This is a genomic window from Streptomyces hokutonensis, assembly GCF_042751305.1.
Taxonomy (GTDB): Bacteria; Actinomycetota; Actinomycetes; order Streptomycetales; family Streptomycetaceae; genus Streptomyces; species Streptomyces hokutonensis_A.
This window is the reverse complement of record NZ_JBHYWD010000013.1, coordinates 135,687-186,034: the sequence shown is the minus strand read 5'-3', so window position 1 is coordinate 186,034 and position 50,348 is coordinate 135,687. Positions and strand designations below refer to the sequence as shown.

The window sequence follows — 50,348 nt, the reverse complement described above, 5'->3', positions numbered from 1 at the left end:
GGGGGGCCCCCGGGCCCGCCCCACACCGCGGGCGCCCCCGCCCCGGCGGGGGGGTCTTGGGTCACACCCACGTATTCCCGGCGCCGGGGGGCCCCCTTCCCCCGCCGCCCCACCCTGCGTCGTCTGCGGATCGCCCCGTTGACGCCCGCCACCACACCGGCCAGCACCAGGCCGGCGAGGACCAGGGGGATCGCCGCGAACCACTCGGTCACCCACAGCCCGCCCGCGTCCCCGGCGTAGGCCACGCCCGCGGCGACGAGGAAGAGACCGATGACCAGCTTCCCGGGCCGGAACTCATGACGCAGCACGGCTGACCTCCGCCTGTCCGACGTCGACCCGGAGGTCCAGGTCCAGCGTGCCGGTGGTCTTCACGCCCGTCTCCGGGGTGAGAGTGACCTGCTGGTGCTTGCCCGGTTCCACGTCCACGTCCTTCTTGTCGTCACCGGGCAACTGGATGTCCCCGACGCCCACGTCCACATTCAGCTTCACCGTCACGTCCGACGGCACGATCACCTTCAACTGGCCGATGCCCACCTGGGCGTACGTCGCCACCGTCTGCCCCTTCGTCAGCCTCAGCCGGGTCAGGTCGAGGGTGCCCACGCCGTTCCCCAGGTCGTAGTGCGGCTGCACCTGGGCCACCGTCGTGGGCTGCCAGGTGAGGCGTTCCCAGTGGGTGGTGAGGTCCTTGGGCAGGGCCGCCGAGGCGGCGAGCAGGCCGGCCGTGACGATCGCGAGGAACACCGAGCCCGCCCCCGTACGCCCCAGGAAGGAGCTGACCGCTATGCCCAGGCCGAACACGACGAGCGCGCAGGCCAGACCCATCTGCAGGCTGGTGCCGAGTGCCTGGTCGTCCCAGCGCGCGGCGGTGCCGAGGGCGCCGGCCAGCAGGGCGAGCAGGAAGACCCAGCCGCCGATCCAGCGCGGGCCGCGCGGCTTCGGGGCGGGCGGGCGCGGGGGCCGCAGATCCTGGGGCCAGTGCGGGTACGAAGGATCGAGGCTGATGTGGACCGCGTCCGTGATGTCGCGGGTGCGGGAGTCGCCGGGGCCCCAGAGATAGCCGGTGCCACCGACGTGGGTGCCGTCCTTGACGATCGGGTCGCGCCACCAGGAGGGGTAGGCGGCGGGCACCGGCGGTGCCTGGGCCTCCGGCGGGGCGTCGGCGACGGCCTGCGCGGCCAGCGGGTCGGGGCCGGGGGCGCCGCGCTGCTGCGACCAGTACCCCGCACCGGCCAGCAGAAGGGAGAGGACGACGGCGAAGGTGAGCACGCTGCCGTTGCTCAGCATCGACAGGAACACACCGCAGCCGACCAGCGCGAACAGCACGGCCGCCAGGGCCTGGCCGTCGACGCGGCCGGTGAAGAGCTTGCGGACCTCGTTCTCCTCCTCGTCGTCGTACGGGACGAAGAGCCAGGCGAAGCCGTAGAAGATGAGGCCGATGCCGCCCGTCGCCGAGAGCACCGCGAGGGTGATGCGGAAGATCACCGGGTCCATGTCGCACTGCCGCCCGAGCCCCGCGCACACGCCCGCGAGCACCTTGAACCGCCGGTCCCGCCGGAACCGGTGCGGAGGCGCGGCCGTGAGGGTGTCGCCGGGCGCGGCACCCGGCGACGCGGTGCCCGGCGGCGACGCGGCACCCGCGGCGGGCACGGCGTCCTGCGGCCCGCCGCCCGCTGCCGGGCCGGGGCCGGAGCCGGGTCCCGGACCCGTCGCGGCGCGCTCGTGATCTGTCATGCGTCCATGCTGCCCGCCGCGAGGCGCCGATGGCAGTCGGGACGACCCTGGCCGAACCCTGAAATCCGCCCTGACAGGGACCGGGGGAGTGTTCGACACCGACCCCGACCCTGCGCAAGGCCCCTGAACCGCGCCGTTTCCGAAGATCAGGGGAGTCTCCGGGGCCGACCCTGATGCCATGGGCCGCAGCGCGTGTGAACATCGGTGGCATGCCGGAAGCCGCAGCATTGCCAGTCGAGGACCCGCGGCCGCCGCGCAAGCTCTACCGCAGCAGTGACGGACGCTGGCTCGGTGGAGTGGCGCGGGGGCTCGCCGGGCATCTCGGCCTGCCGGTGATCTGGGTGCGGCTGGTGTTCGTGGGTCTGTTCCTCGCCGACGGACTCGGCGCGCTGTTGTACGCCTCGTTCTGGTTCTTCGTGCCGCTCGGCGTCGGCGGCGTCGCCGGTCAGCGGCCCCCGTCCCTCGTCTCCACGGAGACCTCGCCGGACGGCCGCCGCAGACTCGTCGCCCGCAAGCCGGACAAGGGCCAGATCGTCGCCCTGCTCCTCATGGTCGTCGTGGCGCTGGTCTTCGTCGGCAATGTGAATCTGGGCGACGGCGCCAAGGCCTATCTCTTCCCGGTCGTCCTCGTCGGCGCGGGCGTCGCCCTCGTCTGGCGTCAGGCGGACAACGCCCGCCGCGCCCGCTGGGCCGAGGTCGGCGGCCGGCGCCGTACGCTCAGCCTGCTGCGCGCGGGCGGCGGTGTCCTGCTGGTCACCGCCGGTGCCACCGCGATCTTCGTGCTGCAGGGCTCCGCCGCCCACCTCGGTTCGGTGCTCCAGGCCGCCCTCGCGGTCCTCGTCGGCATCACCCTGCTCGCCGGCCCGTACCTCGTGCGGATGACCCAGGACCTCTCCGAGGAGCGCCTGATGCGCATCCGCGCCCAGGAGCGCGCCGAGGTCGCCGCCCATGTCCACGACTCCGTGCTGCACACCCTGACCCTGATCCAGCGCAACGCGGAGAGTCCGAACGAGGTGCGCCGCCTGGCCCGTGCCCAGGAGCGCGATCTGCGTGCCTGGCTCTACAAACCGGAGGGCACCGGCAAGGACGAGGCCGACGAACCCGACACCCTCGCCGAGGCGGTGCGCCGCAGCGCGGCCGAGGTCGAGGACAAGCACGGCGTCCCCATCGAGGTCGTCATCGTCGGGGACTGCCCGCTCGACGAGAGAATCGGCGCCCAGATGCAGGCCGCGCGCGAGGCGATGGTCAACGCGGCCAAGTACGGTGGCGAGGGCGGCGCCGTGCAGGTCTACGCCGAGGTGGAGGGGAAGAAGGTCTTCGTGTCCGTCCGCGACCGCGGGCCGGGCTTCGACCTCGACTCGATACCCGCCGACCGCATGGGCGTCAGAGAATCGATCATCGGCCGTATGGAGCGACACGGCGGTACGGCACGGCTGCGCGCGGTGCCGGACGGCGGTACCGAGGTCGAGCTGGAGATGGAGAGGGCGGAGAAGACGTCATGAGCGACGCGACCGAGACGAACGAGCCTGCGGAACCGACCGGCGGGAGCGCGGGCGGGCGTCACGTGCGCGTGGTCCTCGTCGACGACCACCGCATGTTCCGTACGGGGGTCCAGGCGGAGATCGGCCGCACCGAGGAGACCGGTGTCGAGGTGGTCGGCGAGGCCGCGGACGTCGACCAGGCGGTCACGGTCATCACCGCGACCCGCCCCGAGGTGGTCCTCCTGGACGTTCACCTCCCGGGCGGCGGCGGGGTCGAAGTCCTGCGCCGCTGCGCCCCGTTGATGAGCGACGCCGAGCAGCCCGTCCGCTTCCTCGCGCTGTCCGTGTCGGACGCGGCGGAGGACGTGATCGGCGTGATCCGCGGCGGTGCGCGCGGCTACGTCACCAAGACGATCACCGGCACGGACCTCGTCAACTCCGTCTTCCGCGTCCAGGAGGGCGACGCGGTCTTCTCCCCACGACTGGCCGGCTTCGTCCTCGACGCCTTCGCCTCGACCGACGCCCCGCCGGTCGACGAGGACCTCGACCGCCTCACCCAGCGCGAGCGCGAGGTGCTGCGCCTGATCGCGCGCGGCTACGCCTACAAGGAGATCGCCAAGCAGCTGTTCATCTCGGTGAAGACGGTCGAGTCCCATGTCTCGGCGGTGCTGCGCAAGCTCCAGCTGTCCAACCGGCATGAGCTGACCCGCTGGGCCACGGCACGCCGACTGGTGTGACCCGTAAGGGAGTTCACCTGGGGGAGCATCGGACGCGGCCGGTGCCTCACACCACCCGCGTAGCCCCCGCGAACGGCATCTGGTCGATCGGTGCCAGCCGCACGGGAGCCGTCGGGTTAGGGGCGTGGATCATCTGGCCGTCGCCGACGTAGATGCCGACGTGGCTGATGCCCGAGTAGAAGAACACCAGGTCGCCGGGGCGCAGTTCGTCCCGGGAGACCCGTTGGCCGGCGTTGATCTGGGCGTAGGTCGTGCGGGGCAGCGAGACTCCGGCGGAGTTGTAGGCGGCCTGGACGAGGCCCGAGCAGTCGAAGGCGTTGGGGCCGGTGGCGCCCCAGACGTAGGGGCTGCCGAGCTTCTGATAGGCGTAGGAAACGGCCGCCGCCGCACGGGAGTTGGGGGCGTCGGCCGTGGCGGCGGAGGAGCCGGGCGCGTGCAGTCCGTCCCGTGCCGTGGTCGCCGACCGTGACGCGCGATCCGTCGTGCCGGCGGTCTGCTCGACCTGGGACCGCTGCTGCGGAGGCAGTGCGGACAGCAGCCGCCGCGCCTGGTCCAGCTTCCCGTTGATCGTCTTCTTCTGCCTGCCGAGCTCCGTCTGCCGCGACTTCAGCGAGGTCAGTTCGATGTGCGCGGCGCCGCGCAACTGCTCGATCTCCCGCAGCTGTTGCCGTACGAGAGCGACCGCGGCCGTCTGGCGGTGGCCCACGCGGTCGGCGAACTCGGCGCCGTCCAGATACTGTTCGGGGTCGTCCGAGAGCATGAGCTGCACCGCGGGGTCGATGCCGCCGCTGCGGTACTGGGCGGCGGCGACGTAACCCAGTGAATCCCGTGCCGAGTTGAGCTTCTCGGTCTTGCGGGCCGCCTCGTCCCGCAGGGTGTTGAGCCGTTTCTCGGCCGCGTCCGCCTTCTCCTTCGCGCCGTCGTACTTCTCGGTGGCGACCTCCGCCTCCTGGTACAGCTTGTCCACCTTGGCCTTGACCTGTGCAGGTGTCAGCTGCGGCTCGGCGTGCGAGGTCCCGTCGAAGCCGGTCACCGTCGCCGCGCCCGCGAGGGCGATCGTGGCGGCGGTGCGGGCCGTATGGCCGCTGAGCGAGCGCTGTCGGGGCTTGCGGTGCGCTGCCACGTGGACTGCACGTCCTTTCGTACGACCGCCGGGGGAGCGGGCGGTTTGCGCGTCCGGCGGCGGCCCGCACAGGGGGAGCGGGCCGCCGCCGGACCTTCTCGGCGGTGGTGGCCGACGGCCGCCCCTGGTGCGGGCGGCGGTGGGGAGCCGGTCACCTGGTGGAGGACGCTAAACCTGAAGATGTCGGCTCGGTAACGCATGTACGGAAATGATGTGAGGTGACCGTCTTTTGACGTCAAGTGACTGTGATTCCGGTCCGGGCCCACCGCCTTCACGCGGCGCGCTGACCGATGCGGCGGTTCCGGCGCGGCGGGTGGTGACGCGGTGCTATGGGCCGCATATATGCAAGGTCATGTGAGTGCCAGGGCGGCCCGGTGTCGGCCGGTCCCGAGCACCTGCATAGGCTCCGGACCCATGGACGTACTCATCCATCTCTTCGTCGGCCTGCACATCATCGGCATCGCCGCGCTGCTCGGCGGTTTCCTCACCCAGATGAAGGCGATGGGCCACGGCACGGCCCGCTTCGTCCCCGGCATGCTGCACGGCGCGCTGACCATGCTGGTCACCGGCGCGATCCTGGTCGGCCTCAACCAGGCCGACGACCAGCACGTCAACAACATCAAGATCGGCATCAAGCTCGCGCTGCTGGTCGTGATCCTGGGACTTGTCTACGTCAAGCGGGACGAGGAGACGGTCGACAAGAACCAGTTCGCGCTGGTCGGCGGCCTCACCATGGTCAACATCTTCATCGCGGTCCTGTGGACCTGACCCCGGACGTGGCGGCGAGGTAGAAACGGACCGTCCCGGCGGCCACCACCAGCCAGGCCGCCACCGCGATCCACAGCACCACCTCCCCGGGCGTCCTGAGCCACGAGACGTCCACGGCGCTGCCCACGGACAGCGTGGTCGCCGCCGTCATCCCGAGCGGGAACACCGTCGACCAGCGCCGCAGGTCGAAACGCAGCCGGGGCCAGACGATCTCGGCGGCCAGCAGAACCACGCACCACGCCACGTCGAGCACCAGCAGCGCCACGGTCGCGGCCCGCAGGACGCCCCGGTCGTCGGAGTTCCACAGATACAGGCGGGCGCTGTCGGCGGCGATCAGCTTCGACCCGGCCAGCGCCGAGACGGCCAGCGCGCCGCCGACGATCCAGTGGTCACCGGCCCCGATGATCACCTGCCGCCATTCGAATCGGGCCAGCGCGAACCCGTAGAGGACCAGCCCGAACCAGAACAGCACCAGCGCCGTGTGCGCGAGCCACGTCACCGCCTCGGCCCCGGCGATCGTCGCCCCCAGAACGGCCAGCGACTGTGTGGCCACACAGCCGAGGAACACCGTCCCGGGCATCCGCCCCCGCCAGTTCCCCAGGACCCGTACGAGCAGCCCCGGCCACAGCACCACGGCCGGCGCGAGCAGCGCCTCGGCCACGGTCTGCCAACCCGCGATCGAGAACCGGGTTCCGAGTACGGCGGTCGCGGCGACGGCCGTCAGCGCACCGGGCGTCCCCGCCTCCGTGAGCCACCGCCGCCGGTCCCACAGCAGCCGTACGGCGAAGTCCGCGGCCAGTCCGAGCCAGAAGGCGCAGGCCAGCCCGAAGGCGATACGGGACAGCACCTCGTACCCGGCGAGACTCAGGCCGACCGACACGATGCCGGTCGCCAGCACGACGGCCCCGGCCGCCGGCGGACGCTGCGCCCACCAGGCGCGGAAGCGGGAGGTACCGGTACCGGACATGGGTCCGATGCTAGGGAGCCGCCCCGGTGCCGACAGAGGGCCACGCGCGCGTGGCCCTCAAAAACACCTGCACGCGTGCGTGGCCGTCAAGAACAGCCCCGGACTCCGCTCAGGCCGGCCGCACCACGCTGTGGATGATCGACGTGTCCCCGTAGTGGATCGATTCTTCGCGGACGCAGGTGCCGGGCTTCGGGGCGTGGATCATCATGCCGTCGCCCACGTATACGCCGACGTGGCTGATGTCGTCGTGGAAGAAGACCAGGTCGCCGGGTTGTGCGTCGGCCAGGGGGACCGTCGTGCCGGCGTTGGCCTGGGCGGTGGTCGCGCGCGGGAGGGTGACTCCGGCGGCCTTCCAGGCGGCCTGGGCGAGGCCCGAGCAGTCGTACGAGCCGGGGCCCGCGGCGCCCACGACGTACGGCTTGCCGATCTGGGCGCGGGCGAAGGTGAGGGCCTGCCTCGCGAGTGCCGCCGCTGCCTCTTGGCGGTGCTGCCGCGCGGCCGACTGCGACAACAGCGCGCGTGCGGTGGAGAGCTTCTTCTGGACGGTGGCCTTGGCCGTCCTCGGGTCGCTCCGCGTCCCGGCGGGGGCCTGGAGGCTCAGGGCCGCCTCCTGGCGCTTCCCCGTAGTCGTGGACCGCTCCGTGAGGTGTGCGGCGACCGCGTCCTTGCGGCGGGCGGCCAGCCGGCTCATCAACTGGGCCTGGTCGTAGTGGTCGTGCGGGATGGCGGTGAAGGAACTCGGCTTTTTCCGCACGGAGTTGATCTTCCACGCGCGCCTTGCCCCGTCCTCCCTCTCGGTCGCCGAATCGGCCCGCCGGTAGAGGTCGTCGACCTTCTTGTCGACCTCGCCGAGGCGGGGTTCGCCCTCGTCGGCGGGGGTCCATATGCCTGCGATGCGCGAGCCCGCGGAACGCGGCTTGCGGCGCGACGACGCCAAGGGGGCGACTCCTTCCGAAGTCGGTGGGGCCGGGGAACTTGATCGAACGCTAACCAACTTGTGTGGCTTGTGTGAAGGTCGATGGCCGATATGCCCGCTACGTTTGTGTGAACTCGGTCATGAGTGGGTCTGACCGTCGCTGATCGTTATCGACCGGTTCTGGACCGTGAATTTCCCCGAGCTCCCGGGGTGGCGGCCGGTTGTCAGTGGGGCGCCCTAAACTCGGAGGGCGATGAGCAGCCTCTTTGACGACAGCTTCCTGGCGGATCTCAAGGCCCCTCGGGCCCACGAGGAAGAGCCCCCGCCACCGCCCGAGGACGAGCACGGCCCGGAGCCGGTTCCGGACGACCTGTTCGGCGGGAAGTTCGACGTGCCCGCGAGCAGGGACGCCTACTACCGGGACGGCGCCCCGCGCCCGGCGGTCGACCCGGCAGCCCTCCTGGACGGGCTGAACGAGAACCAGCGCGCGGCCGTCATCCACTCCGGCACCCCGCTGCTCATCGTGGCCGGCGCGGGCTCCGGCAAGACCCGCGTGCTCACCCACCGCATCGCCCACCTCCTCGGCGAGCGCCATGTGCACCCGGGCCAGATCCTCGCGATCACCTTCACCAACAAGGCCGCGGGCGAGATGAAGGAGCGCGTCGAACAGCTCGTCGGCCCGCGCGCCAACGCGATGTGGGTGATGACCTTCCACAGCGCCTGTGTGCGCATCCTGCGCCGCGAGTCCAAGAAGCTCGGCTTCACCTCCTCGTTCTCGATCTACGACGCCGCCGACTCCAAGCGCCTGATGGCCCTGGTCTGCCGCGACCTGGACCTCGACCCCAAGCGCTACCCGCCCAAGTCGTTCAGCGCCCAGATCTCCAACCTGAAGAACGAACTGGTCGACGAGGAGGACTTCGCCGCCCGCGCGGCCGACGGTTTCGAGAAGACCCTCGCCCAGGCCTACGCCATGTACCAGTCGCGGCTGCGCGAGGCCAACGCCCTCGACTTCGACGACCTGATCATGACGACGGTCAACCTGCTGCGCGCCTTCCCGGACGTCGCCGAGCACTACCGCCGCCGCTTCCGCCACGTCATGGTCGACGAGTACCAGGACACCAACCACGCGCAGTACTCGCTGGTGCGTGAGCTGGTCGGTACCGGCGCGCACGACGAGGACGTACCGCCGGCCGAACACGACCTGCCGCCCGCCGAGTTGTGCGTCGTGGGCGACGCCGACCAGTCGATCTACGCCTTCCGGGGCGCGACGATCCGCAACATCCTCCAGTTCGAGGAGGACTACCCGAACGCGACGACGATCCTCCTGGAGCAGAACTACCGCTCCACACAGACGATCCTCTCCGCCGCCAACGCGGTCATCGAGCGCAACGAGTCCCGCCGCCCCAAGAACCTGTGGACCAACGCGGGCGCGGGCGCGCAGATCACCGGCTATGTCGCCGACACCGAGCACGACGAGGCGCAGTTCGTCGCCGAGGAGATAGACCGTCTCACCGACGCGGGCGAGGCCAAGGCCTCGGACGTCGCCGTCTTCTACCGGACGAACGCCCAGTCCCGTGTCTTCGAGGAGATCTTCATCCGCGTCGGCCTGCCCTACAAGGTCGTCGGCGGCGTCCGCTTCTACGAGCGCAAGGAGGTCCGGGACGTCCTGGCCTACCTCCGCGTCCTGGCCAACCCGGAGGACACGGTCCCGCTGCGCCGTATCCTCAACGTCCCCAAGCGCGGCATCGGCGAGCGCGCCGAGGCGATGATCGACGCCCTCTCGCAGCGCGAGAAGATCAGCTTCCCGCAGGCGCTGAAGCGCGTCGACGAGGCCTACGGCATGGCCGCGCGGTCGACGAACGCGGTCAAGAAGTTCAACACGCTGATGGAGGACCTCCGTACGATCGTCGAGTCCGGCGCCGGACCGGCGACGGTCCTGGAGGCGATTCTCGAACGCACCGGCTATCTCGCCGAGTTGCAGGCCTCCACCGACCCGCAGGACGAGACCCGCATCGAGAACCTCCAGGAACTCGCCGCCGTGGCCCTGGAGTTCGAACAGGAGAACACGGCGGGGGACGGCGAGAGCGAGACGCCCGTCGGGCTCGCCGCCTTCCTGGAGCGGGTGGCCCTGGTCGCCGACTCGGACCAGATCCCCGACGAGGACGAGGACGGCTCCGGAGTCATCACCCTGATGACCCTGCACACCGCCAAGGGACTCGAGTTCCCGGTCGTCTTCCTCACCGGCATGGAGGACGGCGTCTTCCCGCACATGCGCGCCCTTGGCCAGACCAAGGAACTGGAGGAGGAGCGGCGCCTCGCGTACGTGGGCATCACGCGCGCGCGGGAACGCCTTTACCTCACCCGCTCGTCGCTGCGCAGCGCCTGGGGACAGCCGTCGTACAACCCGCCCTCCCGCTTCCTGGAGGAGATCCCGGCGGCACACGTGGAGTGGAAGCGGACCGGCGCCATGGCGGCCCCGCCGTCCACGGGCCCGGCCTCGGGCATCGCGGCCTCCCTGTCCTCGACCCGTTCGCGTTCGTCCGCCTCGGGCGCCTCGGGCTTCGCCACCCGCAGGGCCTCGGAGAAGCCGGTCGTGTCCCTGGCCGTCGGCGACCGGGTCACCCACGACCAGTTCGGCCTCGGCACGGTCGTCGGCGTGAAGGGCACGGGAGCGAACGCGGAGGCGACGGTCGACTTCGGAGAGGCCAAGCCGAAGCGGCTGCTGCTGCGGTACGCGCCGGTGGAGAAGCTGTAGGGGGAGCGGGAGTTACGTCGGGTCGAGCCCGTGGCTGCGAAGCCACGGGAGCGGGTCGATCGCCGCGCCGCCCGCCGGGCGCACCTCGAAGTGCAGGTGCGGGCCGGTCGAGTTCCCGGAGTTCCCGGAGTACGCGATCGGGTCGCCGGCCTTGACCGTCGTCCCCGAGGGGACGCGGTAGCTGGAGAGGTGGCAGTACCAGGTCTGCGTGCCGTCCTTCTCCGTGAGGATCAGCATGTTGCCGTAGGCACTGTTCCATTTCGTGCTGACGACACCGTCCGTCGCGGCCATCACCGTCGTGCCGTACGAGACGGGGAAGTCGATGCCGGTGTGCACGGACATCCAGTTGACGCCGGCCTGGCCGAAGTAGGCGCTGAGGCCCCTCTGCGTCACCGGCAGCACGTACTTGGGGCGCAGCCGCTCCTTGCGGGCCGCCTCCGCCGCCGCCTTCTTCTTCTCGGCCTCCTGCTGGGCCTTGAGGTCGATACGTTCCTGCGTACGGCTGGCCCGGTCGGCGAAGTCGTCGGCGCCGGCCGAGAGGCTCTTGATCTGCGCGTCCAGCTTGTTGTTCGCGACGGACGGCTTCACCGAGGTCGCGTCGGAGGCGGACGCCGTCGTGCCGCCGCCGGTCAGCGTGCCGACGGACGCGGCGGCGATCCCCGCGACCCCCATCACACACGCGGACGGCACGGCGATCGTCATCAGCGCGGACCGCTTCGGAGGCGTACGGCGCCGGGAACGGCTCCCGTTGCGGCCCGCGGCCCGCGAGGCGGTCGCCGGGGCCGGGGTGAACTCCTCCTGGTCCTCGAGGAGTTCGGGTCGCGGCTCGGACCCGTCCCGGTCCTGCCCGGCCTCGTCGAGGGCCGGCAGCTCACCGGTGGCGGTCAACTCGCCGTCTTCCGGGGCGGGTTCGTCGTACGACTCCCCGTGCGTCCCGTCGTACGTGCCCTCGTGCGTCCCGTCGTACGTGCCCTCGTGCGTCCCGTCGTACGACGGCTGCTCGAAGGCGGTGGTCGCGTCGGCCGGGCTGCCGTCGGCGTTCCACTGCGTGGCGTCGTAGGCGCCCGTGTCGAAGGCCTGCGTGCCCCATTCCCAGTGCTGGGTCTGGTCGGCGGGGGCGGCGGAATGGGCCGACTGGTCGGGCTGCAGCCAGGCGTTGGCGTCCCACTGGCCGCTGTGGTCGGGGGCGCCGGCCTGCGGCGGGATGGCGGACAGCTGCTGGTGGTCGACCGACCAGGCGGTGGTCTCGTAGGCGCCCGTGTCGTTGTAGGCGGCGTGGTGCTGGGCCGCGTACGGGTCGTAGTTCAGGGTGTGTTGACCACCCGTGGACCAGGCCGAGGAGTCGTAGGCGCCGGTGGTGTGCGAGCCGGTGTCGTGGCTCTGCATGTCGCCGAAGAGGGGGTCGGTGGCGAAGCTCGCGGTGGTGTGGCCGCTGTCCGCGCCCTGGTGAAAACCCGTGGTGGAGTGGTCGCCGTACGTGGTGAAGTCACCGTACTGGGCGTCCTGTCCGCCGTACGACGCGTACTGCGCCGAGGTGGCATCGGAAGCCGGAGCCGGGGTGGTCATGATCCCCGACGGGTGACGGTCGTTCACCAACTTCCTTCTCTTTCGCCTCGACAACAGGGGCTGGCAGAGCAGTGCGGCGACTGTACCCGGCGGTACGCGGGCCCGACAATCTTCCTCAGGTTTCGCGTCTGCCGGAAACGGGCATTCGGCCGTGTTTCGGGGGACGGCGGGCACGGGTTTGGCCTTGCATTCGAATAGCGTTCGAGGCTTGAGACTGTTCAGCCGCTGTAGGCGCCCTGTGCGGACGCTTCGAAGAGCATGGAAATGCTTCCCGTGCCGGAGGCGGGGCGCGTTGACTGCGGTCGACGGCATTCGGCGGCATTCGACGTGGGGAGAGCGTCATGAAGGTGTGGAAACGTGCGGGGATCGCTGTCGTGCTGGCCGCGGCGACGGTCGGCCTCGCGGGTCCGGTGGCATCGGCCGCCCCCGCGCCGTGGGAGACCAGCCGCGCGCACCGGCCCGCGCCGGCGCAGGGCGCGGCGGTGTTCCCGGTCGGGGAGACGGGCACCGTCAGCGTTCGGTGCGGGACTCCTTGCTACCAGTAGGAGTCGTGCGCCTTTGAAGCCCGGCGCCGGTCAGGCCACCGTCAGGCCGCCCCGGTGAGTGGTCGCCGGTGCTTCCGGCCGTGGCGCGTCGAGAGCCTGGCGGATGCCCGACGCGACGGCCGGGTGTACTGGCAGTGCGAGATGGCCGATGCCGCTGACCTGCACGTTCTGTGCGATCAGGTCGGGGTGGTCGATGCGGGCGGTCTCCAGTGGCTCCATCAGGTGGTCGAGGTCGCTCCAGAAGCTGACGAAATGTGTGCGGCAGCCGGGGGCGGGCAGGCCCAGTTCCTCGATCACCGCCGAGCCGGGGCGCATCTGGCGGACGATCGGATGGGCGTTGGCCAGCGATACCACGGCGGTGCCGGAGTGCGGGGTCCCGAGCGTCACCAGCGTGCGGACCCGCAGGTCACCGCCGAGCCGTTGCACGTAATAGCGGGCGATCAGCCCGCCGAGACTGTGCCCGACGATGTCCACCTGCTCACTGCCTGTGCGCTCGCAGATCTCCTCGATGTGCCGGCCGAGCAGCTCGGCCGCGGTACGGATGTCGCAGGTCAGCGGCGAGTAGTTGAGCGATTCGACCGGGCGGCGGCCGTGCTGGGCCAGGGCCCGGCGCAGCAGCACGAACACCGAGCGGTTGTCGATGAACCCGTGCAGCAGGACCACCGGGGGTTTCGCCTCGGTCGGCAGCCTGCGTTCCTGGGTGATGCCGGACGGATAGAGGAGCAGGTGGCCCGCGAGGATCGCGATCTCGAGGGCGGTCGCTTTCAGGAGGGTCATGGAGAGCCCCGCCAGCCTGCTGGGCAGAAGACGCTGACAGAGGGGGAGAAAGGGCTGCATCGCCCTGGTGACCTTCATGGGCCGACCTCCTGTCGGCACACGGATCGACAGCTCCGTCCCCCGTGTGCCCTCGTGGGAGGCCACCACGAGGATCACCGACGGTGCGCGAGGGGCAAGCGCGGAGCGGGCGTGGCGCACCTGCCCTGCGTGCCCTTCGTGCCTGCGCCGATGCGCCGCACCACCACGGCGCGCGGCCTGCGGCGCGGTGGTGCGGCGACCTCGTTGCGGCTCCCGTTGCGCTTGTTCCCGCTGGAACGCTGCGCGGTGAACGTGTCCCTTCGTGTGATTTCCCCCTCGGTATCCACCGCGAAACTGCCGGTTGCGGGATGCTGGAGATAACGTTCGTTCACTCCCCGCGCCGGAGCGGGTGCCGCGGTACCCGTCGGTAGGGATGAACGCAGTCGCTTCATGGAGGCAGTGATGGGTGTGGCAGCCGGTCCGATCCGCGTGGTGGTGGCCAAGCCGGGGCTCGACGGCCATGACCGCGGCGCCAAGGTGATCGCGCGGGCGCTGCGCGATGCCGGTATGGAGGTCATCTACACCGGCCTCCACCAGACCCCCGAGCAGATCGTCGACACCGCGATCCAGGAGGACGCCGACGCGATCGGCCTCTCCATCCTCTCCGGCGCCCACAACACGCTCTTCGCCGCAGTGATCGACCTGCTGAAGCAGCGCGAGGCGGAGGACATCCTCGTCTTCGGCGGCGGGATCATCCCCGAGGCGGACATCGCCCCCCTCAAGGAGAAGGGCGTCGCGGAGATCTTCACCCCCGGGGCGACCACGCAGTCCATCGTCGACTGGGTGCGGGAGAACGTGCGGCAACCGGCCGGCGCGTAGGACCGCGGCGAGCGGGGGTTCGTTTCGCGGTGCCGGCCACTTCTCAGCCCTTTCGTTTCTACGGCTCCTCCAGCTCCCGCGCCATCGCCGCCCGCAGCCGCAAGGTCGTCACCAACCGCTGGAACGCCTCCGCCCAATAGCCCCCCGCTCCCGGCGCCGCGTCCTCCGACTCGTCCGGTACCGCCAGCAACCCGTCGAGCCGGCTTGCCTCGGCCGGGTCGAGACAGCGCTCGGCCAGTCCCATCACCCCGCTGAAACTCCATGGGTAACTCCCCGCGTCCCGCGCGATGTTGAGCGCGTCCACCACGGCCCGCCCCAGTGGCGCGGCCCACGGCACCGCGCACACCCCGAGCAGCTGGAACGCCTCGGACAATCCTTGCGCCGCGATGAACCCGGCCACCCACTCGGCCCGTTCGCCCCCGCCCAGCGTGCTCAGCAGCTTGGCGCGCTCGGCCAGCGACACCGCCCCAGGCCCGCCCGCCTCGGGCGCCGACGGCGACCCGAGCAACGCCCGGGACCACTCCGCGTTCCGCTGCCGTACCGCCGCCCGGCACCACGCGGCGTGCAGCTCGCCCCGCCAGTCGTCCGCCACCGCGAGCGCCACGATCTCCCGGGGCGTACGGCCGCCCAGCCGCCGCTCCCAGGTCCCGAGCGGGGTCGCCTCCACCAACTGGCCCAGCCACCACGACCGTTCACCGCGCCCTGCCGGAGCCTTGGCGACCACGCCGTCCCGCTCCATGCCCGGGTCGCACTCGTGCGGCGCCTCCACGACCAGGCAGGGTTCCTCGCCCGTACGGTCCACCGCCACGCAGGCCGTGGCCCGGACCGCCATCCGCGCGGCGAGCGCGGAGTCCGGGAGCGCCGACAGCAACTCCGCCGCCGTGGACCGTACGTTGCGGCTCCGGTCGGCCAACGCCTGCTCCAGGAAGGGTTCGTCCTCGGCCGTGAGCCCCGTCCGCAGCGAGTCGAGGAACATCAGCCGGTCCTCCGCCCGCTCCGTCGTCCATGTGGTGACGAGCAACTCCCGTGCGACCGCGGGCCGTTGGGCTCGTATCGCCGCGAGCAGGGCGACGCGTTCGGCGAACAGCCCCTCCTCCCAGAGCAGTTGGACCTGGCCAGGGTCGTCGAGGTCCGGCAGGGCCGTCCCGCCGCCCGGGGTGGCGCGCAGGGCGAACCGCCAGTCCGGGTTCAGCCGGGCCAGCCACAGCGCGCGCGGGCCCGCGAACTCCAGCGCCGCCGGCCGTAGATCCGTGCGCCCCCGGGCCGCGTCCAGCAGCGCGGGCAGCACCTGGACGGGCGCGCCGAAACCGCGCGCGTTGGCCGCCGCGAGCCACTGGGGCAGCAACTCCATGAGATCCGGCGAGGTGCCCCGGCGTCCTCCGCCGCCCGCACCCGGACGGTCGGTCAGCAGCATCACCAGTCTGCGGGCCGCCGCCACGGGCAGCGCCGGACGCGTGTCGGGAACGGCCGGCTCCGGCCGTTCGGCCGCCCGCGCGGGACGGAGCCCCGCCCGCCGTCGTACGGTCTCCACGGCCGCCGCGTCCAGCAGCGCCACGGGCGCGTCCTGGCCCGGCGCGCACCACGGAGGCGTACGGCGGTCCGTGCCGAGGAGCGCCGTGGTGACGAGTTCCTCCCAGTCGCCCGGGGCAGAGATGCTGTTCATGCGGTGCCTTTCCGTCGGGTTGGTGGATGCGCTCAGCACAAGGTCAGCACAGGGACACCGGCTCTCCCGCCGCCTCCGGCCAGGCCGTCAGCGGGGTGAAGCCCCGGTGGCCCAGCTCGCCGAAGACCTTGACCGGGGCGCCGCCGGAGAGCGCGACGAGTCGCCACAGGCCGGGCCGGGAGCGGGCGGTGGGGGTCAGGGGGAGCGCCGACTCCGTCTCGGCGTCCGCCAGTTGCCAGGAGTCGCCGTCCGGGGTCGGCACGACACGGTCCAGGGTCACCGGGACCGCGTCCAGCCACGGGTCGTCCCGCAGCGCCTCCCCGTAACGGACGGCGGCCTGTGCCGTCGTCACGCCTCGCGGCCGTGCCGTCGTCGGCCCGGGCGGCGCGAACTGCTCGCCCAGGGCCGCCCGGAGCTGCCCGGCACCGGGGTACGCGGACACCTCCGCCTCCAGGGCCAGCCCGACGGGCAGCGCGAGCTCCGGGGCGCGGCCCGCCGCACCATAGGAGAGGAGCAGGCTCGTGCGGTCCGACGCCGTGCCGTGCAGCCATATCCGGCGCGTCGTCAGTTTCGCGTCCGCCGTGTCGTACTGGGCCAGGACCAGCCAACTGTCGCGCACCGGCGGGCCCTCCGCCGAACCGGGCAGGCCGATGCGGGAACGGACCGTCGCCGCCAGACCGTCGGGCAGCCGCTCGCGGCGCAGCCAGGCCCGGTCGAGGAGGTGGAGCAGCGCGCACTCCTCCAGCAGCCGCACCGGCCACCCGGGTCCTGAGGACGGGATCGCCCCCAACTCCCTTGCCCGCGCTGCCAGTCCGGGTGCCTGCGCGTCGACCATGCGGGCCGCGGTCTCCTCCCACACCCCGTACCCCGCCTGCTCCGCCGAGGCCAGCCCGGTGCGCAGCAGGTCCGTCAGCCGCTGCTCCAACTCGCCCGCGCCCGCGGTGATCCGCTCGGCCCGCCGCTCCGCCCTGCGCCGCGCCGCCTCCGGATCAGCGGCGGCCGGGGAACCGGACGCCTCCGCCGCCCGTTTCTCCTCCGTCCGCTTCCGCCGCCCCGCCAGCCACTGCTCGGCCCAGTCCGGCGCCTGCCCCGCCGGCACCGCGTCGTCCTCGCCCGCCCACAACAGGAGCAGTCCCAGCGCGTGTTTGCACGGGAACTTGCGGCTCGGACAACTGCACTTGTACGCCGGACCCGCGGTGTCCGCGATGTCGACGACCGTCTGATACGGCTTGCTGCCGCTGCCCTTGCACAGCCCCCACACCGTCCCCTCGTCAGAACTCCCCGCCTCGGACCACGGCCCCGCCGCCCCGAGCTTGCTTCCCGCCTTGCGTGACGCTGCGTCAGGCGCCAGTGCCAGCACCTGGTCAGCCGTCCAGCGCACCCCCTGCTGAGTCATGACATCGAAGGTAGATCCCGGCACTGACAATCGGCCTGGCGCGAGCGTTTCCGCAGGTCAGAACGGATTGTCAGTGGCGTGGTGCACGGTGGACACCAGATCCGAACCGGCCGAGCTGGAGGGGGCCTCAGCCATGACTGTGTCCGCAGAACCCATCAACGCGCAGGCGAGTGAGAAGCAGACGGCCGAGCCGCCGGAGGCGCTGCGTCCGCACGCCGAGGACGCCTTCGCCGACGAACTCGCGGCGCTCGCCGCACAGGACGACCGGCCGCGCCCGGTCCGCTGGAAGATGTCGCCGTGGGCGGTCGCCACGTACCTGCTCGGCGGCATCCTGCCGGACGGCACGGTGATCACGCCGAAGTACGTCGGCCCGCGCCGCATCGTCGAGGTCGCCGTCACCACGCTCGCCACCGACCGGGCCCTGCTCCTGCTCGGCGTGCCGGGCACCGCCAAGACCTGGGTCTCCGAACACCTCGCGGCGGCGGTCAGCGGCGACTCGACCCTGCTCGTCCAGGGCACCGCCGGCACCCCGGAGGAGGCGATCCGCTACGGCTGGAACTACGCGCAACTGCTCGCCAACGGCCCGAGCCGCGACGCCCTGGTGCCCAGCCCCGTCATGCGGGCCATGGCGGAGGGGATGACGGCACGGGTCGAGGAGCTGACCCGTATCCCGGCCGACGTGCAGGACTCGCTGATCACGATCCTGTCCGAGAAGACGCTGCCCATACCGGAGTTGGGGCAGGAGGTGCAGGCCGTCCGCGGCTTCAACCTGATCGCCACCGCGAACGACCGCGACCGCGGGGTCAACGACCTCTCCAGCGCCCTGCGCCGCCGTTTCAACACGGTGGTGCTGCCGTTGCCGGAGAGCGCGGACGCCGAGGTCGACATCGTCGCCCGCCGCGTCGACCAGATCGGCCGCTCGCTCGACCTGCCGGCCGTGCCCGAGGGCGTCGACGAGATCCGCCGGGTGGTGACCGTATTCCGTGAGCTGCGCGACGGGATCACGGCGGACGGGCGCACGAAGCTGAAGTCGCCCAGCGGCACGCTGTCGACGGCCGAGGCGATCTCCGTCGTCACCAACGGCCTTGCCCTGGCAGCCCACTTCGGCGACGGGCTGCTGCGGCCGAGCGACGTCGCCGCGGGCATCCTCGGCGCCGTCGTCCGCGACCCGGCGGCCGACCGGGTCATCTGGCAGGAGTACCTGGAAGCGGTCGTCCGGGAGCGCGACGGCTGGAAGGACTTCTACCGCGCCTGCCGGGAGGTGAGCGCGTGAGCGAGTCCAGGGGGCTGGTCGACGACGACTCCGCCTGGAGTCCGACCCGGAGGGGAGGGGGACGAAATGACGGGTACTGAGGGGGCCGGAGGTCCGGGCGCCGGACCGCTGCTGCTCGGCGTGCGGCATCACGGGCCCGGATCGGCGCGGGCCGTGCGGGCAGCGCTGGCGGCGACCCAGCCGCGGGTCGTACTGATCGAGGGCCCGCCCGAGGCCGACGCGCTGATTCCGCTGGCCGCCGAAGAGGACATGCGACCGCCGGTCGCGCTCCTCGCCCACGCCGTGGACGAGCCCGGCCGCTCGGCCTTCTGGCCGCTGGCCGAGTTCTCCCCGGAGTGGGTCGCGATCCGCTGGGCCCTGGAGCACGGGGTACCGGCCCGTTTCATCGACCTTCCGGCCGCGCACACGCTGGCGTGGGGGAAGGCCACGGAGGACGAGTCCACGGGAGAGGAGCGTCAGAAGGACCCGCCCACCCCCGACACACCCTCCGGCCCGGACATCCGTGTCGACCCCCTCGCCGTGCTCGCCGAGACCGCGGGGTACGACGACCCCGAGCGCTGGTGGGAGGACGTCGTCGAGCACCGGGGTGTGGGGGAGCGGGACCCGTTCGCGCCGTTCACCGCGCTGGAGGAGGCCATGGGGGCGCTGCGCGAGACGTACGGGGCCGGCGGGCACGACCGGGACCTGGTGCGCGAGGCGTATATGCGGCTCCAAGTGCGCACGGCGCAGCGGGAGTTCGAGGAGGGCGTGGCCGTGGTGTGCGGGGCCTGGCATGTGCCCGCGCTGCGGCAGCGGACCGCCGTCGCGGCGGACCGCGCACTGCTGAAGGGGTTGCCCAAGGTCAAGGCCGAGCTGACCTGGGTGCCGTGGACGCACCGCAGGCTGTCCCGGGCCGGCGGGTACGGCGCGGGCATCGACTCGCCGGGCTGGTACGGCCATCTGTTCGCCGCGCCGGACCGGCCGGTCGAGCGGTGGATGACCAAGGTCGCGGGGCTGCTGCGGGAGGAGGACCGGATCGTCTCCCCGGCCCATGTCATCGAGGCGGTACGGCTGGCGGAGACCCTTGCGGTGATGCGCGGCCGCCCGTTGCCGGGGCTCGGCGAGACCACCGACGCGGTCCGCGCGGTGATGTGCGAGGGCTCGGACGTCCCGCTGTCCCTGGTGCGTGACCGGCTGGTCGTCGGGGATGTGCTGGGCGAGGTGCCGCCGGGCGCCCCCGCCGTGCCGCTGCAGCGCGACCTCGACCGGCAGCAGCGCAGGCTGCGGATCAAACCGGAGGCGCTGGAGCGGGAGTTGGAGCTCGACCTGCGCAAGGAGACCGACGCCGCGCGCAGCAGACTGCTGCACCGGCTGCGGCTGCTGGGCGTCGAGTGGGGCGAGCCGGTCGCCTCACGGGGGAGCACGGGTACGTTCCGGGAGACGTGGCGGCTGCGCTGGGAACCGGAGTTGGCGGTCCGGGTCGCCGAGGCGGGCGTCTGGGGCACCACGGTGCTCGCCGCGGCGAACGCCAGGGCGGAGGCGGACGCCGTCGCGGCACAGAGCCTCGCCGACGTCACCGCCCTCGCCGAGCACTGCCTGCTGGCCGAACTCCCGGACGCGCTCCCCGTGGTGATGCGCGTCCTCGCCGACCGCGCCGCCCTCGACACCGACGTCGGCCACCTCGCCCAGGCGCTGCCTGCCCTGGTCCGTTCGCTGCGCTACGGCGACGTGCGCGGCACCGACACCGGCGCGCTCACGGAGGTCGCCGCGGGCCTCGCCGAGCGGATCTTCGTCGGCCTGCCCCCGGCCTGCACCGCCCTCGACGCGGACGCGGCGGACGAAATGCGACGCCATGTGGACGCGGTGCACGGGGCGGTGGCACTGCTGGGGGATACCGGTGGGGCTGGGCGGGACGCAGCCCCCGGGGGCGAGCGGGGCAAAGCCTCGGGGCCCGGACACGGTGACGTCGCCGGGCTTGGGCGTGGTGATGCCTCCGCGCCGGGTGACGGGGGTGCGGCTGAACCTGGGCATGGCGAGGCCTCGGCGCGGGGGAACGGCGAGGGATCCGGTCCTGAGTACGGGGAGAGCTCGGCGCGGGGCCGCGGCGAAGGGTCCGGTCCGGCGGACGGTGAGGCTCAGGCGCCGTGGAACGGCGAAGGGTCCGGTCCTGCGGACGGCGAGACTTCGGCGCGGGGGAACGGCGAGGGATCCGGTCCTGAGTACGGGGAGAGCTCGGCGCGGGGCCACGGCGAAGGGTCCGGTCCTGCGGACGGTGAGGCTCAGGCGCCGCGGAACGGCGAAGGGGCCGGTCCTGAGTACGGCGAGGCCTCGGCGCGGGGGAACGGCGAAGGGTCCGGTCCTGAGTACGGCGAGACTTCGGCGCGGGGCCGCGGCGAAGGGTCCGGTTCTGCGGACGGTGAGGCTCAGGCGCCGCGGAATGGCGAAGGGTCCGGTCCGGCGTACGGGGAGGCCCCCGGACCGGAGCGGCGTGACGCCTCCGTGGCCGGGGGCGCCGATGCCCCCGCCCTCGGCCACGGTGACCTGCGCCGTCGCTGGCGTGGGGTGCTTCGGACGCTCTCCGCGCGGGACACCGTGCCGGGCGTCATCCGGGGGCGTGCCGTACGACTCCTGCTGGACGGTGGGGAGTTGGGGCCGGACGAGGCGGCCCGGCTGATGGGGCTAGTGCTCTCGCCCGGGACACCGCCGACGGACGCGGCAGCGTGGATCGAGGGCTTCGTCGGCGGCGGGGGCGGGCTGCTCCTCGTGCACGACGAGCGGCTGCTCGGGCTGGTGGACGCCTGGCTGACGGGGGTGTCGGCGGAGGCGTTCACGGACGTACTGCCGTTGCTGCGGCGCACGTTCTCGGCGTACGAGCCGGGAGTGCGCAGAACGCTCGGCGAACTGGTGAGCCGCGGGCCCGGCAAGCAGGTGGGGGCGGTGGCGGCGGCGGTCGGGATATCCGGGTTCGGCGCGGAGCTGGATGCCGGGCGCGCGGACGCGGTGGTGCCGGTGCTGCGGCTGATGCTGGGGCTGGACGACACGACGGGGAACAGTGACAACGAGCTTGCGGGGGTGGCGGGATGATGACGGCGAGCAGCGGTAGGCAGGGCACGAGAAGGCCGGGGGAGCGGGCGCAGGCGGCGGGTGCCAGGCGTCGGAGCGAGGATCGTCCGGCGACCCCCGTGCGGGTCGTGCCATTGTGGGAAGGGCTGCGCCCGGGGGTGCGCGGATGACGGCGACCGGTGTGGCGGGGACGACGGTGAACGGGGCGGCTGGAACCGGCGACGCCGGCGGAGTCGCGGACCTGGAACCTGGACAGGAGCGGTTGCGGCGGTGGCGTCTGGTGCTCGGGGGTGACGCGGCCGACGGCACCGGGTGCTCGCTGTCCGGGCAGGACGCCGCGATGGACGGGGCGCTGGCCGCGCTGTACGGCAGGGAGGACAAGGGGAGGGCGGGGAAGGACCGTTCGGCGGGGCTCGGGGCGTCGGCGCCGTCCGTCGCGCGCTGGCTCGGGGACATCCGGACGTACTTCCCCTCCTCGGTCGTGCAGGTCATGCAGCGCGACGCCATCGACCGGCTCGGGCTGTCCGCGCTGCTGCTCGAACCGGAGATGCTGGAAGCGGTGGAGGCAGACGTGCACCTGGTCGGCACGCTGCTCTCCCTCAACAAGGCGATGCCGGAAACCACGAAGGAGACGGCTCGGGCGGTGGTGCGCAAGGTCGTCGAGGACCTGGAGAAGCGGCTCGCCACCCGCACCCGGGCCACCCTCACCGGCGCCCTCGACCGCAGCGCCCGTATCAACCGGCCGCGCCACCACGACATCGACTGGAACCGCACGATCGCGGCGAACCTCAAGCACTACCTGCCGGAGTACCGGACGATCGTGCCCGAGCGGCTGATCGGTTACGGGCGGGCGTCTCAGTCCGTGAAGAAGGAGGTCGTCCTCTGCATCGACCAGTCCGGGTCGATGGCAGCGTCCGTCGTCTACGCCTCCGTGTTCGGGGCGGTGCTGGCGTCCATGCGGTCGATCGACACCCGGCTCGTCGTCTTCGACACGGCGGTCGTCGACCTCACCGACCAGCTCGACGACCCGGTGGACGTGCTCTTCGGGACACAGCTCGGCGGCGGTACGGACATCAACAGGGCGCTCGCGTACTGCCAGTCGCAGATCACCCGGCCCGCGGAGACGGTGGTCGTCCTGATCAGCGACCTCTACGAAGGGGGGATACGCAACGAGATGCTCAAGCGGGTCGCGGCGATGAAGGCGTCGGGGGTGCAGTTCGTGACCCTGCTCGCGCTGTCCGACGAGGGGGCGCCGGCGTACGACCGCGAACACGCCGCCGCGCTGGCCGCGTTGGGGGCGCCGGCCTTCGCCTGTACGCCCGACCTGTTCCCGGAGGTGATGGCGGCGGCGATCGAGAAGCGGCCGTTGCCGATACCCGACACGGCCTGACGAACGGGCGTGGGGGACAGGGGGGTTGCGCGTCCTCGGGCGGTCCGTGCGAGGATCGTCGCCTCATGATCCGGCCCGCCGCACTGTCCGGTGCCGCCCTGCGCGTGACGCGTACGGCGGTTGGGCGGTGTGTGCTCCAACTGGCCCTGCTGGTGGGCGGGTTGTTCGTGCTGGGCTTCGTGTGCGGGGGACAGGCGCAGGCCGCGGACGGCGTGCCGGGACAGCAGCCGGGGATTCCGGCGGGGGCTTCGGTGGCCTCGGTGACTTCGGTCGTGAAGCCGGTTCCGGTTCCTGTCGTCGCTCCGGTACCGGCTCCGGTCGCGGACACAGTGGAGCGGGTCGTTCGGCCCGTGAGTGACGTGGTGACGAAGACGGTGACCGAGGTGTTGGCCGAGGCGCCTTCGTTGCCCGAGTTGCCCACGCTGCCCACCCTGCCCTCGGTCCCCGTGGTGCCGAGTCGGCCCGTGACCCCGGTCCAGGAGCCTCCGGCGCACACGGTGCCGGCGCCGGTGGCGGTGCCGACGCCCGTCCGGTCGGCACCGCGGCCCTCGAGTGGTGGACATCGTTCGAAGGCGAGGGTGGCCGAGGCGGCCGTGGGCAGCGGCGTGACGTACGGGCCGCGCGTCGCCGCAGACGAGGTCGGCGCCGCAGGGCGTATGGCCGTACGTCTTGTGCCGTCCGTCAGGCACGCCCCGGCGCATCAGGCGCCCAACGGTGCCCCGGATGGTGTCCAGCGCGATCAGCAGTCCATGGACGGCGTCACCTCGCGGCACTGTGACGCGCAGGCCGTGACGTCGGGCAACAAGGTGGCCGTGCGGCTCGTGCCCGGTGTCGCCGCGCGTGCGGCCGTCGCAGAGACCCGGGACAGGTACCGGGACGTTCCCGTCTTCCCAGGCTAGGCAGGCCCTTCCGGCAGTTGGTCTGCCCGGAATGTCGCCATGTCTCCTTTTCTGGAACGCCTGAGGAACCGACCTGTCCATGAGCAACAGCATGAGCACGAGCACCCACATCACCCCGGCCGAAGTCCGACGACGTCTCGTCGATGCCGAGGTCTCCGTCCCGCGAGGGTCCCGGGTCAGGGCCGCCGCGGCCATCCAAGGCGCACGGGCCGCACGGGCCGCGCGCGCCGCACACATTGTGTGCACCCGGACCGTCCGGCACTGGGAGTAACAGACTCCGTGAGGCAGTGACCCCGGACGGCCGAATGCCGTCGGTGCGTCCGGGGTGCGTCTCGCGGTAGGGGGTTCCCGCCGGGCCGGCCCCAACCCGGCGGGACCCCGCCCGAACGACCGGCCCGAACGACCGGCCCGACGACCCGCCCGAAACGACTCGCCCGCGCGCCCCGTCCGCGGCACTCCGTGTCACGGAATCCGGCATCATGTGACAGGTATCACCGCTCAGGTGTGACCCTCGATTTAGGGGCCCTCCGCAAGCAGCGATAACCTGCGAGACGGACATGCCGCGCGCTCGGTCACCGTGTGCGCCTCCCTTGTGACAGCGGACGTCACGTTGCCCTTCGCGGCACGCCCACGCATCCAACGAACCGCGAGATCACTGAGGACGGAAGCGCGTGGACCTGTTCGAGTATCAGGCGAGGGACCTCTTCGCCAAGCACGATGTACCGGTGCTGGCCGGTGAAGTCATCGACACGCCTGAGGCGGCCCGCGCAGCCACAGAGCGGCTCGGCGGCAAGTCCGTCGTCAAGGCCCAGGTGAAGGTCGGCGGCCGTGGCAAGGCGGGTGGCGTGAAGCTCGCCGCCACCCCGGACGAGGCCGTCGCGCGTGCGACGGACATCCTCGGCATGGACATCAAGGGCCACACGGTCCACAAGGTGATGATCGCCGAGACCGCGCCCGAGATCGTCGAGGAGTACTACGTCTCGTACCTCCTCGACCGCACCAACCGCACCTTCCTCGCCATGGCGTCCGTCCAGGGCGGCGTGGAGATCGAGGTCGTCGCGGAGGAGAACCCCGAGGCGCTCGCGAAGGTCCCGGTCAACGCCAACGAGGGCGTGAGCATCGAGAAGGCCCGCGAGATCGTCGCGCAGGCGAAGTTCCCGGCCGACGTCGCCGAGCAGGTCGCCGAGATCCTGGTGACGCTGTGGGACACCTTCGTCAAGGAGGACGCCCTCCTCGTCGAGGTCAACCCCCTCGCGAAGGTCGCCGACGGCCGTGTCATCGCCCTCGACGGCAAGGTCTCGCTGGACGAGAACGCCGAGTTCCGTCAGCCGGAGCACGAGGCGCTGGTCGACCACGACTCCGCCAACCCGCTCGAGGCGGCCGCCAAGGCGAAGAACCTCAACTACGTCAAGCTCGACGGCGAGGTCGGCATCATCGGCAACGGCGCGGGTCTCGTCATGAGCACCCTGGACGTCGTCGCGTACGCCGGTGAGAACCACGGCGGCGTGAAGCCGGCCAACTTCCTCGACATCGGCGGCGGCGCGTCCGCGGCCGTGATGGCGAACGGCCTGGAGATCATCCTGGGCGACCCCGACGTCAAGTCGGTCTTCGTCAACGTCTTCGGCGGCATCACCGCGTGCGACGAGGTCGCCAACGGCATCGTGCAGGCGCTGCAGCTGCTCGCGGACAAGGGCGAGGAAGTCACCAAGCCCCTCGTCGTCCGCCTGGACGGCAACAACGCCGAGCTGGGTCGCAAGATCCTCTCCGACGCCAACCACCCGCTGGTCCAGCGCGTGGACACCATGGACGGCGCGGCCGACAAGGCCGCCGAGCTCGCGGCTGCGAAGTAAGGGACGAGGGACAAAACAGCCATGGCTATCTTCCTCACCAAGGACAGCAAGGTCATCGTCCAGGGCATGACCGGCTCCACGGGCATGAAGCACACCAAGCTCATGCTGGCGGACGGCACCAACATCGTCGGTGGCGTCAACCCCCGTAAGGCCGGCACGTCCGTCGACGTCGACGGCACCGAGATCCCGGTCTTCGGCACGGTCGCCGAGGCGATCGAGAAGACGGGCGCGAACGTATCCGTCCTCTTCGTACCGCCGGCCTTCTCCAAGGCCGCCGTGGTCGAGGCGATCGACGCCGAGATCCCGCTCGCGGTCGTCATCACCGAGGGCATCGCCGTCCACGACTCGGCCGCGTTCTACGCGTACGCGGTCGCGAAGGGCAACAAGACCCGCATCATCGGCCCGAACTGCCCCGGTCTCATCACCCCGGGCCAGTCCAACGCCGGCATCATCCCGGGCGACATCACCAAGCCGGGCCGTATCGGCCTGGTCTCGAAGTCCGGCACGCTGACGTACCAGATGATGTACGAGCTCCGTGACATCGGCTTCTCGTCCGCCGTCGGCATCGGTGGCGACCCGGTCATCGGCACCACGCACATCGACGCGCTCGCCGCGTTCGAGGCCGACCCCGACACCGACCTGATCGTGATGATCGGTGAGATCGGTGGCGACGCGGAGGAGCGCGCGGCGGACTTCATCGCGAAGAACGTGACGAAGCCGGTCGTCGGTTACGTCGCCGGCTTCACCGCGCCCGAGGGCAAGACCATGGGCCACGCCGGCGCCATCGTCTCCGGTTCCTCCGGCACGGCCGCCGCGAAGAAGGAGGCCCTCGAGGCCGCCGGCGTCAAGGTCGGCAAGACGCCGACCGAGACGGCGAAGCTGGCGCGCGAGATTCTGGCCGGCTGAGTTTCCTGGCTGCACGTCGATGGGCCCGCTCCGTGGGTTGGAGCGGGCCCATCGGCGCGTTGCCGGCTGCGGGCCGGTGGGGGTTGCCCGCGCAGTTCCCTGCGCCCCTCCCAAGCCCACGTGCGTTTGGAGGGGCGCGGGGAACTGCGCGACCAGCCGCAACGCACCCGCACCTATCGACTCAACGGAAGCAGCCTTTCCGGCCCCACAGTCATCCCGTTCCGCAGACGATCCCGGAGCTGGATCTCCTCCTCCGACAACGCCCCCTGCACAGCCCGCGCCGGCACCCCCTCCACCCGCTGCCCCAACGGCACCGGCGGCTCGTAATGCGTGGGCGCACTCCGCAACGTAAGCGTCGTCGCGCCGGCGATCGCGACGGTGAACGCGATCGCCGCCCGGGTCCAGAACTGGGTGCGGCGTTCGCCGACGAACCGCACCGTCGGCGGCTTGGCCGCGTGCAGCCGCGCCGTGGAGGCCAGTTCGGTCAGCCGTCGGTGCAGTTCGGTCGGGTCGGACAGCTCGGGGAGCTGCGCGGCCAGCGCCTCGCGCGCGTGCAGCAGCCGGTTCGCCGCGGCCGGCGTGCTCGCCTCCGTCTCCGCCGCCATCTCCGCGAGACCGAGCCCGACACCGTCGTAGAGGAGGAGGGTCCGGCGGTACGACGGGGGGAGTTCGAGGAGGGCGGTGAGCAGGACGCGGTCGGCGGGGGCCGGGGGCGGGGGTTCCGGGTGGCGGTATCTGGGGCGGAAGCGGTGCCAGGGGGAGAGCGCGTACTCGTACGCGACCGAGCGCACCCAGCCGGCCGGGTCGCGGTCGACCGCGACCTCGGGCCAGCGCTGCCACGCGGTCTGGAAGGCCCGCTCGACGGACTCCCGCGCCAACTCGCGCCGCCCGGTGAGCAGATAGGTCTGCCGTACGAGGGAGGGCGCGCAGAACGCGTAGAGCGCGTCGAAGGCCTGAGCGGGGGTCAGGGGAGCGGGCGCCGGATCGGTGTGCGGTACGGGGATCTCGACCACGACGATGTCGGCGTGCGGAGACTCCGGTTGAGCCTCCTCCACCTCGGCTGTATCCACCTCTGCCTCTTCCACTGCGGGCGTGTCCTCGGCCAGGTCGTTGAGCAATTTCGCGTACGCCTCCCGTTTCCGGCCCCGTGGTGAGGTGCGGCCGGTCTCCCACGCGCGCACCGTCTCGCGGCTGACGCCGACCCGCGTGGCCAGCTGAGCCTGTGTCAGGGACGCGGCCTCGCGCAGCCGTCGGCGTTCCTTGGGCGGCGGGAGCGGGGTTGCAGGGGTCTGCATCACCGGATGCCCCTCCGTACGAAAAAGTACATAAATGTATATTGGGCGACACTTCGGAGGTTCGCCTGTTACGACGAGAAAGCGCGTGTCGTTGGGAGCATGGCGGTCGTGATGCCGATGACCCACCGCCGACCGTCGTTGTCGCCCCTCCTCACCCGGATGCGCGACCGATCCCCCGGACTGGCCGCCAGCCTCTTGGGTGGCGCGGTCGCGGCGGGGCTCGGACTCGGTTCGTTCGCCGTGCTCGTGATGATGCTGTGGATCAGCTCGCCGTACCCCGACAGCGGACCCGGCGGCGCCCTGCACATGGCCGCCGCGCTCTGGCTCCTCGCGCACGGCGTCGAACTGGTCCGCACCGACACCCTCTCCGGAATCCCCGCCCCCGTCGGCGTGACCCCGCTGCTCCTCCTCGTCCTGCCGGTCTGGCTGCTGCACCGGGCGGCCCGGGACGCGGTGTTGGGCGGAGCCGACGAGGACACCGACATCCCGCCGGTCCCGGCCCGCACCGCCTGGACCGGCGTCGCCCTCGGCTACCTCGCCGTCGGCACCGCAGCCGCGCTCTATGCGTCCAGCGGCGAACTCTCCCCGTCCTGGAGCTGGACGGCCGTGTGTCTGCCGCTGCTCGCGGCGGGCGCGGCCGGTTCCGGGGTGTGGACGGCGTACGGGCGCCCGCGTGAACCCGTGTTGAGCGTGCTGGTCCTGCTGCCGGCCGGGCTGCGGCGGCTCGTTCTCGGCCCGGAGGCCCGCGAGTCACGGGCCCGGATCGGCACCGCGCTGCGCGCCGCCGGTATCGGCACGGCGGTGTTCGTCGGGGGCGGCGCGCTGCTGCTCACGGCGTCCCTGGTCTGGCACGGAGGAGCGGCGCAGACGTCGTTCCTGCGGCTGACGGAGGCGCTGTCGGGCCGGTTCGCGGTGCTGTTGCTCTGCCTCGCGCTGGTCCCGAACGCGGCGGTCTGGTCGGCGGCCTACGCCCTCGGCCCCGGCTTCGCGCTCGGCACCCACCACACGGTGGACCCCCTCAACTCGGCCCCGGCCCCGCTGCTCCCTCCGTTCCCGCTGCTCGCGGCGGTCCCGGACGCGGGCGCCGGAACCCCGCTCAACTGGCTGGCGGGACTGGTGCCGTTGGCCGCCGGGGTGATGGTCGGGTGGTTCGTGGCGCGGGTCGCGGTGGGGCAACGGGGCGACAGCGAAGGCGAGTTGACGAAGTCGGACGGCACAGGCGGTCCGGCGTCGGCACCCTGGCCGCAGGGCCGCACCGCCGCCACCGCGCTGCTCGCCGCCGCCCTGTGCGCCGTAACGCTGGCGCTGTTCGCGGAGTTGTCGGGCGGTCCGCTCGGGGGTGCCGCGCTCGCGCGGTTCGGGCCCGTGTGGTGGCAGACCGGGGGAGCGGCGCTGGCGTGGCTCGCGGTGGTCGCGGTGCCTACGGCGACGGGGCTGCGGGCGTGGCGGCTGCGGGAACCGCGAGTGCCGAAGCCGACGGTCGGGAAGCCGCGGGAGGCCGAGGCCGAGAAGGCGCCGGATGTTCCGGTGGGACGCCGGTTCCGGAAGCCGTTCACGGTCGGCCGGCGCCGGTTCACCCGCAAGCCGGAGGAGACGCCGGTACCTGTACCGGTCCAGGCTCCCGTCGACCAGCCGTACATCGCCTACGACCACGATCCGACGTTCGACCCGTACGACTTCCTGCCCCTCGATGTCCCGTCGGAGCCCTCGCCCACCCCCTGGTACGACGACGCCTCCCGCGAGGCCCGCTGGGCGGCTCTGAGGGAGGCGTCGACTCCACCGGAACACCCGGAACACCCGGAACCCGCGGACGGGCCCGGGCCGAACTGACCGGTGCCGTCCGTCAGTTGGCCGTTCCCAGCAGGCCCCGCAGGTCCTTCGGCAGCAGCTGGTTGCAGGACTGCTTCGCCTCGTTCGTCAGGGCGTCGTTCGTGCAGGTGTAGAAGTCCTTGTAGGCCAGCTGCGCGACGAACATCGCGGCGACCAGGGCGATGGCCAGGGACGCGGTGACCAGGCCGCTCACCGCCGCCGTCGTCTGGGGGCGGCCCGGTGGTTCGGGGGCGGGCGGGGTGTCCGGGTCGGTGGTGCGGGGTTTGGCGCGCAGGGCGCTGCCGCCCCAGTAGAGGGCGAGCGCGCCGAGCAGCAGGGCCACGTACGGCCAGCTGAAGAGGGCGAAGAAGAAGGCCCACATGCCGCTCAGCAGGGCGTAGCGGGCGCGCCGCTGGGCCGGGTCCGTCGGGTCCCAGCGCATGCCCTGGCCGGGGCCGGGGCCGTTGTTCGGGCCCTCGGAGCCGCCGCCCGGTCCGCTCTGGCCGCCGGGCCGGTCGCCGAAGCCGCCCTGGGAACGCCCGGGCTGCCGGTCGCTCCACTGACTGCCCCACGGCGAACGACCGCCGCCGTCACCCTGCGAGGAGTCGTCGCCGTCACGACCCTCCGGGCGCCGCGGCTGCCAGGGCCGGTCCGGGGTGCCCTCGGGCGGCGGGGCGAACGGGTTGTCGTCCGACCCCGCACCGCTCTGTCCCTCCGAGGGTGCGTCGGGCGGCGAGGAGGGCCGCTCCCGGAGCAGCACGGTGCCGCGCTCCCCGCCCTGCAAGGACTGCGGGGGGAACGTGAGGAGTCGGGGACTGCGGTCCGGCATCAAGTGAGCGTCTTCCCCTTGTTGAATACGTCTCTCCGACATGAGCTGTCACTTCGTGAACGCGTCGCACGACAACGGCGTTCCCGAGCCCGCTCTCCCCAGACGCTACCTTCCGGCCACGCCCCCGTCCCGTGGGGGCTGTCCGGTGTGCCGGTATCGTTGCTGACGGTCGGCCGCTTCGTAGACTTCCCCGTATCCCGGGGCGCGAAGCATTCGTATGAATGCACGAACGGGCCGCCCGCACGCACCCCGCTCCCCCGAGAAAGGGCCCCGCCGTGGCCGCCAAGCCCGTGGCCAAGCGCCTTGTCGTGCTGGTCTCCGGTTCCGGTACGAATCTGCAGGCGCTGCTCGACGCCATCGCGACCGAGGGCGGGACGGCGTACGGAGCCGAGATCGTGGCCGTGGGCGCCGACCGCGAGGGCATCGAGGGCCTGGCCCGTGCCGAGCGCGCCGGGCTGCCCACCTTCGTGTGCCGGGTGAAGGACTTCGCGACCCGCGAGGAGTGGGACGCGGCGCTCACGGCGGCGACCGGGGCGTACGAGCCCGATCTGATCGTGTCGGCCGGGTTCATGAAGATCGTGGGCAAGGAGTTCCTCGCCCGTTTCGGCGGCCGGGTCGTGAACACCCACCCCGCCCTGCTGCCCAGTTTTCCGGGAGCCCACGGCGTTCGGGACGCGCTCGCGTACGGCGCCCGGGTCACCGGCTGCACCGTCCACTTCGTCGACGACGGCGTCGACACCGGGCCGATCATCGCTCAGGGCGTGGTCGAGATCCGGGACGAGGACGACGAGAGCGCTCTGCACGAGCGCATCAAGGAAGTCGAGCGAAGGCTGCTCGTCGATGTCGTGGGGCGGCTGGCCCGCAACGGCTATCGCATCGAGGGACGAAAGGTAGTTATCCAGTGACCGCCGAGAGCAACAAGCGAGCCATCCGACGGGCGCTCGTCAGCGTCTACGACAAGACCGGCCTCGAGGAGCTGGCGCGCGGCCTGCACGAGGCGGGCGTCGAACTCGTCTCCACGGGCTCCACGGCCGGCCGTATCGCCGCCGCCGGCGTCCCCGTCACCAAGGTCGAGGAGCTGACCGGCTTCCCCGAGTGCCTGGACGGCCGGGTCAAGACCCTGCACCCGAAGGTGCACGCCGGCATCCTCGCCGACCTGCGGCTGGAGAGCCACCGGCAGCAGCTCGACGAGCTGGGCGTGGCCCCCTTCGACCTGGTGGTCGTCAACCTCTACCCGTTCCGGGAGACGGTCGCCTCGGGCGCCTCTCCCGACGAGTGCGTCGAGCAGATCGACATCGGCGGCCCGTCGATGGTCCGCGCCGCCGCCAAGAACCACCCCTCGGTCGCGGTCGTCACCAGCCCCGCGCGCTACGCCGACGTCCTGAACGCAGTGCAGAACGGCGGCTTCGACCTCACCACCCGCAAGCGGCTCGCCGCGGAGGCCTTCCAGCACACGGCGTCGTACGACGTGGCGGTCGCCAGCTGGTTCGCGAGCGCCTACGCGCCGGTCGACGAGTCGCAGTTCCCCGACTTCCTCGGCGGCACCTGGGAGCGCGAGAACACCCTGCGCTACGGCGAGAACCCGCACCAGCCGGCCGCGCTCTACGTCGACGCCTCGGGCGGCGGTCTCGCCAAGGCCGAGCAGCTGCACGGCAAGGAGATGTCGTACAACAACTACACGGACACGGATGCCGCGCGCCGTGCCGCCTACGACCACGCCGAGCCGTGTGTCGCGATCATCAAGCACGCCAACCCCTGCGGTATCGCGGTCGGTTCGGACGTCGCCGAGGCGCACCGCAAGGCGCACGCGTGTGACCCGCTGTCGGCGTTCGGCGGGGTCATCGCCGTCAACCGGCCCGTCAGCAAGGAGCTGGCCGAGCAGGTCGCCGAGATCTTCACCGAGGTCATCGTCGCGCCGGACTACGAGGAGGGCGCGCTCGAAGCCCTCGCCAAGAAGAAGAACATCCGGGTGCTGAAGGCCCCGGGCGGTCCGGCGAACGCGGTCGAGTTCAAGGCGATCGACGGCGGGGCGCTGCTCCAGGTCACCGACCGGCTCCAGGCCGACGGCGACGACCCGGCCAACTGGACGCTGGCGACCGGCGAGGCGCTCTCCGAGGCCGAGTTGGCCGACCTCGCCTTCGCCTGGAAGGCCTGCCGCGCGGTGAAGTCCAACGCGATCCTGCTGGCGAAGGACGGTGCCTCGGTCGGCGTCGGTATGGGCCAGGTCAACCGCGTCGACTCCGCGAAGCTCGCCGTCGAGCGGGCGGGGGAGGAGCGGGCGCGGGGTTCGTTCGCGGCCTCGGACGCGTTCTTCCCGTTCCCGGACGGGCTGGAGATCCTCACCGCGGCAGGCGTCAAGGCCGTTGTCCAGCCGGGCGGTTCGGTCCGTGACGAGCTGGTGGTCGAGGCCGCGAAGAAGGCCGGCGTCACGATGTACTTCACGGGGACGCGGCACTTCTTCCACTGAGGTCCGCCGATACGCCTTGTATACGGCTCAGGGCCGTGCCCCCGGGGAATCGGGTGGCACGGCCCTGAGCCGTATGGGGACCGTCAGTTCTGGATGACCATCGTGCTCGCGGCCTTGTCGTGCCAGCCCTGCTGGCGGCCGGACTTGTCCCAGAACGGGGACAGGTAGACGACGAGCTGGCCGATGCCGCAGGCGAGGCTGCCGACCAGCGGGATGACCCAGCGGATGATCGAGGAGCCCAGGCCCGGCTTCTGGCCGGTGTCGGCCTTCACCACGCGCAGGCCGACGGCCATCTTGCCCAGGGTCGCGCCCACCAGACCGATCATCAGCCACTCGTAGAGCAGGCTGCAGATCATCAGGGCGCCGACGACCGCGCCGATCGCGCCCACCATGTGGCTCGCCGCGTCGTCGACGCAGGACTGGTAGTCGGAGGCGTTCGGGTCGCAGTCCTTGATGGCGCTGATCGAGCCGGCGACGCCCGCGAGGGAGAGCACGAAGTAGATGACGAAGAGGATCAGTCCGTCGATCAGGCGGGCGCCGAAACGCCGGCCCATCGAGGCTATGCGCGGGGCGCCGGGCACGCCGGGGCCGCCCGGGTAGCCGGGCTGCTGGGGGTAGCCGTAGCCGGGCTGGCCGCCCTGGGGGTAGCCGTAACCCTGCTGCGGGGGCTGCTGCGGATAGCCGTAACCGGGCTGGCCCTGCGGGGCGTTCTGGGGCTGCCCGTAAGGGTTGTTGGGATCGCCGAAGCTCATGGCGAGGTTCCTCCGTCTGCACTGTCTCAGGTGGGGACGATGCGGGTTGCGCGGAGGAACGTCGTAGCTTGAGCGGTTTTCCCCCCGAACATGAACCGCGGTACTGCGCCGCTCATGCTCGTGGGGGTGATCACTTTTTGTCCAGTTGGAATCCTCATGTGTTGTGTAAGCGAAACATCAATTTCGCTGGGTGACCGAAAGTGTTCGCCTGTTTTTCTCGGAGTCCTCAGTAGCGCGGACGTGCGAACCAGGCCGTGCCACTGGCGACCATCGGGGCCGCCGTGATGACCGCGCCGAAACCGACCCACAGCAGTGTGTAGAGGACCGCAGCGGCCGGTCCGTTGTCGAGGGCGACGATCAGGAAGACGAAGCCGACGAGCGTGCCGAGCGCGCCGTAGACCACCGTGGTGACGCGGATGCCCTGGCCGCCGCGGCCGAACTTGACGCCCAGGGTGATGGACAGGGCGGCGAAGGCGAGGCTGACGAGCCCGAAGAAGATGAGGAGACCGGCCAGCGCGTGACCGGCGTCGCCGACCGACTTCATCGGGACCACGGAGGTGGCGTCGTCCGTCACATCGCTGACGAAGGCGCCGACGTAGAGCCAGGCCACACCGGCCAGGATCTGCGTCGCGGAGATGATGAACAGGAAGACGCGGGCGGTCATGAGCAGCCCGGGCATCGACTGTGCGGGCATCGTCGCGCCGCCCGGATAGCCGTAGCCGTAGCCGGAGTACGGCTGCTGCTGGGGATAGCCGTAGCCGTAGGTGTAGCCGGGAGCGGTGGGGGGCTGCTGGGGCGGTGGGGGCGGCTGTGATGGCTGGGGCGTCTGTCCGTACGGATACGGGTTGTTCGGGTCGCCGTAACTCATGGCGTCTCTCCTCCGTCTGCCTCTGACGAGTGCGGGGACGGCGTGCGGCACCGACTGGAGGAAAGCCCTGTGGAGCAAGTGGATCAAGCGGATGGTGCGGATGGTACGGACGCGCTGCGTTCCCCCGGTACTGCACGCGGCACTGTGTACCCATGGTTCTGGAGGCGGCTGCCCCCGTCCAGCGGAATTCCGTATATTGCGTATATTCCGCATCTTCCGTATGGGTTGTGGAGACGCCTGATTGGAATCGGGGCCCTGTCATCCGCGAGGATGGGGTCATGACCGCCCAGATTCTCGATGGCAAGGCCACCGCAGCCGCGATCAAGTCCGATCTGACCGCCCGCGTGGCGGCGCTGAAGGAGAAGGGCGTCACGCCCGGCCTCGGCACGATCCTGGTCGGGGACGACCCCGGCAGCCAGAAGTACGTCGCGGGCAAGCACCGCGACTGCGCCCAGGTGGGCATCGCCTCCATCCAGCGCGAACTGCCCGCCACCGCGACGCAGGAGGAGATCGAGGCGGTCGTCCGGGAACTCAACGAGGACCCGGCCTGCACCGGCTACATCGTCCAACTCCCGCTCCCCAAGGGCATCGACGAGAACCGCATCCTCGAACTCATGGACCCGGACAAGGACGCCGACGGCCTCCACCCGATGAACCTCGGCCGCCTCGTCCTCAACGAGCCCGCCCCGCTGCCCTGCACCCCGAACGGCGTGCTGACCCTGCTGCGCCGCTACGGCGTGGAGATCAAGGGCGCTGAGGTCGTGGTCGTCGGACGCGGTGTCACCATCGGCCGCCCGATGCCGCTCCTGCTCACCCGGCGCAGCGAGAACGCCACGGTGACCCAGTGCCACACCGGCACCCGCGACCTCTCCTCCCACCTCAAGCGCGCCGACATCATCGTCGCCGCCGCCGGTTCCGCCCATCTGATCCGGCCCGAGGACGTGAAGCCGGGCGCCGCCGTCCTCGACGTCGGGGTCTCCCGGAACGCCGACGGCAAGATCGTGGGCGACGTCCACCCGGGCGTCGCCGAGGTCGCCGGCTGGATCTCCCCGAACCCCGGCGGAGTCGGCCCGATGACCCGCGCCCAACTGCTCGTCAACGTGGTCGAGGCGGCGGAGCGCAGTGTCGCCTGACAGCAAGGAACCCGGTAAGGGAGCGGCGAAGCACGTGGACGACATCGAGGTGACGGACCCCGTCAGCGCCCCCGACGCCGAGGGCGTCCCGCGCCGCACCACCCGCCGCTTCCCCCTCTTCACCCGGGACACCGCCCGCCCCGAGGGCGGCGGCCGGGCCGCGTCCGGCGCCGCCCCGGCACCGGCCCGCCAGTGGCCGATCCTCGCGGTGCTCGGCACGGTCGGCCTCGGCCTCCTGCTGACCGCCTTCGACGTCTTCCGCTACGGCACCCTGCTCATCGGCGCCGCCCTGCTGGCCGGCGCCGTCCTGCGCTGGGTCCTGCCGGACGTCGGCATGCTCGCCGTGCGCTCCCGCTTCACCGACGTCGTCACCTACTGCGTGCTCGGCCTCGCGATCGTCCTGCTGGCGATGATGGCGCAGCCCAAGCCGTGGCTGGTCATCCCGTTCCTCAAGGACACGCTGCACTACACGGTCAACACCGGCTGACAGCCGGTCGGTTCACGACACACGACGGCGGCCCGTCCCCTCCCCCGAGCAAGGACGCGCCGCCGTCTGGTTTTCAGCGTGCCGTGCGGTGAGCGGGCTGTTCAACGGCTGTCAGCGCGCTGTGGCAGGGAGGTGACCGTTTCGCTACGCGGTCCGCACCCCGCCGCGACGAGGGAACCGTTCCCCTTCCGGCGTCGTCATTTCGCTCGGAACGGGCAAGTGGGGCGAGCCGGTCCCCGCCCCGGCAGGCGGTCGTCGCGCTGTGCCGGGTGGCCGGCGCGGACCCGACGGACGACTCTCCGCTACGCGCTGGTGCTGCTGGTTCTGACGCTTCTCATGACTGTCGTGGGAGCCGTCGTGCTCGGGTGAGCGCCGGTATGTGCCCAGTGTGACGTTGTATTGACAAGTTTGCGGATTTGCAACGAACTCGACCAACAACCGCGTTAGCGTGGGCAATTCAGGGCAGAGGGGGGAAAGCAATGCCTCGTTGGAGGGCCTTGCCGGATGAACTCGATCCGCAGGTCAAGGAGTTCGCCGGTCAGCTGCGCCGGCTCGTGGACCGCAGCGGCCTGAGCGTCGCGGCGGTGGCCGACCGCACGGGTTACAGCAAGACGTCCTGGGACCGTTACCTCAATGGCCGGCTCCTCGCGCCGAAGGGTGCGATCGTCGCCCTCGCGGAGGTCACCGGCACCCATCCCGTCCATCTGACCACGATGTGGGAGCTGGCCGAGCGGGCCTGGAGCCGTTCGGAGATGCGGCACGACATGACCATGGAGGCGATGCGGATCTCCCAGGCGCGGGCCGCGCTCGGCGAGTTCGGGGCGCCTCCGGCCAACGCGCAGAACGGTAAGGCCGAGGGCGGCAAGGCCGAGGGTGGCAAGTCGCCCCGCAAGGGCGGGAGTGCCACCGCGACCCCGGGGATCGCGGGCCCGGCGGGGGTGTCCCCGACGGTGCCGCCGCAGCCCGCGGCGCCCGAGAGCGACGTACGGGAAGGCGCCTCGCAGGTCGGCAACTCGTGGGGGCTGTCCGGGTATTCGGGGCCGGTGGGCGGTTCCGCCGGTGGAGCGGCGGCCGCGCCTCCGGGGGCCGGGCGGGCGCCGGAGGTTCCGGTGCCGCACGGCGAGCTGCCGCGGGCGCCCCGGCCGGGGCCGCCGGACGGACTGGCCGGTGCCAGGCGGCGGTTGCTGATGTTCGTCGCCGGAGTCGTCGGGGTGCTGGTCGTGATCGCGGCCGTGTTCCTGTTCACCCACCACGGGGGCGGGGACAAGAAGACGACGAGCGCCACGCACACTTCGGCCTCGCCGTCCGTCAGCACGAACCCCGACCTGCCGGCCGGAGTGAAGTGTGCGGGCGCGGGCTGCACCGGCAAGGACGCCGAGGCGATGGGCTGCACCACGGACGCGGGTGCGGCGACCACCGCCAGGACCGCGACCGTCGGCACGACCGTCGTCGAGGTCCGCTACAGCAAGACCTGCGGCGCCGCCTGGGGCCGGATCACCGCCGGAGCGCAGGGGGACTCCGTCCAGGTGAGCGCGGGGACCGTCAAGGAGAGCGACAGCATCACGGCGGCCGGCGACAACATCGCCTACACCCCGATGGTGGCGGTGAAGGACGCCGGCGAGGCGAAGGCCTGCGTGACGCTCGCGTCGGGGCAGAAGGGGTGCACGACCTAGGACACGCAGGACACGTAGGGCGCGTATGTGGGGATTCGGTGAACGTGGGGAATGTCCGTCCCGGATCGGGGCAGGCGGTCATCACCCCCACGGGAGTCCGGACCCCCGGTACCCCCCACGGCGGTCGTCCGGTGTTCCTCTCCCGAGCCGGACGGCCGCCTTTTCCGTGTCCCGGGCCGGGCGCTGTGGGGTGGGCCACACGGACCGGGCAGTCCGCGATCCCCGATGCGCGATAGCCTGACCGGTGGATCTCTTGACGCCAAGAGATCGATCATTTGTACGTCCCAGCACCCCGGGGCAGTGCCGCCCCACCGCCAGCTGTCATAACGGAGAACGCCATGACCCGCACTCCCGTGAACGTCACCGTCACCGGCGCGGCCGGCCAGATCGGTTACGCCCTGCTCTTCCGCATCGCCTCCGGCCAGCTGCTCGGCGCGGACGTGCCGGTCCGGCTGCGTCTCCTGGAGATCACCCCGGCGCTCAAGGCCGCCGAGGGCACGGCGATGGAGCTCGACGACTCCGCCTTCCCGCTCCTTCAGGGCATCGACATCACGGACGACCCGAACGTCGCCTTCGACGGCACCAACGTCGCCCTCCTCGTCGGCGCCCGCCCCCGCACCAAGGGCATGGAGCGCGGCGACCTGCTCTCCGCCAACGGCGGCATCTTCAAGCCGCAGGGCAAGGCCATCAACGACAACGCCGCGGACGACATCAAGGTCCTCGTCGTCGGCAACCCGGCCAACACCAACGCGCTCATCGCGCAGGCCGCCGCCCCGGACGTACCGGCCGAGCGCTTCACCGCGATGACCCGTCTGGACCACAACCGCGCGCTGACCCAGCTCGCGAAGAAGACCGGCACCACGGTCGCCGACATCAAGCGCCTGACCATCTGGGGCAACCACTCCGCCACCCAGTACCCCGACATCTTCCACGCCACGGTCGCCGGCAAGAACGCCGCCGAGACCGTGAACGACGAGAAGTGGCTCGCCGAGGACTTCATCCCGACCGTCGCCAAGCGCGGCGCCGCGATCATCGAGGCCCGCGGCGCGTCCTCCGCGGCCTCCGCCGCGAACGCCGCCATCGACCACGTCCACACCTGGGTCAACGGCACGGCCGACGGCGACTGGACCTCGATGGGCATCCCGTCCGACGGCTCCTACGGCGTCCCCGAGGGCCTCATCTCCTCCTTCCCGGTCACCACGAAGGACGGCGTCTACGAGATCGTCCAGGGCCTGGACATCAACGAGTTCTCCCGCGCCCGCATCGACGCGTCGGTGAAGGAGCTCGAGGAGGAGCGCGACGCGGTCCGCTCCCTCGGCCTCATCTGAGCCACCCCCAGGGGCCGTTCGCCACGGCTCTGTCACGGGCTTGCACGGGCCCTGTTCCGGTTACGGCCGGAACAGGGCCCGTTCCCTGTTTCCACCGCTAACTTCGGAAGGAGTACGAAGAGGCACGCGGTGGGGTGATTCGGGGGGTTCGTGATGGGCGACTGGAACGGCTTCGGGGCGGAGCGCGGGCCGAGCGAGGAGAGAGGGCAGGCGCCCTGGTCGGTGTGGTCGACGGCGGAGACCCAGACCTCGCTGACCCCGCCGGCGTGGGTGTCACCGCCGGCCCCTGTCCCTACCCCGGCTCCCGCACCCGCTCCCGCTCCCGACCATCGGGTCCGGCGGGTGGTCCTCGCGGTCGTCGCCGCGGTCGTGCTGGGCGCGGGCGCGGGTGGCGGCTTCTGGTACGTCACGCACGAGCGGGTCACCCATGACCGCGTGGGCGCGACCACGAGCGCGAGCGCGGGGACGAGTTCGGGCGCGGGCGCGGGTGCGACCGGGCCGGGATCGTCATCGTCGTATCGCACCGCCCAGGACCCCACCGGCTACACCGTCGAGATCCCCCGTGGCTGGACCCGAGCCCAACGGCAGGGCGCCAAGGCCCCGGTGATCTCCTACGACTCCCCGGACGGCAGCCGCCGCCTCCAGATCTTCCGGATCACCGAGAACTCCCCGGCCGTGTCCCTCGACCTCGCCGAGAACGACCCCGGTTACGGCTTCGCCCGGCAGCCCGGCTACCAGGTCCTCGACCGCACCTCCGGCCCCACCTGGGCCGAACTCACCTACCGCTTCGACGACCCCGGCCAGGGCGCCCGCCGCGTGATCGACCACCGCTTCGAGGCGGCGGACGGCTCGCTCTACGCGATCCACGTCAGTGGCCCGGAGTCCCAGTCGCCCGCCCTGATCAGGGACCCGCTCGCGGAGGCGGTGACTTCCTTCTGCCCGGCGGGCGCCAACTGCTGACCGGTGGGGGCGACTTGCCGATCTGCCGCCCTACTCCAGCCCCCGCTTCCCCGGCGCCCAGAACGGCTTGGTGAGGACCGACCTCCGGTCCCAGCCCAACTCCCGTACGAGCACCTGCCGTACGGCCTGCACGGTACGGGCCTCCCCGGCGACGTAGGCGATCCCGCCCGGCTCGGGGGCGAGGTCCTGCACCGCGTCCGGGAGGGAAGTCCCGCCCCTGGTGAGCCAGTTGAGGCGGTCGGAGTGGGCCAGCGGCAGCCGGTCCGCGTCCGACTCCGTCTCCACGGCACCGGAGATCCGCGCCCCCTCGGGCAGCGCGGCCAGCATCGCGCCGAAGGCGACGGAGGCCGTCTCCTCACCGACGAAGACATGGTGGGCGGCGTCGGGCCGGAGGATGAAGGTGCCCTCCGGCTTCCGCAGCCGCACCTGCTCCCCGACGCCGACGCCCTTCCCCCAACGGGCCCCGGGCCCACCCTCGGAGTGGTCCAGCACGCACAACTCGACGGCGCCGGACGGGTCGTAGCGCCACACCGAGTACGTCCGCAGGGTCAGGCCGCCGACCAGGACGCGCACCTGCTGGCCGGGACGGACGTCGAGGCCGGCGAGGGTGTCGCCCGCGACGCGCAGCCGGCGCATCCGGGCGGTGATCGGTTCGGCGGCGGTGAGGGTGGCGCGGAGGGTCAGCAGGTCGAGAACGGGGTTCAGGAGGGCGGTGGGCACGGGGGCTCCTCAACTGGGCGCTGCGTGAGGGGAGTTGACGGTGGACGCAACGCGATATTACGCGTTGCCCGGTCGGACGCGATAGTGCGTGTGGTGGTTCTCTCGCGGTGTCCGAGGACCGCAACTGCCGTCGCCGCGTGGGTGATCAGGGCCACCGTGCGCCGGTCAACCGCTTCTCGAACCAGTGGGACGCGTAGACATGGTCGACGTAGGCCGGGATCTCGGTGTAGCCGCACGCCCGGTACATCGCCTGCGCCTCCGTGAGTGTCGCGTGCGTGTCCAGCCGTACGACGGTGAAGTGGTGGGCTGTAGCGGCCTGTTCCAGCTCTGTGAGGATGCGGCGGGCCAGGCCCAGGCGGCGGGCGTCGGGGTGGACCCAGACGTGCCGGATCTCGCCGATCCCGGGCTCCAGGGTCCGTAGCGCCCCGCACGCGACCGGCCGTCCCTCCTCGTACGCGACGAAGAACGCGCCCGCCTCCCCGGTGACCTCCTCCGGCCGGACGAGATCGGTCTTGTCGAAGCCCTCGGGGAAGCGGGTGTCGATGTCGGCGGCGTAGGCGTCCAGGCAGGCGTGGGCGTCCTCGGCGGCGCCGTCGACCAGCGCGACCGTGATGCCGGCCAGCCGGAGGAGGCGCTGGGTGGTCGCCAACGCGTGGGTGAGTTCGGTGCGTTGGGGTGGGGTGAGGGTGGTGAGGAGGCCGGTGGCGAGCGCGTCGGCGCGGCGGTGCTGCTCCTCGACCTCGGCCCGGCCGGCCGGGGTCGGCTCGATCAGGCGCAGCCGGGTGTCGTGCGGGGGCACGGTCAGCCGGACCAGGCCCTGCGCCTCCAGGGACTTCGCCATCCGGCTCAGATAGCCCGCGTCCAGGGCGAGCCGGCCGCGCAGTTCGCGCAGGGAGATGCCGTCGCCGATCTCGAAGAGCAGCCGGGCCTCGCCGAGCGGGCGGTCCTGGCCGAGGTAGTGGTCGTCGAGGGCGCCGATACGGCGGGTGAAGTAGCGGTTGAAGCGGCGGAGGGCGGCGATGTCCTCCGGCCGTACTGGTGCGGATTCCGTTGCTGGCTCCATATTTCTTTGACTTTAGTCAAAGGAGTCGGAGGAGTCCATGGTGGTGCGGCTGGTCTGCCCTGTCGTGCCTCTGGTCAGTGGGCTTCTTCGAGTTGTTCGGGCAGCAGGGCGGTGGCGGCGTCGGCGAACTCCTGGACCAGGCCGACGGCTCGCCCGGAGGGCCAGGCCACCGCCACATGGTTGGGGCCGAGGTCTTCGACCGGGATCGCCCTGATGTCGGGTCTGGTGTAGAAGCTCGCGGTGGACGCCGGGATCACGGCGATCCCTTGTCCGCCGGCGACGAGTTCGAGTTTCTCCTCGACGCTGTGGATCGCCGGCGCCGGGCGGCGCTCACCGGTTCGCAGTTCCACCGCGATGTCGCGCCATTCGGGGACGGCGTCGGGGTCCTGCAGCAGGTGATCGGCCGCCAGGTCGGCCACTCGCACGGTCTCCTTGCCGGCGAGGCGATGGGCCGAGGCCACCATGACGAGGCGCGGTTCGGTGTAGAGCGGCCTGATCTCCAGGCCTGCCGGGTCGACCGGCAACCGGACGATGCCGACATCCGCGCGGGCGTCGTGGAGCACCTCCACCTGGTCGTGCCAGCCGGTGCGCAGCATTCGCACGTCCAGCCCGGGGTGGCGCTCGCGCAGCAGCCGGACGACGGCGGTCAATGTGATGCCCGGCATGAACCCGATCGTGAAGCGGGTGACGCTCTCGCCCGCGGCGCGCACCCGCCGGAGCAGTGCGTCCGCGCTCGCCAGCAGGGGACCGGCGTCGTGGACGAGCTGTTCGCCCGCCGGTGTGAGCACGGTGCCGCGGCGGTCGCGCATGAACACGTCCACGCCCAGCTCGCTCTCGAGCATCCGGATCTGCCGGGAGAGCACGGGTTGGGTGATGTGCAGGCGCTCCGCGGCGCGTCCGAAGTGGAGTTCCTCGGCCACCGCGAGGAAGTAGCGAAGCTTGCGCAGATCGACGTCCATGCGGTTCCTCCGGGTGGTCAGCCGCGCGCGAAGGTGGCGAGCGGGTCACCGTGCGTCGGTGCCCAGCCCAGCTCGCGGCGGGCCTTGGCCGACGTGAGGCGCTGGTCCAGCGCGAACGCGTCCGCGACGGGCCCCATCTCGGCGCGGGCCTGCTCCAGCGTGATCGAGACCGTCCTGCCGTCGAGTCCGGCACCGCGCGCCGCCGCTTCGGCTACCTGCTTCATCGTCGGGTGGCCCTCGCCGACCCCGATGTAGACCGATCCCGCCTTCGCCGAGAGCGCGGCGGCGTAGAGCGTGGCCATGTCGTCGATGTGCACCAGTCCCCACCGGTTGGCGCCGTCGCCGATGTACGGGACGGCACCCCTCATTTTGCCGGGCGCGACGAAGAAGTGCTCGATCAGCCGGTTGTCGCCTCCGTAGAGCAGCCCGGGCTGCACGATGACGGGGCGACCGCCTTCGCCGGCGCGCGCCGAGACCGCGTCCTCGACCGACCTGCGCCAGGCCACCACGCCGGGGGGATTCCACGGCGCGGTCTCGTCCTGTACGCCGTCGGTGTCGCCGTAGACCCAGGTGCCGCCGGTGTGCACGTAGGTTCCGGCCCCGACGCCGTCCTGCATGGCCGTGGCCGCGGCGAGATCCATTTCCGCGGAGGTGGCCTGCGCGAGGTGGATCACCGCCTCGGCGCGTGCGGCCGCGTGGTTGAGCACGTCGAGGTCGGCGAGTCCACCGCGCACCTCGACCGCCCCCGCGCCGGTCACGGCCTGTGCCGCCTGCTCGCTGCGTGCCAGCGCCTCCACCGTGTGGCCTTGTCGCACCAGTTCGGCGATCGTGGCCCGGCCGATGTAGCCGGATCCGCCCGTCAGGAAAATTCTCATGCCGTCCCTCGCTGTCGATCAGGTTCGCCGTTCATCGGGTTCGACTCCACCGTGCGGCCTGATCGCAGGTCCCGTCCAAGACCTGTTTCGTGCGCTGTGATGCCCGCGGGGCATGAAGCGCCCGTGCGTCGTGACGTCGACCGTCCAAGCCATCCTCACCTTGATGCGGCTTTTGTCCCCCTGTTCAGTGATCCGGCCCACTTTCAGCCATGGATCGCGCATGCCTACGGACGTCCCCGGGCAGGCGCTCGCCGTCCCCGAGAGTGACAGTTGGGTGACGCTCGGGCTCTGAACAGGAACGGAAGGCAGTACCGATCATGGCGGACGCAACGGAACAGCAGGCGGGGAAGACCATCCACGCGGGCGGGGAATGGCTGGAAGCGGTCTCCGGCGCCACGCGCGAGATCACCGACCCCGCCGACGCGCTGCCGTTCGCCGTGGTCGCGGAGGGCGACGAGAAGGACACCGACATAGCCGTCGCCGCCGCCCGCGCCGCTTTCGACGGAGGCGAGGGCGCCTGGCCGCGCACCCCCGTCGCCGAGCGCGCCGCCCTGCTCCGCCGCGTCGCCGACCTGCTCGTGCGCGACCGCGAGAAGCTCGGCCTGCTGGAGAGCCGGGACGCGGGCAAGACCGTCGAGGAGGGCCGGGTCGACATCGACTGTGTCGCCGACGCCTTCCGCTACTTCGCCGACCTGGTCGCCGCCGAGGCCCCCGGCCGGGTCGTCGACGCGGGTACGCTCGACGTCCACAGCGTCGTCGTGTACGAGCCCGTCGGTGTCTGCGCGCTGATCACCCCCTGGAACTACCCTCTTCTCCAGGCGAGTTGGAAGATCGCGCCCGCCCTCGCGGCCGGCAACACCTTCGTCGTCAAGCCCAGCGAGATCACCCCGCTGACGACGATCGCCCTTATCGACCTGCTGGTCGAGGCCGGGCTCCCGGCCGGTGTCGCCAACATCGTCACGGGCCCCGGCCACACGGTCGGCGCCCGGCTCGCCGAACACCCCGACGTCGACCTCGTCTCCTTCACCGGCGGCCTCGTCAGCGGCACGAAGGTCGCCCAGGCCGCCGCCGTGACCGTGAAGAAGGTCGCCCTCGAACTCGGCGGCAAGAACCCCAACGTCGTCTTCGCCGACGCCTGCGCCACCGAGGAGGGCTTCGACACCGCCGTCGACCAGGCCCTCAACGCGGCCTTCATCCACAGCGGCCAGGTCTGCTCGGCGGGCTCCCGGCTCATCGTCGAGGAGACCGTCCGCGAACGCTTCGTCGCCGAACTCGCCCGCCGCGCCGCGAAGATCCGTCTCGGCCGGGGCACCGAGGACGGCGTCGAGTGCGGCCCGCTCGTCTCCGAGCAGCAGCGCGCCAGGACCGAGTCGTACGTCGCCGGTGCCCTCGCCGAGGGCGCGGTGCTGCGCTCCGGCGGCAGGCGCCCCGAGCCCTCCGCGACCCGCCCCGCCGGCGGCTACTTCTACGAGCCGACCGTCCTCGACCAGTGCCACCGCGAGATGACCGTCGTACGCGAAGAGGTCTTCGGACCGGTCCTCACCGTCGAGACCTTCCGCACCGAGGACGAGGCCGTCGCGCTCGCCAACGACACCGAGTACGGCCTCGCGGGCGCCGTCTGGACCACCGACGCGGGCCGCGCGCGCCGCGTCGCCGGACGCCTGCGGCACGGCACCGTCTGGATCAACGACTTCCACCCCTACCTTCCGCAGGCGGAGTGGGGCGGCTTCGGAAAGAGCGGCGTGGGCCGGGAGTTGGGCCCTGCCGGACTCGCCGAGTACCGCGAGGCCAAGCACGTCTACCAGAACCTGGCGCCGGGGCCGGTGCGCTGGTTCGCGGGCTGAGCCCCCCACCTCCTTCTTCTCCGATTGCCCGACTGGAGTGAGTACCCCCATGCCCGAGAACGAGTACATGAAAGACCACATGTACGACTATGTCGTCATCGGCGGCGGCACCGCAGGCTCCGTCATCGCCTCCCGCCTCACCGAGAACCCCGACGTCACGGTCGCCGTCATCGAGGGCGGCCCCACCGACGTCGGCCGCGAGGACGTACTGACCCTGCGCCGCTGGATGGGCCTCCTCGGCGGCGACCTGGACTACGACTACCCCACCACCGAACAGCCGCGCGGCAACTCGCACATCAGACACAGCCGCGCCCGCGTCCTCGGCGGCTGCTCCTCGCACAACACCCTCATCGCCTTCAAGCCGCTGCCGTCCGACTGGGACGAGTGGGAGGCGGCCGGCGCCAAGGGCTGGGGCGCGATCTCGATGGAGGCGTACTACGCCCGCCTCCTCAACAACATCGTCCCCGTCGACGAGAAGGACCGGAACGCCATCGCCCGCGACTTCGTCGACGCGGCGCAGCAGGCGCTGGACGTCCCGCGTATCGAGGGCTTCAACAAGGCCCCCTTCACGGACGGCGTCGGCTTCTTCGACCTCGCCTACCACCCCGAGAACAACAAGCGGTCCAGCGCGTCCGTGGCGTATCTGCACCCGGTGATGGACGAGCGCCCCAACCTGACCCTTTTCCTTGAGACTTGGGCCCACCGGCTGGAGCTGAACGGTACCCGTGCCGAGGGCGTGCACGTCCGCACCAAGGACGGCGACGAACTCCTCGTCCGCGCCCGCCGCGAAGTCGTCCTCTGCGCGGGTGCCGTCGACTCCCCGCGCCTGCTCCTGCACTCGGGCATCGGCCCCCGCAAGGACCTCGAAGCACTCGGCATCCCCGTCGCGCTCGACCTGCCCGGCGTCGGCGAGAACCTGCTCGACCACCCCGAGTCGGTGATCGTCTGGGAGACGAACGGACCGATCCCGGAGAACTCCGCGATGGACTCCGACGCGGGCCTGTTCGTACGCCGCGACCCCCAACTCCCGGGCCCCGACCTGATGTTCCACTTCTACCAGGTCCCCTTCACCGACAACCCCGAGCGGCTCGGCTACGAACGCCCGGAGTTCGGCGTCTCGATGACCCCGAACATCCCCAAGCCGAAGAGCCGCGGGCGCCTGTACCTGACCAGCGCCGACCCGGCCGTCAAACCCGCCCTGGACTTCCGCTACTTCACCGACGAGGACGACTACGACGCCCGCACCCTCGTCGACGGCATCCGCATCGCCCGCGAGATCGCCGCGACCGAACCCCTCGCCGGCTGGCTCAAGCGCGAGGTGTGTCCCGGCCCCGGCATCACGGGTGACGAGGAGCTGAGCGAGTACGCCCGCAAGGTCGCGCACACCGTGTACCACCCGGCGGGCACCTGCCGCATGGGCGCCGACTCCGACGAACTCGCGGTGGTAGACGCCGAGTTGAAGATCCGAGGCCTTGACGGCATCCGCGTCGCCGACGCCTCCGTCTTCCCGACCATGCCCGCCGTGAACCCGATGATCGGGGTGCTCATGGTCGGTGAACGGGCCGTGGACCTGATCGGGGGTGGTGCGTGATGACCAGCCCTGTCTTCTCTGTTGAGGGTCTCTGGAAGGTCTTCGGCCCCAAGGCCGACCGGGTCCCGGCCGACCCCGAACTCACCGCCCTGGACGCCGCAGGCCTGCGCACCCGCACCGGCTGCACCGCCGCCGTCCGTGACGTCTCCTTCGACGTACGCAAGGGCGAGGTCTTCGTGGTGATGGGCCTGTCCGGCTCCGGCAAGTCCACCCTGGTCCGCTGCCTCACCCGCCTCATCGAACCCACCGCGGGCACCATCGCCATCGACGGCGAGGACGTCCGTGCGATGGACAAGGCCCGGCTGCGCGAACTCCGCCGCCACCGCGCCGCGATGGTCTTCCAGCACTTCGGCCTCCTCCCGCACCGCACGGTCCTCGACAACGTCGCCTACGGCCTGGAGATCCAGGGCATCGGCAAGGCCGAGCGCCGCCGCCGGGCCGCCGAGGTCGTCAACAAGGTGGGCCTGGAAGGCATGGAGCAGCGCCGGCCCGGCCAGCTCTCCGGCGGCCAGCGCCAACGCGTGGGCCTGGCCCGGGCGTTGGCGGTGGACCCCCAAGTCCTCCTCTTCGACGAGCCGTTCAGCGCGCTCGACCCGCTGATCCGGCGCGACATGCAGGAGGAGGTCGTCCGGCTGCACCACGAGGAGGGCCGCACGATGGTCTTCATCACCCACGACCTGAACGAGGCGCTGAAACTCGGCGACCGCATCGCCCTGATGCGCGACGGCCGCATCGTCCAACTCGGCACCCCCGAGGAGATCGTGGGCTCCCCGGCCGACGACTACGTCCGCGAGTTCGTACGGGACGTACCGCGCGCCGAGGTCATGACGGTCCGTACGGCGATGCGGGCGGCGACGGCGGCGGAGGCCGGCAGGGTCGGAGACGCGGGCGGCGGTCCCGCCGTGGCCCCCGGCGCCACCGTCTCCGAGGCCATCGAGGCGGTCGCGCGCGCCGGCGTCCCGGCCCGGGTCGTCGACCGCGGACGCTGCGTCGGGATGGTCGACTCGGACGCGCTGCTCGGGGTGGTCGCGGGAACCAACGGCGGCGCCGGAACCGGGAATGGAGCCGGAGCCGGGAGTGGAGCCGGAGCCGGGAGTGGAGCCGGAGCCGGGAGTGGAGCCGGAGCCGGGAGTGGAGCCGGTACCCGTGCCGGCAAGGAGGCGGTCTGATGGCCACGGTCACCGCATCCGCCCCGCGCCTCGCCCTCCCCGGCGTCCTCCGGCACCGGGCCGCGCACAAGCTCCTGCTGCTCGCGCTCGCCGCCGCGGTCCTCGTCCCGCTCGCCGACGCGCACTGGTCCAGCGGCAGTTGGCCGGGCGCCCTCACCGTCGACCTGTCCGGTCCGCTGGGCCGGGCCAACGACTGGATCATCGACAACCGCGACAGCCACCCGCTGTTCCTCTACTTCTTCGGCTACATCAGCAACGCCGTCGTCCTCTCCGTACGCGCCGTCTACCTGGTGCTGCTCGCCGCGGGCTGGGCGGGCGTGACCGCGTTCGGCGCGGTCGTCGCCTGGCGGGTCGCGGGCGTCCGGCTCGCGGTCGGGACCGGTGTCGCGTTCCTCGTCTGCGGGCTGCTCGGTATGTGGGTGCCGACCATGCAGACGCTCGCGCTCATGGTGGTCGCGGTGCTCACCTCGGTCGTCGTGGGCGCCCTGCTCGGCCTGGCCGGCGGCCTCTCCGCGAGGGCCGACCGCGCGCTGCGCCCGGTCCTGGACACCATGCAGGTGCTCCCGGCCTTCGCCTACCTCCTCCCCGTCGTCCTGGTCTTCGGCATCGGCGTCCCCGCCGCCGTCCTCGCCACCGTCGTCTACGCCGCCCCGCCCATGGCCCGCCTCACCGCGCTCGGCCTGCGCGACGCCGACCCGGAGGTTCTTGAGGCCGTCGAGTCCCTGGGCGCCACCGGACGCCAGCGCCTGCTCACCGCCCGCCTCCCGCTGGCCCGCAAGCAGCTTCTCCTCGGCCTCAACCAGACGATCATGATGGCCCTCTCCATGGCCGTCATCGCCTCCGTGATCGGCGCCGGAGGCCTCGGGGACCGCGTCTACCAGGCGCTCGCGTCGGTGGACGTGGGCGCGGCCCTGGCCGCCGGCATCCCGATCGTGCTGCTGGCCGTCGTGCTCGACCGGGTCACGGCGGCGGCGGGCGAGCAGACCGACGAACCCACGGCTCCGGACCCGCGCCGATGGCTCTACGCGCTCGGCGCCACCGTGGTCGTAGCGGTCGCCGTCCGTCTGGCCGGCGCCCTCGACTGGCCCTCCGGCTGGACCCTGGACATCGCCGAACCGGTGAACCGCGTCGTCGACTGGATGACCGCCCACCTCTACTCCGGCGTCCCCTACCTCGGCGGCACCGCCGACTGGGCCGGCCACTTCACCACCTGGGTCCTGGACCCCGTACGCGACGGCCTCCAGTGGCTGCCCTGGTGGTCGGTGCTGCTGATCGTCGCCGCCCTCGCCTGGGTGATCGGCACCTGGCGCACCGCGCTCACCGCCGTCCTCGCCATGGCCGCGATCGGTGTCCTCGGCGTGTGGAAGCCGTCGCTCGACACGCTGTCGCAGGTCCTGGCCGCCGTGGCGGTCACCCTCGTCCTCGGCTTCGCGACCGGCATCGCCGCCGCCCGCAGCGACCGCTTCGAACGCGCCCTGCGCCCCGTCCTCGACGTCTGCCAGACGATGCCGCAGTTCGTGTACCTGATCCCGGTCGTCGCGCTCTTCGGTGTGGGCCGCGCCCCCGCCGTCGCGGCCGCGGTCGTCTACGCCCTCCCCGCCGTGGTCCGCATCACCACCCAGGGCCTGCGCCAGGTCGACCCGGCCGCCCTGGAGTCGGCCCGCTCGCTCGGCGCGACCAGTACCCAGCAGCTGAGGCAGATCCAACTCCCGCTCGCCCGCCCGGCGTTGCTCCTCGCCGTCAACCAGGGCGTGGTCCTCGTCCTCGCCGTCGTCATCATCGGCGGCCTGGTCGGCGGTGGCGCGCTCGGCTACGACGCCGTGTTCGGCCTGGCCCAGGGCGAC

The 50,348-nt window shown here is 71.8% G+C and carries 41 protein-coding genes (1 of these 41 only partly in view); 24 read left to right on the top strand and 17 right to left on the bottom strand.

The genetic code is table 11. The features are described from left to right. The coding region (locus ACFXC1_RS31400) for a hypothetical protein (RefSeq protein WP_381248847.1) at nucleotides 1-308 on the bottom strand (308 nt) is incomplete at its 3' end. After that, nucleotides 295-1,731, bottom strand: coding sequence for a PspC domain-containing protein (locus tag ACFXC1_RS31395; protein WP_381248845.1), 1,437 nt, complete (start codon nucleotides 1,729-1,731; stop codon nucleotides 295-297). The genes ACFXC1_RS31395 and ACFXC1_RS31400, both read right to left, overlap by 14 nt. Before the next feature lie 209 nt (nucleotides 1,732-1,940). Here ACFXC1_RS31395 and ACFXC1_RS31390 point away from each other — a divergent pair, with 209 nt between their 5' ends. Both ACFXC1_RS31390 and ACFXC1_RS31385 read left to right on the top strand, forming a co-directional pair. Then, nucleotides 1,941-3,233 carry an ATP-binding protein gene (locus ACFXC1_RS31390; RefSeq protein ID WP_043259292.1) on the top strand — a complete coding sequence of 431 codons (1,293 nt, stop codon included), beginning with the start codon at nucleotides 1,941-1,943 and terminating at the stop codon, nucleotides 3,231-3,233. Then, nucleotides 3,230-3,949 carry a LuxR C-terminal-related transcriptional regulator gene (locus tag ACFXC1_RS31385; protein ID WP_019055616.1) on the top strand — a complete coding sequence of 240 codons (720 nt, stop codon included), beginning with the start codon at nucleotides 3,230-3,232 and terminating at the stop codon, nucleotides 3,947-3,949. The genes ACFXC1_RS31390 and ACFXC1_RS31385 overlap by 4 nt, the downstream gene beginning before the upstream one ends. A 46-nt stretch (nucleotides 3,950-3,995) precedes the next feature. Here the strand turns inward: ACFXC1_RS31385 and ACFXC1_RS31380 are convergent, their stop codons facing one another. Then, nucleotides 3,996-5,072 (bottom strand): C40 family peptidase, encoded by a 1,077-nt coding sequence (locus ACFXC1_RS31380; RefSeq protein ID WP_381248840.1) that lies wholly within the window; start codon nucleotides 5,070-5,072, stop codon nucleotides 3,996-3,998. 414 nt (nucleotides 5,073-5,486) lie between these two features. On the opposite strand from ACFXC1_RS31380, the gene ACFXC1_RS31375 reads away from it, so the two are divergent. Continuing rightward, a complete protein-coding gene (locus ACFXC1_RS31375) occupies nucleotides 5,487-5,840 on the top strand; it encodes a hypothetical protein (RefSeq protein ID WP_381248837.1) in 354 nt (117 codons plus the stop codon). On the opposite strand, the gene ACFXC1_RS31370 is transcribed toward ACFXC1_RS31375, so the two are convergent. Both ACFXC1_RS31370 and ACFXC1_RS31365 read right to left on the bottom strand, forming a co-directional pair. Next, nucleotides 5,818-6,807, bottom strand: coding sequence for a tellurite resistance/C4-dicarboxylate transporter family protein (locus ACFXC1_RS31370; protein WP_381248834.1), 990 nt, complete (start codon nucleotides 6,805-6,807; stop codon nucleotides 5,818-5,820). The two genes, ACFXC1_RS31375 and ACFXC1_RS31370, sit on opposite strands and share 23 nt — an antisense overlap. Before the next feature lie 109 nt (nucleotides 6,808-6,916). Beyond that, nucleotides 6,917-7,744 carry a C40 family peptidase gene (locus ACFXC1_RS31365; RefSeq protein WP_381248832.1) on the bottom strand — a complete coding sequence of 276 codons (828 nt, stop codon included), beginning with the start codon at nucleotides 7,742-7,744 and terminating at the stop codon, nucleotides 6,917-6,919. A 232-nt stretch (nucleotides 7,745-7,976) separates the two neighbouring features. Between ACFXC1_RS31365 and pcrA the strand changes: the two genes are divergently transcribed. Further along, on the top strand, nucleotides 7,977-10,478 hold the full coding sequence (gene pcrA / locus ACFXC1_RS31360; protein WP_381248829.1) for a DNA helicase PcrA: 2,502 nt from the start codon (nucleotides 7,977-7,979) through the stop codon (nucleotides 10,476-10,478). Nucleotides 10,479-10,490: 12 nt separating this feature from the next. Here pcrA and ACFXC1_RS31355 read toward each other — a convergent pair whose 3' ends face one another. After that, the gene (locus ACFXC1_RS31355; RefSeq protein ID WP_381249033.1) at nucleotides 10,491-12,044 is read right to left on the bottom strand and encodes a peptidoglycan DD-metalloendopeptidase family protein; all 1,554 of its coding nucleotides are present in this window, start codon (nucleotides 12,042-12,044) and stop codon (nucleotides 10,491-10,493) included. Between the two features lie 341 nt (nucleotides 12,045-12,385). On the opposite strand from ACFXC1_RS31355, the gene ACFXC1_RS31350 reads away from it, so the two are divergent. After that, nucleotides 12,386-12,589: a hypothetical protein gene (locus ACFXC1_RS31350; protein WP_381248826.1), complete on the top strand. Its 204-nt coding sequence runs from the start codon at nucleotides 12,386-12,388 to the stop codon at nucleotides 12,587-12,589. A 30-nt stretch (nucleotides 12,590-12,619) separates the two neighbouring features. On the opposite strand, the gene ACFXC1_RS31345 is transcribed toward ACFXC1_RS31350, so the two are convergent. Then, nucleotides 12,620-13,444: an esterase/lipase family protein gene (locus ACFXC1_RS31345; protein WP_381248823.1), complete on the bottom strand. Its 825-nt coding sequence runs from the start codon at nucleotides 13,442-13,444 to the stop codon at nucleotides 12,620-12,622. Nucleotides 13,445-13,846: 402 nt separating this feature from the next. On the opposite strand from ACFXC1_RS31345, the gene ACFXC1_RS31340 reads away from it, so the two are divergent. Beyond that, complete coding sequence (locus ACFXC1_RS31340; protein WP_019066802.1) at nucleotides 13,847-14,263, top strand: cobalamin B12-binding domain-containing protein; 417 nt, start codon at nucleotides 13,847-13,849, stop codon at nucleotides 14,261-14,263. A gap of 58 nt (nucleotides 14,264-14,321) precedes the next feature. Here ACFXC1_RS31340 and ACFXC1_RS31335 read toward each other — a convergent pair whose 3' ends face one another. Together ACFXC1_RS31335 and ACFXC1_RS31330 are read right to left on the bottom strand one after the other, a co-directional pair. Beyond that, a complete protein-coding gene (locus ACFXC1_RS31335; RefSeq protein WP_381248820.1) occupies nucleotides 14,322-15,926 on the bottom strand; it encodes a DUF5691 domain-containing protein in 1,605 nt (534 codons plus the stop codon). Nucleotides 15,927-15,969: 43 nt separating this feature from the next. Continuing rightward, entirely contained in the window at nucleotides 15,970-17,322 is a 1,353-nt protein-coding gene (locus ACFXC1_RS31330; protein ID WP_381248817.1) for an SWIM zinc finger family protein, read from the bottom strand. A gap of 133 nt (nucleotides 17,323-17,455) precedes the next feature. Here ACFXC1_RS31330 and ACFXC1_RS31325 point away from each other — a divergent pair, with 133 nt between their 5' ends. The 6 genes from ACFXC1_RS31325 (at nucleotide 17,456) to sucD (ending at nucleotide 26,682) form a co-directional block, all read left to right on the top strand. Then, the gene (locus tag ACFXC1_RS31325; RefSeq protein WP_019066805.1) at nucleotides 17,456-18,595 is read left to right on the top strand and encodes an ATP-binding protein; all 1,140 of its coding nucleotides are present in this window, start codon (nucleotides 17,456-17,458) and stop codon (nucleotides 18,593-18,595) included. A gap of 66 nt (nucleotides 18,596-18,661) precedes the next feature. Next, nucleotides 18,662-21,658, top strand: coding sequence for a DUF5682 family protein (locus ACFXC1_RS31320; RefSeq protein ID WP_381248814.1), 2,997 nt, complete (start codon nucleotides 18,662-18,664; stop codon nucleotides 21,656-21,658). A gap of 145 nt (nucleotides 21,659-21,803) precedes the next feature. Beyond that, nucleotides 21,804-23,027, top strand: coding sequence for a VWA domain-containing protein (locus ACFXC1_RS31315; protein ID WP_381248811.1), 1,224 nt, complete (start codon nucleotides 21,804-21,806; stop codon nucleotides 23,025-23,027). Nucleotides 23,028-23,092: 65 nt separating this feature from the next. Then, nucleotides 23,093-23,926 carry a hypothetical protein gene (locus ACFXC1_RS31310; protein WP_381248808.1) on the top strand — a complete coding sequence of 278 codons (834 nt, stop codon included), beginning with the start codon at nucleotides 23,093-23,095 and terminating at the stop codon, nucleotides 23,924-23,926. A 671-nt stretch (nucleotides 23,927-24,597) separates the two neighbouring features. Further along, nucleotides 24,598-25,776: an ADP-forming succinate--CoA ligase subunit beta gene (gene sucC, locus ACFXC1_RS31305; RefSeq protein ID WP_019066810.1), complete on the top strand. Its 1,179-nt coding sequence runs from the start codon at nucleotides 24,598-24,600 to the stop codon at nucleotides 25,774-25,776. Nucleotides 25,777-25,797: 21 nt separating this feature from the next. Beyond that, nucleotides 25,798-26,682: a succinate--CoA ligase subunit alpha gene (gene sucD / locus ACFXC1_RS31300; RefSeq protein ID WP_019066811.1), complete on the top strand. Its 885-nt coding sequence runs from the start codon at nucleotides 25,798-25,800 to the stop codon at nucleotides 26,680-26,682. Between the two features lie 173 nt (nucleotides 26,683-26,855). Here sucD and ACFXC1_RS31295 read toward each other — a convergent pair whose 3' ends face one another. Further along, nucleotides 26,856-27,980, bottom strand: coding sequence for a helix-turn-helix domain-containing protein (locus ACFXC1_RS31295; RefSeq protein WP_381248805.1), 1,125 nt, complete (start codon nucleotides 27,978-27,980; stop codon nucleotides 26,856-26,858). A 96-nt stretch (nucleotides 27,981-28,076) separates the two neighbouring features. On the opposite strand from ACFXC1_RS31295, the gene ACFXC1_RS31290 reads away from it, so the two are divergent. Continuing rightward, entirely contained in the window at nucleotides 28,077-29,807 is a 1,731-nt protein-coding gene (locus ACFXC1_RS31290; RefSeq protein ID WP_381248803.1) for a cell division protein PerM, read from the top strand. Between the two features lie 13 nt (nucleotides 29,808-29,820). Here the strand turns inward: ACFXC1_RS31290 and ACFXC1_RS31285 are convergent, their stop codons facing one another. Next, on the bottom strand, nucleotides 29,821-30,615 hold the full coding sequence (locus ACFXC1_RS31285; protein WP_381248800.1) for a hypothetical protein: 795 nt from the start codon (nucleotides 30,613-30,615) through the stop codon (nucleotides 29,821-29,823). Between the two features lie 275 nt (nucleotides 30,616-30,890). Here ACFXC1_RS31285 and purN point away from each other — a divergent pair, with 275 nt between their 5' ends. After that, entirely contained in the window at nucleotides 30,891-31,520 is a 630-nt protein-coding gene (gene purN, locus ACFXC1_RS31280; RefSeq protein ID WP_381248798.1) for a phosphoribosylglycinamide formyltransferase, read from the top strand. Then, nucleotides 31,517-33,082: a bifunctional phosphoribosylaminoimidazolecarboxamide formyltransferase/IMP cyclohydrolase gene (gene purH, locus ACFXC1_RS31275; RefSeq protein WP_381248795.1), complete on the top strand. Its 1,566-nt coding sequence runs from the start codon at nucleotides 31,517-31,519 to the stop codon at nucleotides 33,080-33,082. Before purN ends, purH begins: the two co-directional genes overlap by 4 nt. 83 nt (nucleotides 33,083-33,165) lie before the next feature. On the opposite strand, the gene ACFXC1_RS31270 is transcribed toward purH, so the two are convergent. Next, complete coding sequence (locus tag ACFXC1_RS31270) at nucleotides 33,166-33,834, bottom strand: RDD family protein (RefSeq protein ID WP_381248793.1); 669 nt, start codon at nucleotides 33,832-33,834, stop codon at nucleotides 33,166-33,168. Nucleotides 33,835-34,060: 226 nt separating this feature from the next. Further along, complete coding sequence (locus tag ACFXC1_RS31265) at nucleotides 34,061-34,702, bottom strand: hypothetical protein (protein ID WP_381248792.1); 642 nt, start codon at nucleotides 34,700-34,702, stop codon at nucleotides 34,061-34,063. 278 nt (nucleotides 34,703-34,980) lie between these two features. Between ACFXC1_RS31265 and ACFXC1_RS31260 the strand changes: the two genes are divergently transcribed. The 5 genes from ACFXC1_RS31260 (at nucleotide 34,981) to ACFXC1_RS31240 (ending at nucleotide 40,283) form a co-directional block, all read left to right on the top strand. Further along, entirely contained in the window at nucleotides 34,981-35,835 is an 855-nt protein-coding gene (locus ACFXC1_RS31260; RefSeq protein WP_019066819.1) for a bifunctional methylenetetrahydrofolate dehydrogenase/methenyltetrahydrofolate cyclohydrolase, read from the top strand. Nucleotides 35,836-35,869: 34 nt separating this feature from the next. Beyond that, on the top strand, nucleotides 35,870-36,322 hold the full coding sequence (locus ACFXC1_RS31255; protein ID WP_381248789.1) for a DUF3017 domain-containing protein: 453 nt from the start codon (nucleotides 35,870-35,872) through the stop codon (nucleotides 36,320-36,322). Between the two features lie 497 nt (nucleotides 36,323-36,819). Further along, entirely contained in the window at nucleotides 36,820-37,995 is a 1,176-nt protein-coding gene (locus ACFXC1_RS31250) for a helix-turn-helix domain-containing protein (protein ID WP_381248786.1), read from the top strand. Nucleotides 37,996-38,333: 338 nt separating this feature from the next. Further along, a complete protein-coding gene (locus ACFXC1_RS31245) occupies nucleotides 38,334-39,323 on the top strand; it encodes a malate dehydrogenase (protein WP_093628716.1) in 990 nt (329 codons plus the stop codon). Nucleotides 39,324-39,476: 153 nt separating this feature from the next. Continuing rightward, nucleotides 39,477-40,283, top strand: coding sequence for a hypothetical protein (locus ACFXC1_RS31240; protein WP_381248783.1), 807 nt, complete (start codon nucleotides 39,477-39,479; stop codon nucleotides 40,281-40,283). 30 nt (nucleotides 40,284-40,313) lie between these two features. On the opposite strand, the gene ACFXC1_RS31235 is transcribed toward ACFXC1_RS31240, so the two are convergent. The 4 genes from ACFXC1_RS31235 to ACFXC1_RS31220 form a co-directional block, all read right to left on the bottom strand. Further along, nucleotides 40,314-41,003, bottom strand: a complete 690-nt coding sequence (locus ACFXC1_RS31235) for a siderophore-interacting protein (RefSeq protein WP_381248780.1) — start codon at nucleotides 41,001-41,003, stop codon at nucleotides 40,314-40,316. A 145-nt stretch (nucleotides 41,004-41,148) separates the two neighbouring features. Then, nucleotides 41,149-42,066, bottom strand: a complete 918-nt coding sequence (locus ACFXC1_RS31230; protein WP_381248777.1) for a bifunctional helix-turn-helix transcriptional regulator/GNAT family N-acetyltransferase — start codon at nucleotides 42,064-42,066, stop codon at nucleotides 41,149-41,151. Between the two features lie 74 nt (nucleotides 42,067-42,140). Then, nucleotides 42,141-43,025: a LysR family transcriptional regulator gene (locus ACFXC1_RS31225; RefSeq protein WP_381248775.1), complete on the bottom strand. Its 885-nt coding sequence runs from the start codon at nucleotides 43,023-43,025 to the stop codon at nucleotides 42,141-42,143. A 17-nt stretch (nucleotides 43,026-43,042) separates the two neighbouring features. Beyond that, nucleotides 43,043-43,900: an NAD-dependent epimerase/dehydratase family protein gene (locus tag ACFXC1_RS31220; RefSeq protein WP_381248772.1), complete on the bottom strand. Its 858-nt coding sequence runs from the start codon at nucleotides 43,898-43,900 to the stop codon at nucleotides 43,043-43,045. A 317-nt stretch (nucleotides 43,901-44,217) separates the two neighbouring features. On the opposite strand from ACFXC1_RS31220, the gene ACFXC1_RS31215 reads away from it, so the two are divergent. The 4 genes in view from ACFXC1_RS31215 to ACFXC1_RS31200 are tightly spaced (at most 49 nt apart) and all read left to right on the top strand, a layout consistent with a single transcriptional unit that may run on beyond the window. Beyond that, a complete protein-coding gene (locus tag ACFXC1_RS31215) occupies nucleotides 44,218-45,744 on the top strand; it encodes an aldehyde dehydrogenase family protein (protein ID WP_381248770.1) in 1,527 nt (508 codons plus the stop codon). Nucleotides 45,745-45,793: 49 nt separating this feature from the next. Continuing rightward, complete coding sequence (locus ACFXC1_RS31210; RefSeq protein WP_381248767.1) at nucleotides 45,794-47,335, top strand: GMC family oxidoreductase; 1,542 nt, start codon at nucleotides 45,794-45,796, stop codon at nucleotides 47,333-47,335. Next, nucleotides 47,335-48,504, top strand: coding sequence for a quaternary amine ABC transporter ATP-binding protein (locus ACFXC1_RS31205; protein ID WP_381248764.1), 1,170 nt, complete (start codon nucleotides 47,335-47,337; stop codon nucleotides 48,502-48,504). Before ACFXC1_RS31210 ends, ACFXC1_RS31205 begins: the two co-directional genes overlap by 1 nt. Then, nucleotides 48,504-50,348, top strand: partial view of an ABC transporter permease gene (locus tag ACFXC1_RS31200; RefSeq protein ID WP_381248761.1) — the 5' portion only. The gene runs 102 nt beyond the window's last position; only the first 1,845 of its 1,947 coding nucleotides appear in the window; the start codon lies at nucleotides 48,504-48,506; its stop codon lies off the right edge, out of view. Before ACFXC1_RS31205 ends, ACFXC1_RS31200 begins: the two co-directional genes overlap by 1 nt.

Coding starts and splice junctions, on each gene's coding strand:
- ACFXC1_RS31395 (WP_381248845.1), bottom strand. CDS start 1,731: ATGACAGATCACGAGCGCGCCGCGACGGGTCCGGGACCCGGCTCCGGC.
- ACFXC1_RS31390 (WP_043259292.1), top strand. CDS start 1,941: ATGCCGGAAGCCGCAGCATTGCCAGTCGAGGACCCGCGGCCGCCGCGC.
- ACFXC1_RS31385 (WP_019055616.1), top strand. CDS start 3,230: ATGAGCGACGCGACCGAGACGAACGAGCCTGCGGAACCGACCGGCGGG.
- ACFXC1_RS31375 (WP_381248837.1), top strand. CDS start 5,487: ATGGACGTACTCATCCATCTCTTCGTCGGCCTGCACATCATCGGCATC.
- ACFXC1_RS31370 (WP_381248834.1), bottom strand. CDS start 6,807: ATGTCCGGTACCGGTACCTCCCGCTTCCGCGCCTGGTGGGCGCAGCGT.
- pcrA (WP_381248829.1), top strand. CDS start 7,977: ATGAGCAGCCTCTTTGACGACAGCTTCCTGGCGGATCTCAAGGCCCCT.
- ACFXC1_RS31355 (WP_381249033.1), bottom strand. CDS start 12,044: ATGACCACCCCGGCTCCGGCTTCCGATGCCACCTCGGCGCAGTACGCG.
- ACFXC1_RS31350 (WP_381248826.1), top strand. CDS start 12,386: ATGAAGGTGTGGAAACGTGCGGGGATCGCTGTCGTGCTGGCCGCGGCG.
- ACFXC1_RS31345 (WP_381248823.1), bottom strand. CDS start 13,444: ATGAAGGTCACCAGGGCGATGCAGCCCTTTCTCCCCCTCTGTCAGCGT.
- ACFXC1_RS31340 (WP_019066802.1), top strand. CDS start 13,847: ATGGGTGTGGCAGCCGGTCCGATCCGCGTGGTGGTGGCCAAGCCGGGG.
- ACFXC1_RS31335 (WP_381248820.1), bottom strand. CDS start 15,926: ATGAACAGCATCTCTGCCCCGGGCGACTGGGAGGAACTCGTCACCACG.
- ACFXC1_RS31330 (WP_381248817.1), bottom strand. CDS start 17,322: ATGACTCAGCAGGGGGTGCGCTGGACGGCTGACCAGGTGCTGGCACTG.
- ACFXC1_RS31325 (WP_019066805.1), top strand. CDS start 17,456: ATGACTGTGTCCGCAGAACCCATCAACGCGCAGGCGAGTGAGAAGCAG.
- ACFXC1_RS31320 (WP_381248814.1), top strand. CDS start 18,662: ATGACGGGTACTGAGGGGGCCGGAGGTCCGGGCGCCGGACCGCTGCTG.
- ACFXC1_RS31315 (WP_381248811.1), top strand. CDS start 21,804: ATGACGGCGACCGGTGTGGCGGGGACGACGGTGAACGGGGCGGCTGGA.
- ACFXC1_RS31310 (WP_381248808.1), top strand. CDS start 23,093: ATGATCCGGCCCGCCGCACTGTCCGGTGCCGCCCTGCGCGTGACGCGT.
- sucD (WP_019066811.1), top strand. CDS start 25,798: ATGGCTATCTTCCTCACCAAGGACAGCAAGGTCATCGTCCAGGGCATG.
- ACFXC1_RS31290 (WP_381248803.1), top strand. CDS start 28,077: ATGGCGGTCGTGATGCCGATGACCCACCGCCGACCGTCGTTGTCGCCC.
- ACFXC1_RS31285 (WP_381248800.1), bottom strand. CDS start 30,615: ATGCCGGACCGCAGTCCCCGACTCCTCACGTTCCCCCCGCAGTCCTTG.
- ACFXC1_RS31270 (WP_381248793.1), bottom strand. CDS start 33,834: ATGAGCTTCGGCGATCCCAACAACCCTTACGGGCAGCCCCAGAACGCC.
- ACFXC1_RS31265 (WP_381248792.1), bottom strand. CDS start 34,702: ATGAGTTACGGCGACCCGAACAACCCGTATCCGTACGGACAGACGCCC.
- ACFXC1_RS31260 (WP_019066819.1), top strand. CDS start 34,981: ATGACCGCCCAGATTCTCGATGGCAAGGCCACCGCAGCCGCGATCAAG.
- ACFXC1_RS31245 (WP_093628716.1), top strand. CDS start 38,334: ATGACCCGCACTCCCGTGAACGTCACCGTCACCGGCGCGGCCGGCCAG.
- ACFXC1_RS31240 (WP_381248783.1), top strand. CDS start 39,477: ATGGGCGACTGGAACGGCTTCGGGGCGGAGCGCGGGCCGAGCGAGGAG.
- ACFXC1_RS31230 (WP_381248777.1), bottom strand. CDS start 42,066: ATGGAGCCAGCAACGGAATCCGCACCAGTACGGCCGGAGGACATCGCC.
- ACFXC1_RS31225 (WP_381248775.1), bottom strand. CDS start 43,025: ATGGACGTCGATCTGCGCAAGCTTCGCTACTTCCTCGCGGTGGCCGAG.
- ACFXC1_RS31220 (WP_381248772.1), bottom strand. CDS start 43,900: ATGAGAATTTTCCTGACGGGCGGATCCGGCTACATCGGCCGGGCCACG.
- ACFXC1_RS31215 (WP_381248770.1), top strand. CDS start 44,218: ATGGCGGACGCAACGGAACAGCAGGCGGGGAAGACCATCCACGCGGGC.
- ACFXC1_RS31210 (WP_381248767.1), top strand. CDS start 45,794: ATGCCCGAGAACGAGTACATGAAAGACCACATGTACGACTATGTCGTC.
- ACFXC1_RS31205 (WP_381248764.1), top strand. CDS start 47,335: ATGACCAGCCCTGTCTTCTCTGTTGAGGGTCTCTGGAAGGTCTTCGGC.